This window comes from Sphingomonas sp. RS6, assembly GCF_054489705.1.
Window position 1 is genome coordinate 1 of record NZ_JBTMWM010000004.1, and the last position, 52,381, is coordinate 52,381.

The following is a 52,381-nucleotide window of genomic DNA, read 5'->3' on the forward strand; positions in this document are numbered from 1 at the left end:
CAAATCATCTGATTATCAAGCAACAATCTCTAACGATGAGGATTGCTTTCCGCCAGAGCTCGGCACCCTGTCGCACATAGGAGCCAATTCAGTGGGAGCAGTTCGTCAATCCGGTTGATGGGATGGCCTTGGCCGATCCGGTCGAGCACTCTTCCGTTACCGGCATCATCGGGACAGAACCGGCGCGCGCCGGTGGTGTATGAGGAACGGTAGCGACAGCACTCTCCCGCACGGTGACATCAGGTGCGTTTGCTTCCAGCATGATGGCTGCCGCTCGGCCGGCAATAGTCACGACTCCGCTCGGTGCGGGTGATGACCTCGATCCGGCCCGTCTCCTGATCTCCTTATGGAGCCTAGAAGGAGGCTCCTATAGGCCCTCACTCGCCAACGGAGACGGAAGGCGCAACGCATCGGAGACCGGCCGCATACCAACGACCTCGGCTCCAATGCCACTGTCCTACAATCGATGTTCCTGCTATGTTCCACCTCTCGGCTGCGCCCCGCATCCGCAGGAAAAACGGAACGCACGCAATGGCGCTCGATTTCGCGAACAGTGTGAACTTTGTGAACTTTGGCCGCAGGCCGGGTCTCGCGCTCGGGCCGCGTGCGACGCTTCACGAGTGTGAACTTCGCAAACTTTGCCACCCTCTCGCCAAGTGGCGGCGGGGCGGTTAACCGGCGCGTCATGTCTCGTTCGCCCGCGCTTGTCCTTGCCGTCGCCGCCATCGGCATCGCCAACTATTCGGTGATGGATGCGGTGATGAAGGGGCTGTCGATCGCCCACGGCGCGTACAGTGCGGTGCTGTGGCGCTCGGTCGGGGCGATCGTGCTGCTCGGGCCGATCTTCCTCGCCCGGCGCGGGCGCTGGCCGGGGCGGGCGGCGCTGACGCTGCATGCGGCGCGGGGCACGCTGGCGGGCAGTTCGGTGGTGCTGTTCTTCTGGGGGCTGGCGCGGGTGACGATGGCGCAGGGGATTGCGCTCACCTTTCTCGCGCCGCTTATCGCGCTGTTCCTCGCCGCGATGTTTCTTGGCGAGCGGGTGCGGCGGACGGCGATCGCCGGGTCTCTGGTCGCCAGCCTGGGCGTGGTCGCGATCGCCGCCGGGCAGGTTCAGGCCGATGCCTCCACCGATGCGGTGCTCGGCGCCGTGGCGGTGTTCGTCGCCTCGATCCTCTATGCCGGCAGCCTGATTCTGCTGCGGCGCCAGGCGCAGCTCGCCGATCCGGTCGAGGTCGCGCTGTTCACCAGCATCGTGCTGTCGCTGGTGATGCTGCCGGCGGCGCCGTGGCTGTCGGCGGTGCCCGATCCGGCGCTCTGGCCGTGGATCCTGGGCGCGGCGGCGGTGGGATCGGTGTCGGCGGTGCTGCTCGCCTGGGCCTATGCCCATGCCGAGGCGCAGCTGCTGGCGCCGGTCGAATATACCGCCTTCGTCTGGGCGGCGATCCTCGGCTATGTCGTGTTCGACGAGCGGGTGTCGCCCTGGACGGTGGGCGGCGCGCTGCTCATCATCCTTGGGTGCCTGGTCGCGGTCCGCGGCCCGGCGGCACCCGCCCCGCAGACAGAGGCTGCCGCATGATCCTGATCCGCCCCGCCACCCCTGACGACGTGCCCCTGATCCTGGGCTTCGTGCGCGAGCTTGCCGCGTTCGAGCGTGAGCCCGACGCCGTCGTCGCGACCGAGCCGATGCTGCACGATGCGCTGTTCGGCGCGCGCCCCGCCGCCGAGGCGCTGATCGCCGCGCGTGACGGCACCGCGGTCGGCTTCGCGTTGTTCTTCCAGAATTTCTCCACCTGGACCGGGCGGCCGGGCATCTATCTCGAGGATCTCTACGTCACCCCGGCCGCGCGCGGGGCGGGGGTGGGCACCGCGCTGCTCCGCCACCTGGCGGGGATCGCGGTCGATCGCGGCTATGGCCGGTTCGAATGGTCGGTGCTCGACTGGAACCAGCCGGCGATCGATTTCTACCGTGCGATGGGTGCCGAGCCGATGGACGAATGGACCGTGCAGCGCGTCAGCGGCGATGCGCTGGTGCGGCTGGCGGGGCGCTGATGGCCTGGCTGATGCTGCTCCTCGGCGGGGTGTGCGAGGTGGGGTTCACCACCTGCCTGCGCTTCATCGACGGGTTCCGCAACGTGCCGTGGACGATCGGCTTCCTCGTCTCGATCACCGCGTCGATGCTGTTCCTCGATGCGGCGGCGCGGACGATCCCGATGGGCACCGCCTATGCGGTGTGGGGCGGCATCGGCGCGCTGGGCACGGTGATCGTCGGCATGCTCTGGTTCGGCGAGCCGGTGGGCGCGCTGCGCATCCTGCTCGTGCTCGGCATCGTCCTGTGCATTGCCGGGTTGAAGCTCAGCTCGGGGCATTGAGGGATGGCGCTCGACCACGGCCTCGTCGCATGGGTGGAGGAAGCGCTGGCGCCGGTCGGCCGCGTGACGTGGCGGCCGATGATGGGCGGCGCGACGCTCTATTGCGACGGCACGGTGTTCGCGATCGTCGCGCTCGACGATCTGTGGTTCAAGGCCGACGCGGTTTCGGATCCGGCCTGGGATGCCGCCGGCTGCGATCGCTTCACCTATGACGCGGCCGGGACGATGAAGGTGATGAACTATCGCCGCGCGCCGGGCGACGTGCATGACGATGCAGAGGCGATGCGGCACTGGGCGGCGCTTGCCATTTCCGCCGGGGAACGGGCGCCGAAGCGCAAGCCGCGCGCTGCTAGCTCCCGCCGAGCACGTTGATCGTGAAGGCGACGACGCCGAGGTTGAAGATGAACGCGGCGAGGCAGTGCAGCGTCACCACCCGGCGCAGCTGTCGCGTGGTCACCGTGACGTCGCTGGTCTGAAACGTCATGCCCAGGCAGAAGGCGAAATAGATGAAGTCCCAGTAATTGGGATCGGGCGTTTGCGGAAAATCGAGCCCGCCCGCATCCTCGCCCTGTGCGTCCGCCCGGTAGAACAGATGGGCATAATGGAGGGTGTAGATGGTGTTGCTGAACATCCAGCTGAGCGCCAGCGTGGCGACGACCAGCGCAAGCATCGCCGGCTGCGGCGTCTCGCGTGCCATCAATTCGCTGGCAATCGCCACCAGGACGACGATCGTGACGCCGCCGGTGACGGCCAGCAGCACCAGCCGGTTGGCGTCGTTGCGGCAGGCAGAGCGCCGCATCGCATCCGCCTCGTGCCGCAGCAGCGGAATGCAGAGCGCCAGGAAAGCAACCGCGCCGATGTCGAACGCGATCATCGTGCCGGTCCGAAAGCCGAGCCGAGGGAGGAGCAGCGATGCCGCCACCGCGACGATGACGGCAAAGGCCAGGAACCGCGGCGGCGCGACGACATTGCCGATGCCTCGGCGATGGCGCCCTGCCGCCGCGTCCATGGGTATTAGGCCGCCTTGGCCTTCTTGGCCGCCTCGATCGCTTCGATCACGATCTTGCGGGCCTCGGCCGCATCGCCCCATTCGCCGATGCGGACCCATTTCTGGGATTCGAGGTCCTTGTAATGCTTGAAGAAGTGCTCGATCTGCTGGAGCACGATCGACGGCAGATCGCCCCGTTCGCCGACATCGGTGTAATAGGGGAAGGTGGTGTCCACCGGCACGCAGACGAGCTTCTCGTCGCCGCCGGCCTCGTCCTCGAGCTTGAGCACCGCGATCGGGCGGGCCCGCACGACGCAGCCCGGAATGAACGGCGAACGCGAGATCACCAGCGCGTCGAGCGGATCGCCATCGGGCGACAGCGTGTGCGGCACGAAGCCGTAATTGGCCGGATAGCGCATCGGCGTGTGCAGGATCCGGTCGACGAACAGCGCGCCGCTCGCCTTGTCGAATTCATATTTCACCGGCTCGCCGCCGGTCGGTACCTCGATGACGACGTTCAGGCTGTGCGGCGGATCATCGCCGACTGGAATCAGATCGATGCGCATATGTTCTTCTAACCTGTGGTTGGCGCCTTTCCCGTCTCAGCGGGGTTGCAGGAGCTTATCGAGCCCAGCCTCTCCCTCGACGGTCTTGACGAGGTGCGGATAGCGCAGGCCGTCATGATAGTCGATGGTAACTTCCCGGTAACGATCGTCCCGTTTCAGGGTAAGCTGCACCGGCACCTTGGTGCCCTTGGCCGCCTTGATCGAATCGATCAGCGCGTCGGCGGAATAGGCCCGGCCGTTGACGGCAACGATCTCGTCGGCGGTGGTCATCCCCGCCTTGAACGCCGGCCCGCCCCAGACGACCGAGCTGATGCCCGATTTGCCGAGCACCAGACCGACCGAATAGCTGAGATCGGTATAGGGCTTGCGCACCATCTTGTTCGGCACATCGGTATAGACGAGCTTGTAGCCGTTGCGTTCGAACCCGGCGAGCGGGGCATGGTCCGACACCTGCGTCAGCCGCTCGGTCAGCAGCTTGCGCCAGTCATAGGGCGCCAGGCCGTCCAGCGTCTTGACGACGTCGTCGAAGGTGAAGGTCACCTCGCCGAAATCGCCGTCGCGGCCACCGAAAAAGGCACGGGCGAAATCGTCGATCGACTTGGCCCCACCCGTCTTCTCGCGGAGGATCGAATCGACCTCCATCCAGACGAGCAGCCCTTCATTGTAATAATCCTCGGACCGCTGCCAGCTGGTCCAGCCCTTGGGCGCGCGGGCGGTGATGATCGGATCGTTCGTGGTGTCGATCAGCGGGCGCCACTGGCGGCCGGCGCGGGTGTCGAGGCTGGCCATGATGTTCGCATAGGATTCGAGCGTCTCTTCCTTGCTGACCAGGCCGGAGCGCGCCTGGAAGACATAGCCCCAGAACTGCGTCTGCCCTTCATAGACCCACAGCGACTGGTCGCGCATCGGCATCCGGTAATCGGGCGTCCACAGCTCGGCGCCGCGGCGATACTTGCCGTCCCAGCTATGGGTGAATTCGTGCGGCAACAGGTTCCGCGTGCCGGCATTCTCGTCCCATTTGATGAAATAGCCGGGTCGCACGCCGTTTTCCGAGCTGCGGTGATGCTCGAGCCCGATCCCGCCGAGATTGTCGCTGATCGAAAGCAGGAAGTGATAATGGTCGTAATGCTGGCTGCCAAAGGTCTTGACCGCCTGTTCGACCAGCTTTTTGTGCGCCTCGATCTGTTCGGGCTTGGCTTGCAGCTCCTCGGGCGTGTCGGCGAACACGTCGAGCGTGACGCGCGGGCTCAGCTCGAACGCGCGATAATATTTGCCGGCCAACACCGGCGAATCCATCAGGATCTCGTAGCTGGTCGTGTCGTAGACATAGGTCGAACCGGTCGCCTTTGCCGGCACCGCGCCCGCGGCCGACCAGCCAGCAGGATATTTCACCGTTGCCTGGATCGGGATGCGGCGGACGAAATAGCCCGCAGGATAGAGGCTCAGCGAGTTGAACTGCAGGCTCATCATCTCGGGCGTCATCACGATGCGGCCCTGATCGCCCTCGGTCGCCGAGACGAACTGGAAGCGGATATCGAGCTGCTTCGCGCCCGACGGCACGTCGACGTGGAAGGCGAACACGTCCACCGGGTCGCGCGTCCAGGCGACGCGTTTGCCGCCGGCGGTGATCTGCAGGCCAGCCAGCTTCTCTATCTCGCCGCGCGGGCCGTGCTTGCCGGGCAGCCATTCCGGGAACAGCAGCGTCATCCGGCCCGACTTGGCAACCGGGATCACCTCATGCACCTGGAAGATGCCGCGCATCGTGTCGGTCGCGTCGACGTCCAGCTTGATTGTGCCGGGATAGGGCACGTCGCGCGCCGCAGGGATCGTGTCGACGATGGGCGTCGGCTGCGGCGCCGAATTCTGCGCGATCGCAGGTGCGGCGGTGGTGGCAAGAAGCATGGCGGCGAACGGCAAGGCACGGATCATCGGCGAGCGACCCCTTTTCTGACAAGGAACGGGCGGGACAGGAAACATCCGGTTCGGGCAATATTGTTACTGCCAGATGTCCCGCAGTGCCAAGCCCTTATGGCGAAGGCGGCAATCGGCCTGCCCGAACCCGGATCAGCCGAGTTCGTCGTCGCGATATTTGATCTGCAGGAATCGCTGGCGGGTGGCGAGCGCATCCAGATCGCCCTGCGCCAGCTGCGCGGTCATCTCGGCGATTTCCTCGTCGATCAGCTGCAGCCCCTGCGCCAGCTGCTGATCGGGCGTCAGGCCGTTGCGCGGCACCGTGCGCAGCGGCTGCGGCACCCGGTCATAGCCCTTGACCAGTTCGGGCAGCTGTTCGCCGATCAGCTTGCGCACTTCGTTCGCGGCGGGCGACTGCTCGTCGAGCCGTGCGAGCTGCGGCGCCAGCGTCTCCAGCTTCACGCCGATCGAATCAACCAGCGTGCGGGCAGGGGCGGGCAGCGCCAGTCGCTGCGTTTCCAGCCAGCGCTCGGTGGTGGCGGGCAGCGCTTTGAGCGGCACCTGCACGAGTTGCTCGACGCTCGGCGCGCGTGTCACTGGCAGCGTCGCGAACAACAGCGTCGCGAGGATCAGCAGCGCCATCACCGCCAGCGCGCCGAACATGCCGATGCCGCCCGGCAGGATCAGCCCGATCACGATCGCCGCGACGATGATCGCCGCATCCGCCGCTGCGATCCGCGCGACGCGGCCGAGAATCTCCGCCTCCCGCCGCTTGCGCGTCCGCTGCGCCAGCGCGCCTTCGGTCCGCGCGCGGGATCGTTCGATCAGGGCTTCGCCACGGGCGAGCAGGCGGTCGACGTCACTCGGCATCGTGGCTTACATCGCCTCCAGCTTGAACGCGTCGCCGGGGCCGCCCAGGCGGTTCTGCTCGGCGCCCTCGGCACGGGCGATATAGCCCTTCGACTTCTCGACCTCGTTCGACAGCGTGTTGACCGTCGTCTTCATGCTGTCGAGCGCCTTGAGTTTGAACGTGTCGATCGCGTCCATCGTGTCATAGATATTCTGGAACGCGCGCTGCAGCGTCTCGACCGGGATCGTCGCGCTCGCCGCCTGTTCGTGGATCGCCGCCGTCTGGCTCTTGAGCAGCTGGCCGGTCGAATCGATGAGGTTGGCGGTGGTGGTGTTCAGCGCCGTGATCTGGTCGAGCACCAGCTTCTGGTTGTTGAGCGCCTGTGCCACGGTCACCGCCGTGCGCAGCGCCGAAACGGTGGTGGTCGAGGCGCGGTCGACGCCCTTGATCAGCTCGACATTGTTTTTCTTGACCAGGTCGAGCGCCAGATAACCCTGCACCGTCACCGCCATCTGGGTGAGCAGATCCTGCGTGCGCTGGCGGACATAGAAGAGTGCGGTCTCGCGGATCGCCTTGGCCTTGGCCGGATCGGTATGATCCAGCTCGTTGGCCTTGTCCTCCAGCTTGGCGTCCATCGCCTTGGACAGATAGATCATCTGCTCCAGCCGGCCCATCGCGTTCCACAGGTTCGCGCGCTCGGTGCCGATCGCGGCATTGTCCTGCAACAGCTCGTCCTTGCCATTGGCCAGGCTCTTGAGCACCGCGTTGATATGGCTCTGCGACGACTGGTATTTGCGGAAATACTGGGTGAGGCCACCGCCGCCGCCGAAAATGCGCGAGAGGAACCCGTCCTTGCCGCCGATCAGCTTGCCGTTGCGCGAAGGATCGAGATCTTCCACCGTCTTGCGCAGCGCCAGCAGGTCGGCGCCGACGCCGCCTTCGCTGCCCATCGCGCGGACCGGGCGGTCGAGAAAGCGGTTCGACTGGCCGGCCGCGTCGCGAATTTCCTTCTGCCCCATCGCCGCGATCGCATCGACGCGCTTGCCGAATTCGGGGGAGTTGACGTCCTGCGCGATCAGATCGTCGATGAAGCCGTCGACGCGCTTGTCGAGTTCGGACTTCTTGCCTTCCTCGACGGGCACCAGTCCGGCCGCCTTTTCAGGCGCCACCACCGGCACGGGATCGGGCGGCGTGAGGACCAGATCCTGTTCTGCCGTCGCCGTCTCGTTCGCCATGCCCATCTCCAAGTTCGTGCTGCCCACAGCAATACGGATTTTGCCGCCCGGTTCCAACTGTGTTGTTCAAATAGGACAGGGAGGGCGAATCGCCAAGACCGGTCGCGCTTCCATTGCTGAACAAAGCCAGCGCTTCCCGCATCGCACAAATTGCGCTATGGGGCCCGCGTAAACGCGCTCAGGCGACAATCAGGACAGACTATGAACCTCCGCAACGTGGCGATCATCGCCCACGTCGACCATGGCAAGACCACCCTCGTCGACCAGCTTTTCCGCCAATCCGGCACGTTCCGTGACAATCAGCGTGTCGAAGAGCGCGCAATGGATTCCAACGATCTCGAAAAGGAGCGCGGGATCACCATTCTTGCCAAGCCGACCTCGGTGGAATGGAACGGCACGCGCATCAACATCGTCGATACGCCCGGCCACGCCGATTTCGGCGGCGAGGTGGAGCGCATCCTGAGCATGGTCGACGGCGTGATCCTGCTGGTCGACAGCTCGGAGGGCGCGATGCCGCAGACCAAGTTCGTCACCGGCAAGGCGCTGAAGCTGGGCCTGAAGCCGATCGTGGTCGTGAACAAGATCGATCGGCCGGACAGCCGCGTGCAGGAAGTGCTGGACGAGGTGTTCGACCTGTTCGTCACGCTGGAGGCCAATGACGAGCAGCTCGACTTCCCGGTGCTCTATGCGTCGGGCCGCAACGGCTATGCCTCGGAAGATCCCGATGCGCGCGAAGGCACGCTGACGCCGCTGTTCCAGAAGATCGTCGATCACGTCCCGCCGCCCGCGCTGGAAGTCGATGCGCCGTTCAGCTTCCTCGTGACGCTGCTCGATCGCGACAACTTCCTGGGCCGCATCCTCACCGGCCGCGTCCAGTCGGGCACAGTGAAGCTCAACCAGCCGATCCATGCGCTCGACGCCGACGGCAATGTGATCGAAACCGGCCGCGCCTCGAAGATCATGACGTTCCAGGGCCTGGAGCGCGTGCCGACCGAGGAAGCGCGCGCGGGCGACATCATCTCGCTGGCGGGCCTCACGGTCGCTACCGTGTCGAACACCATCGCCGATACCTCGGTCTCGACGCCCATCAAGGCGCAGCCGATCGATCCGCCGACGCTGTCGATGCGCTTTGCCGTCAACGATTCGCCGATGGCGGGCCGCGAGGGCAGCAAGGTGACCAGCCGCATGATCCGCGATCGCCTGATGCGCGAAGCCGAATCGAACGTGGCGATCAAGGTCACCGAGAGCGACGACAAGGACAGCTTCGAAGTCGCCGGCCGCGGCGAACTTCAGCTCGGCGTGCTGATCGAAACGATGCGCCGCGAGGGCTTCGAGCTCGGCATCAGCCGTCCGCGCGTGCTGTTCCAGGAAGGCGAGAATGGCCGCGAGGAGCCGTACGAGACCGTCGTGATCGACGTGGACGAGGAATTCTCGGGCACGGTCGTCGACAAGATGAACCAGCGCAAAGCCGAGATGACCGACATGCGTCCGTCGGGCGGCGGCAAGACCCGCATCACCTTCTCGGCGCCGTCGCGCGGCCTGATCGGCTATCACGGCGAGTTCCTGTCGGACACCCGCGGTACCGGCATCATGAACCGTCTGTTCGAGAAGTACGGGCCGTACAAGGGCAAGATCGAAGGCCGCAAGAACGGCGTGCTGATCTCCAACGGCGCCGGCGAAGCGCAGGGCTATGCGCTGGGTCCGCTTGAAGAGCGCGGCATCCTGTTCGTCGGCCACGGTGAGGCGCTGTATGAAGGCATGATCATCGGCGAGAACGCCAAGACGGAAGACCTTGAGGTCAACCCGATGAAGGCGAAGCAGCTCACCAACTTCCGCGCTTCGGGCGGCAAGGACGACGCGATCCGCCTGACCCCGCCGAAGAAGATGACGCTGGAACAGGCCATCGCGTACATCGACGATGACGAGATGGTGGAAGTGACCCCGAAGAACATCCGTCTTCGCAAGCGTCACCTCGATCCGCACGAGCGCAAGCGCGCGAGCCGGGCCAAGGCCGCGGCCTGAGCCTTGAGGTAGCCCAACTGCGAGTCAGCAGGCAGGCGCTAGTTGGAAACGTTCAGGGCGTCGGGGTTCTTCCCCGGCGCCTTTTTCGTGCGCGTCAGCGAGATGGCTTGTCGACGCCATATCTGCGGGCCGAAGCGCCCGAGCAATGTTGCGGATGGTGACCGCCATATTTCCAATACTGATCTATATGTTTCCAGGATTTGTCTGTATATCAACTTGACCGGTGCCCGGTTTACTTACCCTTGAACTCTGGTGATTGTTGTGTAGCCAAGCTCGATTGCGCGGATCCCATCGCCGGTTCGGGATCCGGAGCCACATGACAGGGTAAGCTTGGGGTGCTCGAAAATTGAAAATTGCACTTACGTCTATTCCAAAGTCTGGAACCCATCTTCTCGCAACTGTTGTTGAGAAGATGCTTGGCGATTATGGCGCAACTCTTGGGAAGAAGGTGGATTTTAGCAGCGGTCGTGGCAAGTCGCTGATGTCCAGAAAGGTAATATGCGGGCATCTGCGGTTGGATACGATTATTACACCGCAGCATGCGCCCTATTTTATCGGAAGAAGAGTGGCTATACTTGTTCGAGATCCACGGGATATTTGTAACTCCATGGTATATTACCTGGAGAAGAGCCACAGGGATGTTCATCAGATGATGAGCAAATCCATGGAAGGGTTGACCCACGAGGAAAAGGTAATGCGTGTTGCCGATGGCATCAGCCTCGATGGAGTAAGCGCGAACGTCCCCTCTATAGACAAGGCCTGCAGGGGATTTATCGAGATTGCCGAGTATATTCCGGACTCGATGGTGTTTCGCTACGAAGAGTTTTTCGATGATGCGGTCGCCCCGAAACTGGCCGCCTTCTTCGAGGTGTCTCCCGAGGTCGCGCGGGCCGCAGTTGCCGAGTCCCTGGGCGCGGACACGAGAACGAAGCGAGAAGGCAAGAAGCAGCCCTGGCGCTCCAATTTCAGCCCTGCTTTGATCGACTTTTTCGAGCAGAAATACGGCGAGACGATTCGATATCTGGGCTATTGAGAGCTCGGCTTCGCTTAGTAGCGATTTGGCGCTTCGCGGTCGTCCGGGTGGCCTTCCCGTGCGTTGCCCACCATGATTTAAGAGGGGCGACGGGAGGACCGGGCGATGTGGATGGCTGCACTGTTTCTGGCTGTGAGCGCGGTTCAGGATCGGCCGGCGAGTGATGCCGCGACGGCCACGGTCGATACGCCGCAGCAGGCCGCCGACGGCACGCAGCGCTGGTCGGTGCTCGTCGATCCTTGTGCCTCGGCGCAGACGGGGCCGGATGCGATCGTCGTGTGCGGCAAGGGCGTCGATGCGCCCCGGCTGCCGCTCCCGGCCGAGCGCGGCCCGCCCGATCGGCCGATGCCCGGCAACCCGGACATGAGCGGGGCAGGGGCGCTGGCGCTCACCAGCGCACCCTGCGCGGCGCGGATGGAGGGGTGCACGACGGGGATCGACCTGTTCGGTGCCGCGACCACGGCGGTGCGGCTCGTCGGCAAGGCGGTCGATCCGGGCAGCTGTTGCGAGGAGCCCGGCGAATCGACCAATTTCTTCAAGCTGGTCGGCGACGCGGGCAAGGGCGTCGGCCGGATGTTCCGCAAGAAGCCGGACAAGTCCAACCGCGTGCCGATCGATCTCGGCGATCCGGTGCCGGCTCAGGCGGGGAGGGCGGTCAGCCCGCCATCTCCAGCAGCACCGCCCATTCCTCCGGCCGAACCGGCGTCACCGACAGGCGCGACTGGCGAACCATCTCCAGATCCTTCAGGCGCGGCTCGGCCTTGATCTCGGCGAGCGGCACCGGGCGGCCCAGCGCGCAGACGGGCTTCACCGCCACGCTCGCCCATTTGCCGTCGTCGCCATCGGGTTGCCAAGCGCGGGTGATCGCCATGATGCCCACTGCGGCCTTCTGGATGTTCGAATGGTAGAAGATCGCCTCGTCGCCGGGCTGCATTTCCTTCAGGAAATTCCGGGCGGTGTAATTGCGCACGCCGTTCCATTCGGTGCCGCCGTCGCGCAGCAGGTCGTCCCAGGAATAGGCGTCGGGTTCTGAGCGGAGGATCCAATAGGCCATGCCCCCCGTTAATCGCCTAAACCGCGGCTGAACACCCGATTCCGCGCCGGTTCAGCGTGATGTTGGCAAGGTGGCTGCAATGGGCGCCGTGATCGGCCTGCCCGATGGATGAGGAGGTATCGATGGCTGGATTTGCAACGAAATTCGTGCTCGGCGCCGCCACTGTGGCCAGCGCGGTGACGGCGATGGCGCCCGCGGCCAGCGCGCAGGATTGGCGCCGCCACCGCTATGAACGGCATCACCGTGACAATGATGCGGGCGTCGCGATCGTCGCCGGCATCGCCGGCCTCGCGCTCGGTGCCGCGCTCACCAGCGATCGGCGCTATGATCGCGATCCCCGCTACGATTATGATCGGCGCTTCTATCGCGAGCGCGGCTATTATCCGACGGACGGCTATTGGTATCGCGACAATTACCGGCGCTATCGCGGCTATGAATATTGCACGGTCCGCCGGGTGTGGGACCCGTATCTCGGCGCGCCGGTGCGCGTCCGCTATTGCCGCTGATCGACGTGTTCGGCGCCGGGTCTCTTGAACCCGGCGCCGATTGACGGCATGAGCCCGCGCCATGAGCGATACTCCTCCCGACCGGCTTTCGGTCAACCCGAAGAGCCCCTATTTCCAGCGCGAGCTGCTCGAACGCGGCGTCGGCGTCCGTTTCAAGGGCGTCGAGCGCCGCGATGTCGAGGAATATTGCATCTCGGAAAACTGGGTGCGCGTCGCGCTCGGCAGCAAGGTCGATCGCAAGGGGCAGCCGCTGACGATCAAGCTGTCCGGCCCGGTCGAGGCGTGGTTCCAGAATGGCGGCGGCGACGAAGCACCGGCCACGGACGCCGCCGAGGACTGATCCCGCCCGGCGCGGGCGACGTCGCGTACCCGCGCCTTTCAGACGACCGCCATGTCGACCTTGTAATGGTGCCAGGCGAAGATCGCCGCCGCGCCGCGATGCGGCCGCCACGCCTCGGCCAGCGCCCGCACCTGCTTCTCGCTCGGTCGATCGTCATGGCCGAGCAACCGCCCGATCTCGATCTGCACCGCCAGGTCGCCGGCGGGCCAGATGTCGGGCCGCCCCTCCGCGAACAGCAGATAGATTTCCGCCGACCACCGGCCGATTCCCTTGATCGCGGTCAACGCCGCAATCGCCGCCTCGTCATCCTCGGGCAGCGCGCTGAGGTCGAGCGTCCCCGACGTCACTTGCTCGGCCAGGCTGCGCGCATAGCCGATTTTCTGGCGCGACAGCCCCGCGCCGCGCAGCGCCTCGTCGCTGGCGGCGGTCAGCGCGGCGGGATCGTCGGGCGTGCCGAGCGCCGCGTCGAGCTTGTTCCAGATCGATTGGGCGGCGGCGACGCTCACCTGCTGGCCGACGATCGTGCGGAGCAACGTCGCATAGCCGCGCTCGCGGATGCGCGGCGCCGGATAGCCGGCACGCGCCAGCCCGGCGGCGAAGGCGGGCTCGATCGCGGCGAGCGCATTGATCGATGCTTTAAGCTGTTCTGCGGTCAGGCCCATGCGGTGGCTCCTTGAACTGGCCCCGGTTCGGCGGCATTGAATCCGCGAACCAAGGAGATTTACATGCCCCAGCTTATCGTCGTGACGCGCGACGGGACGGAACGGACGGTCACCGGCGAGGCCGGGCTCAGCGTAATGGAAGTGATCCGCGAAAACGGGTTCGACGAGTTGCTGGCATTGTGCGGCGGCTGCTGCAGCTGCGCCACCTGCCATGTCCATGTCGACCCGGAATTTGCTGACAAACTGCCGGCGATGAGCCTCGACGAGGACGATCTGCTCGACAGCTCGGCCGGGCGCGATGCGACGTCGCGGCTGTCGTGCCAGCTCAAATTCACCGACGCGCTCGACGGACTGCGCGTGCGGATCGCCGAAGAGGATTGACCGGCTGCGGCAGGCCCCGCCCGGCAGAAGCGGCGGGGCCTGCGCACGGCCGCGTCAACCGCGCGTCGCGATCGCGTAGAGCGCGATGGCGGCGGCGTTCGAGACGTTCAGGCTTTCGACCTTCGGCGAGATCGGCAGGCGCGCCAGTTCGTCGCAATGCGCCTCGGTATTCTGGCGCATGCCTTCGCCCTCGGCGCCGAGTACCAGCGCCACCCGGCCTTCGCCCATCACCTCGCCCAGCAGGCCCTTGGCATGGCCGGTCAGGCCGACGCGCCAGAACCCGGCCTCGGCGATCTCGTCGAGCGCGCGCGACAGATTGACGACTCGCACCCACGGCACCACCTCCAGCGTTCCCGCTGCGGCGCGCGCCAGTGCACCGGTTTCGGGCGGCGCGTGGCGATCCTGAGTGACGATGCCCAGCGCGTCGAACGCCGCGGCCGATCGCATGATCGCGCCCACATTGTGCGGATCGGTGACCTGATCGAGCACCAGCAGCGGCCGCTGGTTGCCCACGCCCTGTTCGAGCAGGTCGCCCAGCCAGATATCCTCGAGCGGCTCGACCTCGATCACCAGCCCCTGATGTGGCGCATCGGACGGAACCAGCCGGCCGAGATCGGCGACGTCGGCATAGGTGATCGGGATCACCGGCGGCAGATCGAGCGCCGACAGCGCCTCGCGCGTGCCCCAGATCTTGCGGACCGTCCGCTCGGGGTTGGCGAGCGCCGCCAGCACCGCGTGACGGCCGTAGAAACGGGGCCGCGACGCGGGGGCCTGGCTCGGGCGATGACCGCGCCGCTTCATCAGTGCGCCGCCTCGCCGCCCGGGAAGGCATAGAACGCATCGGCGGGCGTCGGCGCGGTCGGCACCGGGGTGCGCGGCAGCGGCTGGTCTGCATTGGCGGCGTTGATCAGGAACGTCGCGAGGATGATCGCGCCCTCGCGCATGTCATCGGCCCTCAGGTGATCGAAGGTGTCGACATCGGTGTGGTGGACCATCGATCCGTAATCGAGCGGGTCCTGGATGAACTGGAACGCCGGGATGCCCACCGCGTCGAAGAACACATGGTCGGTGCTGCCGGTGCGGCGTGCCGACACCGTGGTGGCGCCCATCGCGTGGAACGGCGCGAACCATTTCTCGAAGATCGGCATCGCGGCGGTGTTGCCCTGCGCATAGATGCCGCGAATCCTGCCCGATCCGTTGTCGAGGTTGAAATAGGCGGCGAGCTTGGCGTGATCGGCGCCGGGCTTGATCGGAAAGGCGCGGTTCCAGCTCAGATAGCGGACGATGCCGGTGGCCGACGGGTCGACCGGGCGGCTGGCGACATGATTCTCGACATAGCTCATCGATCCCAGCAGACCCTGTTCCTCGCCGGCCCACAGCGCGAAGCGGATCGTCCGCTTGGTGCGGATGCCCGATTCCCTGATGATACGCGCGGCTTCCATCACCATCGCCGATCCGGCGGCATTGTCGGCCGCGCCGTCGCCCATCGCCCAGCTGTCGAGATGCGCGCCGGCCATCACATAACCGGCCTTGGGATCGGTGCCGGGGATGTCCGCTAGCACATTGTACGCCTTGGTGTCGCTGTCGTCGAAGCGGTTGACCGCGTCGATCTCCAGCACCGGCTTCGCGCCCATCGTCGCGAGCCGCGCCAGCCGGCGATAATCCTCGGCGGCGATTTCGATCGCGGGCAGGGCGGGCGTCTGGCCCACCTGGAACTGGCTGTTCTGGCCGTGGACGAGCTTGCCGTTGCGGCTCGACATCGTCGCATAGCCCAACGCGCCCTCCGCCTTCAGGAACGCATCACGCTGCGCCGCGAACGCGAAGCGCGCCGGGTTGAAGCCGCGATCGCCGCCGCCGTTGGGCAGGTCGAAATAGCTGTTCTTGGCCAGGTCCTCGTCCGTCCAGCGCTTGAACGGCGGCTCGGTCGGATCCTCGATGGGCTTGGGCTCGCTGATCAGCACGATCTTGCCGGCCAGCTTGCCCTTATACTGCGCGAGCGAGGCTGCGTCCGTCATCGGCGCCAGCACCACCTCGCCGCTGATCGCGCCGTTGGTGCCCGGCGTCCAGGCGAGCGGCGCCGCCACCAGCTGCAACGGGCGCGGCGCGATCATGCGGACGCTCAGCCGCTCGTTCGACCAGCCCCGGCCGAAATCGAACCCTTCCTTGTGGACGTTCGACAGGCCCCACTCGCGGAACTTGGCCTGGGTCCAGTCCTCGGCCTTGCGCATGCCGGGCGAATTGGTGAGCCGCGCGCCGATCACATCGGTCAGATACTGGGCGATTCGCATCACCTCGGAATGATTGGTGCCCTGGTCGATGATTCGGTCGACGGTGCCGGTCTCGGCGGTCTGGGCAAGGACCGGCGCGGCGGCGAGCAATGCTCCGGCAAGAAGGAAGGACGTACGGCGCATGGGATCCCCTGAAATTTCGCATCGGGACGCTATGCGCGCGAATGATGCTGCGCAAGGCGTTGACAGGCGCGTCTCGCTTCGGCATTGGGCCTGCCTCGCTCGCAAGCGGCGGTTTCCTGGATAGGTGGCCGAGTGGTTAAAGGCAGCAGACTGTAAATCTGCCGGGCTTCGCCCTACGGTGGTTCGAATCCATCCCTATCCACCACCGCCGCTGCGAGCGACACGGCGCCCGGCATCTCGCAGGCAGACTCGTCGGCGTTAACGCCGCCCGTAAAGCGCCAGCGTCCGATCCCGATACTCCACCAGCTGGAGCACATGATCCAGATCCTGGATATAGCGCGCCGATTCCCCCGCGCGGATCGCAGTTTCGATCTGATCCTTCAGAAACGTCGCGCTGGACGTGCCATGCACGAGATAAATTGCCTCAGCGCGTTCGAGGAGCGTCTCGAGGGGGGTCACCGTTCATTCCTTTTCGAGGAAGCGGTATCATATCCAATATGGATCTATCGCTGCAATCCAGATTTGGAACCAATGTAAGGACATATCCTTAAGGCCGTCCCGAGTCGGGATTTTTCCTGACTGTTCAACCCAATGATGGTCATCCATTATGGACTTATTCTCAGCGGGTATAGGTATAATGAACGACGGGGGTGAAGGGATCGAGGCGGTATGCCGGCATTTGATGCAGGCAATCGCGCTCCTCGATCTATTCGGGGAAGATACGGAAGCGGCAAATCTGTCGCTTTCGCTGGAACGTTTGAAATCCAGGTATGGCGTTAACCTATCGCAGGATTAACCATTTGCTCGCGCATATTGGCCAGGAACTGGTCGATCGACGCGAACGTCGCGTCGCTTAGCTCCAGATAGGTAAATCGCCGATCGTTCGGCCCGGTGCGCTTGATGAGCATGCCGCGGCGGGCAAGCGCATTGATCCAGCGCAGCGCTGTGGTGGTCGGCACGCCCGATGCGACGCATGCGGCCGAGGTCGACACATTGGTGCCTTCGCGTCGGCTGACATAGAGGGTCATCAGGATGCTGAGCGCCGGATTGGCGAACAGATCCTGGCCGACGGTCGATTCAATCGCCGTCCGCGCCCACAAGATCACCCGTGCCAGCGTCAACGTGTCGACCATCGGCGCGTGTTCGGCCCGGGTTACCGCGCCGCCCCGGGTCGCTTGCGCAAACAACCGTTTGATGTCGGTAAGCCGAGCATCGAATTCATCGGTAATATCCGCGCTTTGCACCCGCAATTCATCCTCCATAGCAACACGACGCTACGGCACCATGCGTTACTGGATCAACACATGGTCGTCGTTAGGGTGCTTTAAACCTTTGCATTCGCCTTTTTCACTGATCTCGTGCGTTTTCGCTCAGAAAATCGCACTCACCAGTTGCCGAAACGCGACAGCGCGATGGCTCATCGCATGTTTCGCAACCGGTTCCATTTCACCGAACGTCTGGTCATGTCCTTCGGGTACGAAGACGGGATCATAGCCGAACCCGCGGGTACCGCGCGGCGGCCAGACGAGCGTGCCGTCGATTCGCCCCTCGAACCATTCGACATGGCCATCGGGCCAGGCGAGTGCCAGCGCGCAGACGAAATGGGCGGCGCGCGGCGTGCCGGGGGGCAGTGCGGCCAGCCGGTCCTCCACCTTGCGCATCGCCACGGCGAAGTCCTTGCCCGGTCCAGCCCAGCGCGCCGAAAAGATGCCCGGCTCGTTGCCCAGCGCCTCGACGCACAGCCCCGAATCATCGGCAAGCGCGGGCAGGCCGGACAAGTCGGCCGCCTGCAGCGCCTTCAGCTCGGCATTGGCGACGAAGCTGGTGCCGGTCTCCTCGGGCTCGGGCAGGTCGAGCTCGCCCGCCGATACCGGCTCGATCCCATAGGGGCCGAGCAGATCGCGGATCTCGCGTACCTTGCCCTGGTTATGGCTGGCGATCACCAGCCGGCCGGGCGCCAGTTTGCGGATCGCCTGCGGCTCGCGGCCGTCCATCGCGTCCTCGCTCATCCGACCGCCTTCAGCTGGGCGTCGAAGATCTGCGTGCAGCCGAGCCGCGCCAGGCGCAGCAGTCGGAGCAGCCCTTCCTCGTCATAGCAGGCGCCCTCAGCCGTGGCCTGTGCCTCGGCGATCTTGCCGTCGGAAAGCAGCACGAAATTGGCATCGGCATCGGCCGCCGAATCCTCGGGATAGTCGAGGTCGAGCACCGGCTGCCCCTGATAGATGCCGCACGAAACCGCGGCGACCTGCTGGCGGATCGGATCGGTCTTGAGCGTGCCGTCGGCGAGCAGCTTGTTGACCGCGATGCGCAGCGCCACCCATGCGCCCGAAATCGATGCGGTGCGGGTGCCGCCATCGGCCTGGATCACGTCGCAATCGAGCGTGATCTGGCGCTCGCCGAGCAGCTTGAGGTCGGTCACCGCGCGCAGCGATCGGCCGATCAGCCGCTGGATCTCCTGCGTGCGGCCGGACTGTTTGCCCTTGGCCGCTTCGCGGTTGCCGCGGGTGTGCGTCGCGCGGGGCAGCATGCCATATTCGGCCGTCACCCAGCCTTCGCCCTTGCCGCGCAGGAACGGCGGCACACGCTCCTCGATGCTGGCGGTGACTAGCACGCGCGTGTCGCCGAATCCGATCAGCACCGATCCCTCGGCGTGGCGCGTGAAGTTCGGCGTGATCGTAATTTCGCGCATTTCGTCGGGGGCGCGGCCGGATGGGCGCATGGTCGTGTTTCTCCTGTAAAGCTTGCCTCGGCACCTAGACGCTGGAAATGCGTTCCGCCAGTCTCGCCCGGTAACGCATGGTCGATAGGGCGGGTTGCGGGTGGCCGGTACGGCAAGGGGAGTAGCGTTGATGCGGCGGTTGATGGTGGCGGTGGCGGGAATGGCGGTGCTGGGCGGATGTATCCCCGCCGGGCGCCCGCCGGCCGGGCGGACGCCGGCATCGGCGCCGACGCCCGCGCCCGCCCGGCCGCGGCCCGCGCCGCAACCGGCCCCGCCGCCGCTTGCCGAGACGATCCGCTACGAAATCGGCCCCTGTTTCGGCGCCTGCCCGGTGTTCGCGATCACCGTGAAGCCCGAAGGAACCGGCGTGTTCGAAGGGCGGCGGTTCACGGCGGTTTCGGGCACCCGCGCCTTCCGCGCCACGCCGGCACAGCTTGCCGCCTTCGCCGCGCGCCTCGCGCCCTATCGCCCGAAACGCGGCGAACTGCGCTACGAACCGGGCACTAAATATTGCGCCCGGCCGGCGACGGACATGCCGAGCGTCGACATCCGCTGGTCCGGCCGCGGCAAGGCGGATGCCCATCTCTATTTCTACTTCGGCTGCGATCCGGCGGAGCACAAGGCGATGGCCGATGCGCTCGGCAACGCCGTCGATGCATTGCCGGTCGCAGCGCTCATCGGCGAGCGGCCTTGAAGGCGCGCCAGCCGATTGCTTACATGAGCATGCCATGACAAGCCCGCCGATCATCGAACTGACCGACCGTGCGCGCGACGTCTTTCGCATCGTCGTCGAGTCCTATCTCGAAAGCGGCGCGCCGGTGGGATCGCGCACGATCTCGCGCATCTCGACGCTAAACCTGTCCCCCGCCTCGATCCGCAACGTGATGCAGGATCTGGAGGAGCTCGGCCTGCTCGCCGCGCCGCACACCAGCGCCGGGCGGATGCCCACCGATTCGGGCCTGCGGCTGTTCGTCGACGGCATGTTGCAGGCGAGCGAACCCTCGGCCGAGGAGCGCGCCGCGATCGAGGGCGGCGCTGGCCGCAGCGGCCCGGTGGAGGAGGCGCTTGCCAATACCACCGCCGCGCTGTCGGGCCTGTCGGCCTGTGCCGGGTTGGTGCTGGTGCCCAAGGCCGAGCCGGTGATGCGCCAGTTCGGCTTCGTGCCGCTCAGCCATGATCGTGCGCTCGCGGTGCTCGTTGGCGATGACGGCTCGGTCGAGAATCGCGTGGTCGATCTGCCCGATGGCGTCGATCCGATGTCGCTGCAGCGCGCCGCCAACTATATGAGCGCGACGCTCGGCGGCCTGACGCTGGCCGAGGCGCAGCGCCGGCTCGAAAAGGAGATGCGCCAGCAGCAGGCGGCGCTCGACGCCGCGGCCGCCGATCTGGTGTCACGCGGGCTGGCGGTGTGGAGCGAGGATGGTGGCCGACGCCCGGTGTTGATCGTGCGCGGCCAGGCGCGGCTGATCGATACCAGCGCCGCCGAGGATCTGGACCGCGTCCGCCAGCTGCTCGACGAACTGGAGGACAAGGAAGAGATCGCCCGCCTGCTCGACAGCGCGCGCGACGGCGAGGCGACCCGCATCTTCATCGGCTCCGAAAACAAGCTTTTCGCCTTGTCGGGCTCGTCGGTGATCGCCAAGCCGGTGCGCGCGCTCGACGGGCGCGTGGTGGGGGTGGTCGGCGTGATCGGCCCCACAAGGTTGAACTATGCGCGCGTCGTACCCATGGTGGATTTCACGGCGGCCACAATGGCCCGTTTGCTGGCCTGAAGAAACAGGGAACCATGTCAGAAGAAACCGAAAACAAGACGACCGAAGCCGCGGCAGAAACCCTGCGCGAGGAGACCGCGCAGGCTGCGCCCGAGCTCGCCGAACATGATCGCGTCGCGGAACTGGAAGCGCAGCTCGCCGAGGCGCAGGCGGCAACGCTCTATGCGCAGGCCGATATGCAGAATCTGCGCCGGCGCACCGAAAAGGAAGTCGCCGATGCGCGCGCTTATGCCGCAACCGCTTTTGCTCGCGACATCCTGTCGGTCGCCGACAATCTGGCGCGCGCGCTCCAGGCGATCCCCGCCGAGCTGCGCGAGGACGAGAAGATGAAGGGGCTGGTTACCGGCCTCGAGGCGACCGGGCGCGAGCTCGACGCGGTGTTCGGCCGCCACGGCATCTCGAAGATCGCGGCGCTCGGCGAAATGCTCGATCCCAACCGCCACCAGGCGATGATGGAAATGCCCGTCGACGACAAGGAACCGGGCACCGTCGTCCAGGAAATTCAGACCGGCTACATGATCAAGGATCGGCTGCTGCGTCCTGCGCTCGTCGCGGTGGCGAAAAAGCCCGACTGATCGAGCGGCAGTGCCGGATGCTGCGGCGTCGGCCGGCTCACGGGCCGGCTGGCGCCGCATCGCTTTTATGCCGGCCCGCCGGGTGACCTTGGCGGCAATTCTTCCTATCTGGGGAGCATGGCTTCCCGTTTCGCTTCCGTCCCTCATCGGCGCGCCCTGATCGACCGCCGAGCCGTCGCCGAGCGGCTCGCCGCGATCGAGGCAGGCGATGCCGCCGCCCTCCGCCAGGCCGCGACCGCCGAACTCCAGCGCGCGCTCGACGCCGGCAGGGCCGAAATCGCGCGCCGCCTCGCCGAACATCCCTCGCGCGGCCTCGAAAACGCGGCGGCGGGCGCGTTCCTCACCGATCAGATCCTGCGGCTGTTGTGGGATTTCGTCGTCGAGCGGCTGCACCCCAATCCCAATCCCACCGCCGCCGAGCGCATGACGCTGATCGCCGTCGGCGGCTATGGCCGGGGCGAGATGGCGCCGCAGTCGGATATCGACATCGGCTTTCTCACGCCCTGGAAAGTGACCGGCTGGAGCGAGCAGGTCATCGAATCGATCCTCTATTCGCTGTGGGATATGCGGCTGAAGGTCGGCCATTCGTCGCGCTCGCTCGACGAAATGGTGCGCCAGGCAAAGGCCGACGTCACCGTCTGCACCGCGCTGGTCGAAGCGCGCTATGTCTGGGGCGATACCGATCTGTACGAGGAAGCGGCCCGGCGTTTCCATGCCGAGGTACAGGGCGATACCGCGCGCGGCTTCATCAGCGCCAAGCTCGACGAGCGCAACGCCCGGCACAAGAAAATGGGCGACAGCCGCTATGTCGTCGAACCCAATGTGAAGGAAGGGAAGGGCGGCCTTCGCGATCTCCACACGCTGTTCTGGATCGGCAAATATGCCTATCACGTCCGCGAGCCCGCCGAGCTGGTCGAGGTTGGGCTGCTCACCGCGGCCGAATATCGCCAGTTCCGCCGCGCCGAGAATTTCCTCTGGGCGGTGCGCTGCCACCTCCATCTGATCGCCGGCCGCCCCGAGGACCGGCTGACCTTCGACGTCCAGCGCGAGATCGCCGATCGGATGCGCTTCGCCGATCGCCCCGGCATGTCGAAGGTCGAGCGCTTCATGCGTTTCTACTTTCTCCAGGCGAAGGTGGTCGGCGATCTCACCGGCGTGTTCCTCGCGCATCTCGATGAAAAGTTCGCCGCGCGCGGCCGTCGTTTCGGCCTGCCGGCGCTGTGGCGCAGCCGGCGCAAGCTCAATGGCTTCGTGCTCGATCGCGGCCGGCTGGCGCTTCCCCGCGACGATTTCTTCAAGGAGAATCCGGTGCGGCTGATCGAGCTGTTCGCGCTCGCCGATCAGCACGAGCTCGAAATTCACCCGCTGGCGATGCGCGCGGCGGCGCGCGACGCCAAGCTGGTCGACGATGTCCGCACCGATCCGCGCGCCAATGCGCTGTTCCTCGACGTGCTCACCTCCCGCCGCGATCCCGAAACGGTGCTGCGCTGGATGAACGAGGCGGGGGTGTTCGGCCGCTTCGTGCCCGATTTCGGCCGCGTCGTCGCGCAGATGCAGTTCGACATGTACCATCACTATACCGTCGACGAGCATTCGATCCGTGCGATCGGGCTGCTCAGCCGCATCGAAAAGGGCGCGCTGGCCGAGGATCACCCGCTCGCGACCGAGATCCTGCAACAGCTGGCGTCACGGCGCGCGCTCTATGTCTCGGTGCTGCTGCACGACATCGCCAAGGGGCGCGGCGGCGACCATTCGGTGCTCGGGGCCGAGGTGGCGGAGCGGCTGTGCCCGCGGCTGGGCCTCAGCGCGGCGGAGACGCAGATGGTCGCCTGGCTGGTCCGCTGGCACCTGCTGATGTCGGCCACCGCGTTCAAGCGCGACCTTGCCGATTTCAAGACGATCCTCGACTTCGCGGCGCAGGTGCAGAGCCCCGAGCGGCTGCGCAACCTGCTCGTGCTCACCGTCGTCGATATCCGTGCTGTCGGGCCGGGGGTATGGAATGGCTGGAAGCGCCAGCTGCTCTCAAACCTCTATGAATCGGCGGAGGAAGTGCTGCGCCTCGGCCACAAGCAGAAGGGCCGGGCCGAGCGGATCACCGCCAAGCAGGACGAACTTGCCAACATCCTCGGCTGGGGCGCGCCGCGCATGGCGTCGCTCAAGCGGCGGCTCACCGAAAGCTATTGGATCGCCGAGCCGATCGACGTGCTCGAACGCAACGCCCGGCTGATCGATGCGGCGCGCGATGCCAAGCTGCATGTCGAGGCCCAGGTCTACCCCGATCGCGGTGCGACGCTGGTGACGGTCTATGCCGCCGATCATCCGGGCCTGTTCTATCGCATCGCCGGCGCGATCCACGTCGCTGGCGGCAACATCATCGACGCGCGCATCCACACCACGCGCGATGGCATGGCGCTCGACAATTTCCTCGTCCAGGATCCGTTCGGCCAGCCCTTTGACGAGGAATCTCGGCTCAACCGCCTCAAGACCGCGATTGCCGACGCGCTGGCGAACCGTTCGCGGTTGGCCGAACGGCTGCGCGGCAAGGCGCCCGCACGGCCGCGCGCCGATGCCTTCTCGATCGAACCGAGCGTGTTCATCGACAACAAGGCGTCGAACCGCTTCACCGTGATCGAGGTGAATGCCCGCGACCGGCCGGCGCTGCTCTCCAGCCTCGCCCAGGCGCTGTTCCAGTCAAAGGTGACGATCCATTCGGCGCATGTCGCCACCTATGGCGAGCGCGCGGTCGATACCTTCTATCTGACCGATCTGATCGGCGACAAGATCAGCTCGACCACCCGGTTGCGCACGATCGAACGCCGCCTGCTCGAAGCCGCCGCCGGCGACGAGATCGCCCAGGCGGCTTAGCCGGCCCCGTTGTCGCCCCCGAAGGGGATTTTCCGTTCATCTATGAGGAAAAAATGGTGCTGCCGGCGAGGATTGAACTCGCGACCTCAGCCTTACCAAGGATGCGCTCTACCACTGAGCTACGGCAGCACTCGCCGGGCCAGCCCGGGCGGGAGGGGCCTATGTGCAGGTCGCCACCCGATTGTCAACCCGCATCACCACAGTTTATCGTCGCACCATGAGCGATATCGAAAAGAAAGCGCGTCTGGCAGAGGCGCTGCGGGCCAATCTCCGGCGGCGCAAGGCCCAGGCCCGTGCCGCCGTTGATGCGCCCGGTGACGACGATCAGCGGGATCGGACCCAGTCGCCGGCGAAATGACCCAGCGCATAGGCTTCGGTGACGATCGCGTGCGGCCCCATCAGGTACATCGCCATCGTTACCGCGCCGGCCAGGAACCACATCATCCGATTGGCGCGCATTTCTCCACCAGCCATTGCCGCTCGTCCCCATCCAGTTGCGGGCCGATCAGCTCAAGCACCCGCGCATGGTACAGGTTGAGCCATTCGCGTTCCGATGCGGTTAACAGATCGGGTAAAATAAGCGTTCGCTCGATCGGCGCGAAGGTCAGCGTCTCGAACGCCAGCATCGGCTGGTCGCCGCCCGGGATCGTGCGCTCGACGATGTGCACCAGATTCTCGATTCGGATGCCATATTCGCCGGCCTTGTAATAGCCCGGCTCGTTCGAGAGGAACATGCCCGCACGCAGCGGCTCCAGCGCCTGGCCGCCGGGATAGCTGGGCGGGGCGATCCGCTGCGGTCCTTCATGCACCGCCAGATAGGCGCCGACGCCGTGGCCGGTGCCGTGCGCGAAATCGAGCCCCGCTTCCCATAGCGGCCGCCGCGCAAAGCCGTCGATCTGCGCCCCCGTCGTCCCGTCCGGGAAGATCGCGGTGGCGATCGCGATATGCCCCTTGAGCACGCGGGTGAAGCGGTCCTTCATCTCATGGCTCGCCTCGCCCACCGGCATCACCCGGGTGACGTCGGTGGTGCCGTCGCCATATTGCCCGCCCGAATCGACCAGATAGAGCTGGCCGCGTTCGATGGGCAGGCTCGACTCGTCGGTCACCTTGTAATGCGGGATCGCGCCATTGGGGCCGGTGGCGGAGATCGTGTCGAACGAAAGGTCCTTCAACCGCCCGGTCGCCTCGCGGAATTCGCGCAGCTTGTCGGCCGCCGACATTTCGGTCAGGCCCCCCTGCGGCGCCGCCTGCTCGAACCAGCGCAGGAAGCGGCTGAGCGCGGCGCCGTCTCGCGCCTGCGCCGCCTTGTGCCCGGCCACTTCGGCCGGGTTCTTGATCGCCTTGGCCAGGATCACCGGGTCGCGCTGCGCGACGATGGTGGCGCCGCCCGCATCGAGCGCGTCGAAAATCGCGGCGACGGCGCTGCCCGGATCGGCGACGACGCGCTTGTCCGCAAAACCGGCCAGCGCAGGCGCGAAGGCGGCGCGTTCATGTACGCGCACCGCGTTGCCGAGATGCTGGCGCACCGCGTCTGTCACCTTTTCCGGCGCGACGAACAGGTCGGCGGTGCCGTCGGCATGGACGATCGTATAGGCGAGCGCCACCGGCGTGTGCGTCACGTCGCCGCCGCGCACGTTGAACGTCCAGGCGATCGAATCGAGCGCCGCGATCACCACCGCATCGGCGTGCCGCGCCTGGAGCCAGTCGGCGATCTCGGCGCGCTTGGCGGCGGAGGACTTGCCGGCCAGTGCCTCGTCCAGCACGTCCATCGGCGCGTCCGAAGGCCGGGGCTGGTCGGCCCAGACCGCGTCGATCGGGTTGCGCGTCACCGGCACCAGTTCCGCACCCTTCTCGGCCAGCGCCTTGCGTGCCTCCTCCACCCAGGCGCGGGTGTGCAGCCACGGATCATAGCCGATCCGCCCGCCGGCCGGGGCATGCGCGCCCAGCCAGTCCGAAACGCTCGTCGCCGGCACGCCGACATAGGCCCATTGGTCGGCCGAAACCTGCTGGCGCACCTGAAGCGTGTAGCGCCCGTCGGTAAAGATCGCCGCTTCCTGCGGCAGCACGACGGCGGTGCCGGCCGATCCCTGAAACCCGGTCAGCCAGCCGAGCCGCTGCGCATAATCGCCGACATATTCGGACATATGCTCGTCGGTGAGCGGGACGACAAAGCCATCGAGCCGCTCGCGGGCAAGCTGCTCGCGAAGGGCGTTGAGGCGATCGGCATAAGTAGACATCGGCGCTTCCTGCATCGGCATAAGGCGGCTCGCTGCGCCGGGACCGGGTCGCCGAAGCGCGGGCGAGTCGCGAGGATGCCCCAGCTTTGGCGCATGCCCGCGCAGATGAGAAGGGGTGGGGGCTCGGCTCGGATAGGGCGGGGCTTGCGCCCGGAGGTGCCGGTCGGCTGGACTCAGATAAGGCGGCGGGTTGTCGCGGGCCCGTGTCGACGTGGCGCTCAGGGCGAGGGTTGGGACTTACCTGCCGCTCGTGCCTTTCTCGGCAGCGACTGCTTGTGGCAGGAGCGGACAATCAGGCATCTCTCGATATTTAGGCGCAAAGTTAGCGGGCCGGACTGCAGTGCGCATCGAAAGCGCGCGCCAATTCCGCAAGGCTGACGGCACCCAGCCGTGCGACCAGCAGTGCCTCGGCGTCGCGTAGCGCATCGTCAACCGCTGCGTTGACGACCTTCTCGACCGCGCAATCGGGATTAGAGTGCCCATTGCCGATGGCGAACAGGCGAGGTCCGCCTACTGCACGGTGGACATCAAGCAACGACACGTTCCGCAATTCCGTCGCGATTGCCCAGCCACCGCCATGGCCCTTTTCCGACCGCACATACCCAGCGTCGCGCAGCCCCGCCATGGTGCGCCGGACTACGACAGGGTTCGTGCCCAGCATGCGGGCGATCGCCTCCGAGGTCATCGGACCATCATGCCTGGCCATGTGGAGCAGCACATGAAGCATTCGCGAAAGGCGGCTGTCATTACGCACGACATGGTTCTCTATGGGCAAACTGGGATTGGCAAGAGCATCACATCACGATACATAAAAGGTTACATGATTCGTGGAGTGCCGAAGATGCCTGCGTTCGAAAACCCGGATCATTGGGACACCGCTGCCGAGCATTATGAGAAGACCGCTCACCCCTTCACCGTCCACTATGCCGAGGCAGCGCTCGCGCGCGTCGCGCTGACACCCGACAGCCGCGTTCTTGACGTCGCGGCCGGCACGGGCGCGCTGGCACTGACAGCGGCACGAACCGGAGCACAGGTGGTCGCGACCGACTTCTCCCCCGGTATGGTGGCCCGCATCGCGAGAGCGAACTTGCCCAATGTAGAGACGCGCGTGATGGATGGGCAGGCGCTGTCCTTTGAAGACGGCCATTTCGATGCAGCCTTCACCATCTTTGGGGTCATCATGTTTCCCGATTGGCGCAAAGGCCTTTCCGAGATGGCCAGGGTGACGCGCGCCGGCGGACATGGCGTGGTCGCGACTTGGCAGGACAGCGGTGCTGCGACCTTCCTGCTGCTCGGCCAGATCCGTCGCAAGCTGTTCCCCGAGCGTAACGGCATGACCATGCCCGAGGCGGTCAAAGCGCTGAGCGACCCAGGCGATTTGGCACGTGAATTGGTTGCCGCCGGGTTCCATGATCCGCAGATCGAGCATGTCACCCACGACTTTGCGCTCGATATCGCCGCACTTGCCGAACCCGACGCGTTGTTCGGCATGTCCTCCGACTGGACCAGCTTGAGCGATGCAGAGAAAGCCGCTGTCATCGCCGAGGTCCGGAAAATGGCTGGCGATCGTGCGATCCTTCCTATCGCTTCGACCGCGCTGATCGCCGTGGCCCGACGCTGAGGTCGAACCATTCGCCGCGATAACCCAGATGAACATATGGGAGTGCCTGCGAGCAGAGACGACGGGCCAGGGCGGGAATGACCAGTTTCATCGGGACCGGCCGGTCAGCCACAGGCAGGAAAGCGGCTTCAGTTGGTCGCCTACTGCCGGACTAACCTGGCCCCCGACAACGATAGTGTTCCGAAATCGGGAGCTTCTCGTGTCTCCCGCTTATAAGGTCAGATCACCGTCCCTGAGCCGGGAGCAGGCGATCAGTTGGTCGGTCATCATGTCGACCGTGGCAGTTACGTGACCCGCCAGCCAGCAGCGCAGCATCGACAGTTGGGCCGCTGCAATGCCAACCGCGAAAAGGGGAGTTTCCCCAGCGCCGGTCCACCTGCCGCCATGTCTGGCTATGGTATCCGCCAAGCGACGCTGGAGGATCGAACCCGCTGTCGAATCAATGATCGGTCTTGCGACAGATCGTCGTTCCCAGAGATGCTCGATCACAGGTCGAACGTATGAACGCGCTGCACGCCCCGACGCAGCGGTGGCGAGCGTCAGCAGGATTGGTTGCATGGCCGACAGAAGAACTTCGTCCTTCCCACTGAAGTGCTCGTAGAACGTGGATTTTCCCACGCCGGCATGGCTGATGATGTCGACCACGCGAATCGCACCGTACCGCTTTCCGAGCGCCAAGGCGTGGAATGCATCCGTGATGGCTGTCTCGGTGCTGGATAGCCGACGGGTGCTCGAGGAGTGATGTTCCGACATGCCCCGATGTACCATTCGCGCATCGACGTAGAAACATCGGCGCGCCGGACTATCGAGGGCGAAAGTCCGCATCGGCTCTCCAGCGGCATTTTAACACTCGCCAACGGCTGCCCCGGCCCTCACATCAAACTGAAGATCAATCACGGAGCGTACAGGCATGGATCATCGTGCGGTTGCAATCATACCTAGCAGCAATCTTGATGCGAGCGAGGCGTTTTACCGGCGTCTGATGTTCTCAGTCGTCAGCGACTATGGTCATTACCGCATTCTTGAAGATGGCCGAGGCTGGCATCTCCATCTGACTCATGCAATTGGTTGGCCTAAGAATATCGAGGACAATCCTTTTGGGCTGTACCTGTATGTCGACGACGTGGATGCAATGGCGGATGCCGTGCGGGAGCTAATTATTGAAGAAGGTGCCCCGCACGCGAAGCCATGGGGTACGTATGAGTTCGCCGTCAGCGATCCGAGCGGCCTTCTCGTTCGCATCGGCCGGGTCATAGAATAGCTTTCAAGAGCAAGCTCAGGGCCTTCGAACGGTGGCAAATGGAATCGATTGGATCAGCCCGATCGGCAGCTTCAGTCACGACCGGACGTTCGCTGGCGCGGCGCTGAACGACCGGGTTTGGTCGAAATCGGCGCTCTCAGCCCAACCAGCGTGAACGCATTCGCAGCGCTCCCCTCAGCGCCGCCGCTTCACCGCATGGCAGCGGTCCTTGGCGGTGAGGCTGCGGTCGATCGCGCGGCCGCCGAGCGCGCCGCCGGCGCCGCCCGCCACCGCGCCGAGCAGGCCGTGGCCGAGCACTGCCGGCCCGGCCAGCACGCCGATCACGCCGCCGGCGATCAGGCCGGTACGCCCCTTCGATCGGCGGCATTTCCTGACCGTGCCGGTCCGGTGCCGCGCCGTCGAATGGCCTTCGTAGCGCGACTGGGCATGGGCGGCGGGGGCGGGCATCGCCACCGGCATCGCCAGCGCAAGCGCGCTCAACGCCATGATTGTCTTGCGCATCATCGACCCCATCTCCGTTCCGAGTGACCAGCGTGATGGCCGATCCTGCCTGTCCGGGCGATGAACCCGCAACGCGACGTGCGGCGCCGCGTCGCGCCCCTGCGCGCGGCCTGCGCTGGCGGGGCGCGGCGGCCGCGCTGCTGGCCGAGGGGCTGCTCGCCTGGCTGCTGGTGATCGGCCTCGCCTCGCATCGCGCGCGCCCCGTTGAGCCCGACCCCGCGATCATCGCCTTCGCCGTTCCGCCCGTGCCCGATCCGCCCCGCGCGCCCGTCGCCCCGCGCCAGGCCGCGCCCGAGCGCGAAGGTGCGGCGGCGCCCCCCAACCGCGTCTCGCGCGCGACCGAGATCGCCGCCCCGCCGCCGCTCGTGGCCTTGCCGCCGCCGCCGATCGTCGCCGCGCCAAAGGCCGCCACGGGCGACGATGCGAGCAGCGGCGCCGCCCCCGTCGCCGGGCCGGGCACCGGCGCCGGCGGCATGGGGGAGGGGACAGGCAGCGGCGGGCGCGGCGATGGCCCTGGCGGGGGCGGCGGCATGCCGCTGCGGCTGATCGCCGGCCATATCGACGGATCGGATTATCCGCGCGCGGCGCTGCGGGCGGGGGCGAGCGGCACGGTCGGGCTGCGCTTTATCGTCGGGGTCAAGGGCCGCGTCACCCATTGCACCGTCACCCGGTCGAGCGGCAATGCCGCGCTCGACGAGACGACGTGCCGGCTGATCGTCAAGCGCTTCCGCTATCGCCCCAGCCTCGATGCCGCCGGCCGCCCCTATGCCGATACCGTCACCGGCGAACAGGTGTGGGAATTATGGGACCGGCCCGCCGCGCCCTGACCGCCGATCGGCCCGCGATCACCCCGCGACCAGCGCGTCGATCGCCTGCGCCATCTGGATGTCGCGCGTCGATAGCCCGCCCACATCGTGCGTGGTCAGCACGATGTCGACGCGGTTCCACACGTTCGACCATTCGGGATGGTGATCGGTCTTCTCGGCGATCAGCGCCACGCGCGTCATGAAGCCGAACGCCTGGTTGAAATCGGCGAAGGTGAAGCGCCGGCGGATCGCGTCGCGCGCCGCGTCATAGCTCCAGCCGGGCAGCGTCGCGAGCGATTCCTCGCGCAGTCCGTCGGTCAAACGTCCCACCATGATTCGGCCTCTCTTGCTCCTTCTCCGTCGCTCCGCCTATGCATTCGCGGATGCCGGAGCAAGCGCCAAGCCACCCGCCCGATGCGGCGACGATCGAACGGCTCGCCCGCGACGCGCTGGCGCGCATTCCCGAGCCGTTCCAGTCGCATCTCGACGGCGTCGTGCTGCTGGTCGAGGAATTTGCCGATGACGAGACGCTTGACGCGCTCGGCATCGACGATCCGTTCGCGCTGAGCGGCCTTTATCACGGCCGTCCGCTGGGCGAGAAATCCTCGTTCGAATCGGGCGCGCTGCCCGATCGCATCCATCTGTATCGCCGCGCGATCCTCGACGAATGGGTCGAAACCGGCGTGCCGCTCGCCGAGCTGGTCAACCATGTCGTCGTCCATGAAGTCGGTCATCATTTCGGCCTGTCGGACGACGATATGCACGCGCTGGAAGACGATCAGGATTGAGCGCCTCGCTCGCCTTTCACGACGTCACCTGCGTGCGCGGCGGCCGGGTGCTGTTCGACGCGCTCGGCTTCGCGCTGGGGCCGGGCGATGCCGCGCATGTCCGCGGGCCGAACGGGGTCGGCAAGTCCAGCCTGATCCGCATCGCCGCCGGGCTGCTCGCGCCCGCCGCCGGCCGGGTGGCGGGGGAGGGCGCGCGCGCGCTGATCGGCGAGGCGGCGGCGCTCGATGGCGAGGCGCCGCTGGGCGACGCGCTCGGCTTCTGGGCAAGGCTTGATGGCACGCGCGATGCGGTGCCGGCGGCGCTCGATGCGGTCGGCCTCGGCCATCTTGCGGCGGTGCCGGTGCGGCTGCTGTCGACCGGCCAGCGCCGCCGCGCCGCGCTGGCGCGGGTCATGGCCAGTGGCGCGCCGGTCTGGCTGCTCGACGAGCCCGCCAACGGCCTCGATACCGCCGCAGTCGAGGCGCTTGCCGATCGCATCGCCACGCACCGCGCGGGGGGCGGCATCGCGCTCGTTGCCACGCATCTGCCGCTGGCGCTGCCCGGCGCGATCGCGGTGACGCTGTGAGCGGCGTCGCCGCGCTGGTCTGGCGCGAGCTTCAGCGCGCGTGGCGCAGCGGCGGGCTGGTCATGCCGGTCGCGTTCTTCCTGCTGGTGGCGATCCTGTTTCCGTTCGCGGTCGGCCCTGATGGGCGGCTGCTCGCCCGGATCGGCGGCGGGGTGATCTGGGCATCGGCGCTGCTCGCGGCGTTGCTGCCGGTCGAGCGGTTGATCGCGCCCGATGCCGAAAGTGGCGTGCTCGACCAGTTGGTGGTGCGCGGCTTTTCGGATGCGGGGATCGCCGCGGCAAAGATGCTCGGCCACTGGCTCGGCTTCGCGCCGCCGCTGCTCGTCGCCACCGGCATCGCCGCCGCGCTGCTGCGCGTGCCGGGCGACGCCTTGGGGACGATCCTGGTCGGGCTGCTGATCGGCACGCCGGGGCTGGCGGCGCTCGGCATCGCCACGGCGGCGCTGGTCGCGGGCCTGCGCGGCGCGGGCGCGCTGGCCGGGCTCGTGATGCTGCCCTTCGCGGTGCCGCTGCTGATCTTCGGCACCGGCGCCACCGCCGGTCAGCCCGGCGCGTTGAAGCTGCTCGCGGCGATCAGCCTGTTGCTGGTCGCGGGATGCCCGTTCGTCGCGGGCGCGGCGATGCGGATGGGGCGGGGATGAACGTCCCCCGCCGCGCCGGGCGCGACGGGGGAATATGGCTCAGTTGCCCTCGGCGCCCTGATAGCTGGTCAGCTCGTCGCCGACGATCGTCACGACGTGCAGCACGTTCGTCGAACCTGGCGTCTTGAACGGCACGCCGGCGCACACGATCACCCGGTCACCCGCCTTGGCCAGCCCGTGGCGCAGCGCCATGCGCTTGGCCTTGGCGACCATTTCCTCGAACGATTCGACGTCGCGGGTGTTCACCGCATGCGTGCCCCAGAGCAGGCCCAGCCGCCGCGCCGTCTCGCGCTCGGGCGTCAGCACCAGGATCGGTACGCTCGGCCGCTCGCGGGCGATGCGCCGTGCGGTCGAGCCCGAGCTGGTGAAGCAGATGATCGCCGCCGCCGAAACCGTTGCGGCGATGTTCTTCGCCGCCTCGGCCAGCGCGTCGGCGGTGGTCGGATCGGGCTTGGTGACGGTGAAATGGACGCGGTCGCCATGCGCCGGATCGCGCTCCACCGCATCGGCGATCGAGTTCATCATCGACACCGATTCGACCGGCCATTTGCCCGCCGCGCTTTCGGCCGACAGCATGATCGCGTCGGCGCCGTCATAGACCGCCGTCGCCACGTCCGACACTTCGGCGCGGGTGGGCGAGGGGCTCTCGATCATCGATTCGAGCATCTGCGTCGCGACGATCACCGGCCGGCCCAGCCGGCGCGCGGTCTCGACGATCCGCTTCTGCAGCGGCGGCACCGATTGCGGCGGCAGCTCGACGCCCAGGTCGCCGCGCGCCACCATCACGCCGTCGCACTGCTCCATGATCTCGTCCAGCCGGGCGATCGCCGACGGCTTCTCGATCTTGGCGAGCAGCGCCGCCTTGCCGCCGATCAGCCGGCGCGCCTCCATCAGATCCTCGGGCCGCTGGACGAAGCTCAGCGCGATCCAGTCCGCGCCCTGTTCGACCGCGAAGCTCAGGTCGCTGCGGTCCTTCTCGGTCAGCGCGGCCAGCGGCAGCACCATGTCGGGAACGTTGAGGCCCTTGTTGTTCGACAGCGGCCCGCCCACCTCGACGATCGTCGTGATCCGGTCCGGCGCGGCATGCGTCACGCGCAGCACCAGCTTGCCGTCGTCGAGCAGCAGCCGCGCATCGGGGTGCGCCGCCTCGAAAATCTCGCGGTGGGGCAGTTCGACGCGCGCCGCATCGCCCGGTGTCGAATCGCGGTCGAGCGTGAATTCATGGCCGGTGACGAGCATCACCTTGCCCTCGGCGAACTTGCCGACGCGCAGCTTCGGGCCTTGAAGGTCGGCCAGGATCGTCGTCGGCCGGCCGGTCACCTTTTCCAGGCCGCGAATCGCCTCGAACAGCGGGATCTTCGACGCCTGGTCGCCGTGGCTCATGTTGATGCGGAACGCGTCGGCGCCGGCGCGGAACAGCCGCTCGATCATCTCGGGGGTGGCGCTCGCCGGCCCAAGGGTCGCCAGCACGCGAACCTTGCGCGAGCGGGGGGAGATCGCCTGTGTCATCGTTGTCATCCTCGGCTTGTGCCCGCCCGCCTCTAACCTCTAATGCGCTGCGATCAACTCCGGAGGTGCCCAATGGACGAACTTGACCGGCTCGACGATGCCACCGCAGCCGCCGCATTCCGCCGCCTCGTGCGCCATCTTCGTCACCGCAGCGACGCGCAGAATGTCGATCTGATGGGCCTTTCCGGCTTTTGCCGCAACTGCCTGGGCGACTGGATCCACGAGGCCGATCCCTCGATCGAAAAGGCCGCCGCCCGCCGCATCGTCTATGGCATGGACCAGGCCGAGTGGAAGGCGAAGCACCAGACCGAGGCGACGCCCGAACAGCTCGCGCGGATGGAAGCCAGCCTGAAAAAGAACGCCGCGCTCGACGAGGCGCTCGACGAGAGCTTCCCGGCGAGCGATCCGCCGTCGATCACCGAACCCGGTCGCTGATCGCGACGGGGCTTGAGCGCGGCGCGCGGCTTCTTTAAGCGGCGCGCTTCGTCTTCATGCGTGCCGGATGGCCGTGGCGCCGGCCGATCTGCCGGTGCCCTGGCCCGGCCCCGCCAATTTTCAGGAGCTTCCCCCAATGTCCGACAATATTTCCGCCGAGCAGCTTCGCCTCCTGATCGAGCGCATCGAGCGGCTCGAAGAGGAAAAGAAGGGCATCGCCGACGACATCAAGGACGTCTATGCCGAAGCCAAGTCGACCGGCTTCGACGTCAAGACGATGCGGACGATCATCCGCCTGCGCAAGATGGAGAAGCATCACCGCGACGAGGCGGAAATGCTGCTCGAGACGTACAAGCAGGCGCTCGGCATCTGATCCGCGCCGAAGTGGCGCTCGCGGGCGCCACGCGCTAGACAGGCGCCAACGCGGGCGCTCCGCCCTTCATCACCGCAGGCAGTTCGGGTTCATCATGGCAGGCCATTCCAAATTCAAGAACATCATGCACCGCAAGGGCGCGCAGGATAAGAAGCGCTCGGGCATGTTCTCCAAGCTCAGCCGCGAAATCACCGTCGCGGCCAAGATGGGCCTGCCCGATCCGGACATGAACCCGCGCCTGCGCGCCGCGATCAACGCCGCCAAGGCGCAGTCGATGCCCAAGGACAATATCCAGCGCGCGATCGACAAGGCATCGAAGGGCGATACCGAGAATTACGAGGAAATCCGCTACGAAGGCTTCGGCCCCGGCGGCGTCAGCCTCATCATCGAGGCGCTGAGCGACAATCGCAATCGCACCGCCACCAATGTCCGCACCGCCGTGTCGAAGAATGGCGGCAATCTCGGCGCCTCGGGCTCGGTCAGCCACGCCTTTGATCGGGTGGGCCTGATCAACTATCCGGCGAGCGTCGGCGATGCCGAAAAGGTGTTCGAGGCGGCGCTCGAAGCGGGCGCCGAGGACGTCACCAGCGGCGAGGACGGCCACGAGATCTGGACCGCGCAGGCCGATCTCCACGAAGTCGCCAAGGCGCTGGAAGCGGTACTCGGCGAATCCGAAGGCGCGAAGCTCGCCTGGCGCCCGCAGACGATGGTCACGGTCGGCGCCGACGACGCTGCGACGCTGTTCAAGCTGATCGACGCGCTCGACGATGATGACGACGTCCAGACCGTCTGGGGCAATTACGAAGTGCCCGACGACGTCATGGAGAAGCTGGGTTGATCTTTCCGATCCTCCCCGGAACGGGGAGGGGGACCGCCGCGAAGCGGTGGTGGAGGGGGGCTTCCCCATCGGATTCGCTGGCGGGGAGCCCTCTCCAACAGCCCTTGACTGGTCGTGCTCTCCGTCCCGCGGAGGATCGATGCTGATCCTCGGCCTCGACCCCGGCCTCGGCACCACCGGCTGGGGGCTGATCCGTGCCGAGGGCAACCGGCTGGCCCATGTCGCCAACGGCAAGCTCGTCACCGATACCGAGGCGCCATTGCCGCGCCGCCTCGCGCATCTCGATGCGATGCTCGCCGCACTGATCGCCGATCATGATCCGCAGGCGGCGGCGGTCGAGGAGGTGTTCGTCAATTCCAACGCCCAGTCGACGCTCAAGCTCGGCCAGGCGCGCGGCGTGGTGCTCTGCGCGGCGGCGCGCGGCGGGATCGATGTCGGCGAATACAAGCCCAGCACGGTCAAGAAATCGGTGGTCGGCGTCGGCAATGCCGACAAGGATCAGGTCCATGCGATGGTCTCGCGCCTGCTCCCCGGCGTGAAGATCGCCGGCCCCGACGCCGCCGATGCGCTCGCCGTGGCGATCTGCCACGCGCATCACCTCGCCAGCGCCCGGATGGGCATCCGCTGACCCCACCATTCCTCCCCGGCACGGGGAGGGGCATGCTGCATATGGTGGAGGGGGCGGCCGCGGCAAAACCCGTCGCGATCCCGCGCCGCTACGCCGCCAGTGCGACCGGCCCGTCCTCGCCATCGTTCGCTGCCGCCGGGCGCTTCGCTCGCCGCGTACGGACAGCGCGTGCCCGGCGCCTCGGCAGCCGCATCGTCACCCATTGCCGCACCCCGCGCAGGCGCAGCGCCGATCCCATCGCCACCAGCGTCACCAGCGCGTCGAGCCACGCGCTCACCTCGAACATCATCAGGGTGCTGACCAATTCCGGCCCGAACATGCCGATCAGCAGCCGCCCCTCATCCTCCATCAGCCAGATCAGCAACGCCGCGCCGGTCACGACCAACAGCGTCAGCAGCAGGTCGCCGCGCGACCAGCGCATCAGCCATCGTGCGGGCGCCTCGATCAGGCCGCGCCGCAACATCTGCCCGACCGGTGTCTCGCCCGCCAGCAGCAGCGCCAGCCAAAGTCCCAGCAATGTCGCGACCATCATTTCCCCCTCCGCCCGCTTCATCATCAAGCTGGGGTGCTCGGCCCGTTTCCGCCAGCCGCTTCTGCCGATTTGCCTTTCCTACTGCACCATGTTCCGCTTATGTACCGGTCATGGCCAGACCCACCCTTTTCCGCCTGTCCGGCAAGGCAATGTGCACCCCGCCGCTGTTACGCGCGAGAGTGTCAACTTTGGCAACTTTGGCGGTGCTACGATGATCGCGCATCTTCGCGGCCAGCTGGCGGCGAGCGGCGCCGATCATGCGGTGATCGATGTGAACGGGGTCGGCTATCTGGTCGGTGCCTCGGCCAAGACGCTCGACAAGCTCGGGCCGGTCGGCGAGCTGGTGACGATCCATACCGAGATGCTGGTCAGCGAGGATTCGATCCGGCTGATGGGCTTTGCCAGCGCCGACGAGCGGGACTGGTTCAAGCTGCTCACCAGCGTGCAGGGGGTGGGGGCGAAGGTGGCGCTGGCGATCCTCTCGATCCTCGCGCCGGAGGAACTGCGCACCGCCGTCGCCCGCGCCGATGCCGCAACGATCGCGCGCGCCAACGGAGTCGGGCCGAAGCTCGCCCAGCGCATCGTCAACGAATTGAAGGACAAGGCTGGCGGCCTCGCGCTTGGCGGCGCGGGGGCAACGGCGGTCCCCAGCGGCGGCGCGGCGGCCGATGCGGTGTCGGCGATGCTCAACCTCGGCTTCAAGCCGGCCGAGGCCGGCGCGGCGGTCAGCGCCGCGAGCGACGAACTCGGTCCGGCCGCGACGCTCGACGCGCTCGTCCGCCTCGCGCTGCGCAAGGCGGCGAAATGAGCGGCGCCTCCCGATCCTCGCCGATGCGGCCAGCGCGCGCCGCGGCGGCGGTCCCCGCCTCGCCTTCGCCTTATCCGGCGGGTGCGGACCGGTTACAGCAGCGGAGTCGGCAGCGGCTCGCCGGCGAAATGCGCGTCGAGGTTGGCCAGCACCAGTGCCGCCATCGCCGCGCGCGTTTCGTGCGTGGCGCTGCCCTGATGCGGCGCGAGCACCACCTGTTCCAGCGTGAGCAACGCCTTCGGGACATGCGGTTCGTCGGTGAACACGTCGAGCCCCGCGCCGGCGATGGTGCCGCTCCACAATGCCGCGATCAGCGCATCCTCGTCGACCAGGCTGCCGCGCGCGACATTGACCAGAACGCCCGTCGGCCCGAGGCGATTGAGCACATCGGCATTGACGATCGATGCGGTCGCGGCCGTGCCGGGGGCGGCGAGGATCAGCACGTCGCTCGCCGCCGCCAGCGCGCCGATATCGGGCATGAAACGCCAGGGCACGGGCTTCGGGCGCCGCGCAGTGTAGAGCACCTCGCGGGCAAAGGGGGTGGCGCGGGCGGCGATCGACGCGCCGATCCTGCCGAACCCGAAAATCCCGATCCGGCGGTTGCTGGCATGTCGCCCCACCGGCGCCTGCCAGCCGCCGCGGCGCACCAGCGCATCATTGGCGGCGATCCGGCGCTGCACCGCCAGCATCAGCCCGATGGCGAGGTCGGCGACGTCGTCGGTCAGCACATCGGGCGTGGTGGTCACGCGCACGCCGCGTGCGCGCAGCGCGTCGAGGTCCAGCCCGTCATGGCCGACGCCGTTGATGGCGACGATTTCCAGCGCCGGCAGACGGTCGAGCAGATCGGCACCAAGCTGCAACTGCCCGCCGCCGACGATGGCGCGGGTCGACGGCGGGGGCGCGCCTTCGTGCAGCGTGAAGCGCCGCGCGAGTTCGGCGCGAAACGCATCCGATATGCCGGTTCCGAGATACAGGTCGACCATGGCCGTAACGATGCGCCTGTCCGCGCAGATTCGCCAGCGGCGTCGATCGACCCCGGTCGTCGCGGCGGCTACAGCGTGATTTGAGCATGATGACCGAACCTGACCGCCTTCTCACCGCCGGCCGCCGCGCCGAAGATGTCGATGCCGCGCTGCGCCCGAAATCGCTCGACGAGTTCGTCGGGCAGAAGGCGGCGCGCGAGAATCTGCGCGTTTTCATCGATGCCGCCAGGGCGCGGGGCGATGCGCTGGACCATGTCCTCTTCTTCGGCCCGCCGGGCCTCGGCAAGACGACGCTCGCGCAGATCATCGCGCGGGAGATGGGGGTGGGATTCCGCTCCACCTCGGGGCCGGTGATCGTCAAGTCGGGCGACCTCGCGGCGCTGCTCACCAATCTCGAGGATGGCGACGTGCTGTTCATCGACGAGATCCACCGCCTCAATCCGGCGGTAGAGGAGGTGCTGTACCCGGCGATGGAAGACCGGGCGCTCGACCTGATGATCGGCGAAGGGCCGTCGGCGCGCAGCGTGCGGATCGAGCTGCCGCGCTTCACACTGGTCGGCGCGACGACCCGGCAGGGGCTGCTGACCACCCCCTTGCGCGATCGCTTCGGCATCCCGGTGCGGCTGCAATTCTACACCGTCGACGAACTGGAACGGGTGGTGACGCGCGCCGCCGGGCTGCTCGGCCTCGGCATTGCGCCCGATGGTGCGCGCGAAGTGGCGCGACGCTCGCGGGGCACGCCGCGCATCGCCGGGCGCTTGCTGCGCCGCGTCCGCGACTTCGCCAATGTGCTGGGCGAGGCGGTGGTGCATGCGAAGGTGGCGGATGCCGCGCTCAACCGGCTGGAGGTCGATAGCCTCGGCCTTGATGCGATGGACCGGCGCTATCTGATGATGATCGCCGATGTCTATCGCGGCGGCCCGGTGGGCGTCGAGACGCTGGCGGCTGGGCTCAGCGAGCCGCGCGACACGATCGAGGAAGTGATCGAGCCCTATCTGATCCAGCTCGGCCTGATCGCCCGCACCGCGCGCGGGCGGTGCCTGAACGGGCCGGGATGGAAGCATCTGGGACTGAACCCGCCGGCGGGTTCGCAGGACGGGTTGTTCGATTAGGCACCGTGCTCGAAACCCAGTCGGCCGGGCAGCGGCAGCGGCGTGCCGGCGTGGTGCAGCGTGACGCCGGTGCCGGGGCCGAACCGGCCGACACAGGTTGCCGCGACGGGCGGGGCCAGGTCCGGGGCGGCGGCGAACAGCAGCTCGTAATCGTCACCCGCGGTGACGGCGGCGAGCCGGGCATCCCGGGTTTCGCCGCGAAACCGGCGATAGTCGGGGGAGAGGGGGATGGCAGCCAGGTCGATCGTCACCATCAGTCCGCTGGCATCCGCCATCCGGACCGCGTCGATCAGCAGCCCGTCGGACACGTCCATCATCGCATGGACGACCGGCGCCAGCGCCTGTCCCTCCGCCAGCCGCGGCATGGGGCGCCGGTAATGGGCGAGCAGCGCCGCCGGTCCCTCGCCGGACTGCGCCACCGCCAGCCCGGCGCCGCCGTCGCCGATGTTGCCGGTGACGTAGAGCAGGTCGCCCGGCTGCGCACCGCTGCGCGCCGGCGCACAGGCAGACCGCCCGAGCGCGGTGAGCGACAGGGTGCGCGGCGCACCGTCCGGCGCGGTCACGGTATCGCCGCCGATCAGCGGGCAGGCAAAGGCGGTCAGCGCCGCGCCCAGCCCGGCGAGAAAGGCCGCATCCCACGCACTGTCACCCGCCAGCGGATAGCCGAGCAGCACGCCTTCCGGCACCGCGCCCTTGGCGGCGAGGTCGGAGAGGTTCACCGCCAGCAGCTTCCAGGCGACATCCCCGGCCGGATCGTCCGGCAGATAATGGACGCCCTCCACCAGCACGTCATGGGTGACGACGAGATCGCCGAGCACGGCCGTATCGTCCCGCAGCCCGCGCGCGCCGAGATGAAGCGGCAGGCGACGCAGCCCGGCAAGGAAGGCGGCTTCGTTCATCCCGCCCGGCATGGGGCAGGGGCGGACATCAGGCGCGCACCGCCTTGGCAATGGCATCCAGAATACCGTTCACGAACCCCTTTTCACGGCGATCGTAAAAGGCATCGGTCACGTCCAGATACTCGCTTATCACCGCACCGGTCGGCACGTCCTTGCGGGCGAGCAGCTCATAGGTGCCGGCACGCAGAATCTGGCGCATCGGCTTGTCGAGCCGGTCGAGCGACCAGTCGGCCGCGAGCTTGCCGGCGATGATGCCGTCAATCTCCTCGCGGCGGGCGTCGGTGCCGCTGACGATATCGTCGAAAAAGGCGATGTCGGCATCGGCATATTCGACGTCTTCGATGATCGCGCCCAGCCGGTGCTGGTGGAACTCATGCAGCAGCGCGGGGATCGAGGTGCCCTCCATCTCGCGCTGGTACAGCGCCTGGACGGCGCCGAGGCGCGCGGCGGCGCGCGCCTTGGAACGGGACTTTGCTTGCGGACTGGCCATAATCTACTTCTATCACTTTAAACGGATCGCGACCGACTTTGCGTGCGCCGGCAGGCCTTCGGCTTCTGCGAGCGCAACGGCAGCGGGGCCGATCGCGGCGAGCCCGGACGGATCCAGGCTCAGGAACGAGGTGCGCTTCATGAAATCGAGCACCGAAAGGCCCGATGCGAAGCGCGCGCGCCGCCCGGTGGGCAGCACATGATTGGGGCCGGCAACATAATCGCCGACGGCTTCCGGCGTGTAGCGGCCGAGGAACACGGAGCCCGCGTGGCGGACCATGTCGAACAGCGGCTCGGCATCGTCGCAGGCGAGTTCGAGATGCTCGGGCGCGAGGCGATCGACCAGCGGCATCGCGGTGGGCAGGTCCGGCACCAGGATGATCGCGCCGTTCGCGTCCCAGCTGGTGCGCGCGGTGGCGCCGGTCGCCAGCGTGGCGATCTGTGCGTCGACCGCTGCCGCCACCTTGTCGGCAAAACCGGCGTCGTCGGTGAACAGGATCGACTGGCTGGTGGGGTCGTGCTCGGCCTGGCTGAGCAGATCGGCGGCGATCCATTCGGGATCGTTCTTGCCGTCCGCCACCACGACGATCTCGGACGGACCCGCGACCATGTCGATGCCGACCACGCCGTAGAGCTGGCGCTTGGCCTCGGCCACCCAGGCATTGCCCGGGCCGGTCACAACGTCCACCGGAGCGATCGTCTCCGTGCCATAGGCGAGCGCCGCCACCGCCTGCGCGCCGCCGACGCGGTACAGTTCGTCGACACCCGCGACATGCGCCGCCGCCAGGACCAGCGGGTTCACCTCGCCGTTGGGCGTTGGCGTGACCATCACCAGCCGCCGCACACCCGCCGCCTTGGCGGGGATGGCGTTCATCAGCACCGAGCTGGGATAGGCCGCACGGCCGCCGGGGACATAGACGCCCGCCGCATCCACCGGCGTCCAGCGCGCGCCGAGGCGGATGCCCTGCGCGTCCACTTCGTCGCGATCCTCCGGGCGCTGCTTGGCGTGATACACCGCGATCCGCTCGGCCGCGAGTTCCAGCGCAGCGCGCAGCTCGGGGCTCAGCCCCTCATAGGCGGCAAGGCAGTCGGCGCGGTCGATCGTCCAGCCCGAGCGATCGAGATCATGCTTGTCGAACAGACGGGTGAGGTCGCGCAGCGCGACATCGCCTTCTTCGCGGACGCGCTTGATGATGTGGGTAACGTTGCGCGCGACATCGTCGTCCGCCTCGCGGCGGGCGTTGACCAGCGCGGTGAAGGCGTCCGCGAAACCGGCATCGGCGGCGTTCAGGCGGATCATGCCACGGCCTTTCGGAAGCCGTCGACCAGCGGTACGACTTCGCTGGCGCGCGTCTTGAACGCGGCGCGGTTGACGATCAGGCGGCTGGTCACTTCGGCGATCACCTCCACCTCGACCAGCCCATTTTCCTTGAGCGTGCGGCCCGAGGAGACGAGGTCGACGATGCGCGGGGCGAGGCCCAGCACCGGCGCCAGCTCCATCGCGCCGTTGAGCTTGACGCATTCGGCCTGCACGCCGCGCGCCTCGAAATGGGCGCGGGTGATGTGCGGATATTTGGTCGCGACGCGGACATGGCTCCAGCCGCGCGGATCGTCCTGCTCGGCAAGTGCCACCGGCTCGGCGACGGAGATGCGGCAATGACCGATGCCCAGGTCGACCGGCGCGTAGAGTTCGGAATAGTCGAACTCAGCGAGCACGTCCGATCCCACGATGCCCAGATGCGCGGCGCCATGCGCGACGAAGGTCGCCACGTCGAAGGCGCGCACCCGGATCAGGTCGATCGCGGGGTTGTTCGTGGCGAAACGCAGCGCGCGCGAGTTCTTATCGGAAAAGGCGGCTTCGGGCACGATGCCGACCGCCGCCAGCAAGGGCAGCGCCTCTTCGAGAATCCGGCCTTTCGGCACGGCAAGGATCAACGGCTCGGTCATGGGTGCGGGGGCTTTACTTGGGGGGCAGCGTGGGCGCAACACGCGCCGAAGGGAGAAGCGCATGGCAAGTGAAGCCGAGAATCGCAAGAGTTTCGCCATCCAGGCAGGCTATTGCGAGGCGATGGCCGCATCGATCACCGCGCGCATCTGTACCGCGCTGGGGCAGGGCATCACCCGCGCGAGCGAAACCGGTCGGCGCGTGCTCGACTGGCCCGGCGAGCCGGTCGCCGATGCGCTGGTGCTGCGGCTGGTGGGCGGGCTGCACGCGCTCCATCGTCGCGGCGTGCCCGAGCTGCGGCGCATCTTCACCGGCGAGGAAACCGATATCGGCCGGATCGGCGCGGCGCTGGATGCGGTGCTTTCCGCCTATGACTTCACGCTGATGCCCTGGCTCTATGGCCCGCCCCAGACCAACGAGGCGGGCCGCTCTGCCGGGCTGATGACCGGCCTCCTGCACTTGGCGCGGCGCTATGGTCCGCGCTTCGAGGTGCTGGAGATCGGATCGAGCGGCGGGTTGAACCTGATGCTCGGCCGTTACCGGTTCGATCTGGGCGGGGTGGCGGTGGGGCCGGTCGAGTCGCCGATGACGATCGCCCCCGAATGGCGCGGGCCGCCGCCGCCCGCTGCGCCGGTGGAGATCGTATCGGCGCGGGGCGTCGATATCGCGCCGCTCGATCTGACCAGCGATCGCGATGCCGAACGGCTCCAGGCCTATTGCTGGGTCGACGCCACCGATCGGCAGGCGCGGCTCGATGCCACGATCGCGATGCTGCGCGCGCAGCCGGTGACGCTCGAACGCGGCGATGCCGGCGACTGGGTCGAGGCGCGACTGGCGGAGCCCCAGCCGGCCGGTGTGGTGCGCGTGCTGATGCATTCGGTGGTGTGGCAATATCTGCCCGACGCCACCCAGGATCGCATTGCCGGCGCGATGCTGGCCGCCGGCGCTGCGGCGACGCCGGATCGGCCGCTCGGCTGGGTGATGATGGAGCCGAACCGCGACCTTCACCGGCACGAGGTGCGCGTGCGCGGCTGGCCCGGCGATACGCCGATGGAACTGGTGGCGCTCACCCATGCGCACGGCGCCTGGGTCGAGGGGCTGGCCCCGCCCTTTGCGACGCGGCCCTATGTCATGCGCGAGGCTTGACCGTGGCGCTCACACGCGGCGCATCGCCAGCCAGTCGAGCATCGCGTCGGTGACGGCATCGGGCGCTTCCCAGGGCGAGAAATGCCCTGCGTCGTGAATCTGGGCCAGCGTCAGATCGGGGATCAGCGTGTCGAGCCCGTCCATCAGGCAGGGGAGAAGCCCGCGATCGCGCATGCCCCAGATCACCAGCGTCGGCTGGGGCTGAAGCGGGAAGGGGCCGTCGATCCATTCGGGGCGCGGTGGATCCTCGTCCATCGCGGGCACGATCAGTCCCGTGGCGCGGTACCAGTTGAGCATCGCGGTCATCGCCCCCGGCTCGGCCCAGTCACGCAGATAGAGGGCCTTTTCCTCGGGCGGAACGGTAACGCCCAGATGCTCGCCGAACAGCGAGAAGAGGAATTGCTCGAGCGCCTGGCGATCGGGCGCCTGATCCAGCGTGGTCTCGCGGAAGAAGCGGATATACTGGCTCGCCTTGCGCTGCGCCGGATCGTCGAACAGCTTGCGCTGGAAGACCTGGGGATGGGGGGCGTTGACGATGATCAGCCGCGAGACCCGGTTCGGCTTCTGCAACGCGGCCATCCACGCGATCGCGCCGCCCCAGTCATGGCCGGCAAGCGCAAACTGCTCGACCTGCAACGCATCGGCGAGCGCGAACAGGTCGGCCGCGATCCGATCGGGCGCATAGGCGTCAACCCCCGACGGCTTGGACGATGTCGTATAGCCCCGCTGATCCGGGGCGATGACGAAATAATGTTCGGCGAGCGCCGGAATCTGGTGCCGCCAGGTCCGGTGCGATTCGGGAAAGCCGTGGAGCAGCACGATCGCCGGCTTCGCCGGGTCGCCGGCGGTGGCGACGTTGAGCGTGACGTTGGTCGAAAGCGATATCGCTGTTTGCCTCGCATGCGTCACGGCCTTGCTCCCCGGTTCCGCTTTTCGTTGCCCCCGGCCGCGGGCGCCTGCGCCGATGCCCGCGATCCGGCCACTGCGAAAACCATGCGCCGCTTCGGCGGGCGCCGCAACCCGGCTGTCAGGGATAGCTCACCGTCTTCGGCACTTCGGGGATGGGAATGAACTCCTTGTCATCGCCCGGAACCTTGGGGAAATTGCCGGCCTTCCAGTCCTCCTTGGCCTGGTTGATCCGGTCCCGGCTCGACGACACGAAATTCCACCACACATGGCGCGGCGTCTGGAACGCTTCGCCGCCGCAGAACATCACCCGTGCGCCGCGTTCGGAACGCAGCGTCGCGCGCGTGCCGGGGCGGAGGATGTAGAGCGTCATCGGCACGAGCGGCATCCCGTCGATGCTCGCATCGCCGGCCGCGACGTACAGCGCGCGTTCGTCCGCTGCCGGCTCGATCGGGATGCTCCCGCCAGCGTCGATTGCGATATCGGCATAGATGGTGTGCGCGTAGGTGGTGGTGGGTGCGGCCGCGCCCCACAACTCGCCCATGATGACACGCGCCCGCACGCCCGGCGATTCGACCACGGGCAATTCGCCGGCGGCGACATGCTCGAACGCCGGATCGCGTTCTTCCTCGGCTTCAGGAAGCGCCAGCCAGGTCTGGATGCCCGACAGTTCTGGCCCCTTGGCGCGTTCGGCCGAGGGCGACCGCTCCGAATGGACGATGCCGTGGCCAGCGGTCATCAGATTGACGGCGCCGGGGGTGATCGTCGCTTCGGTGCCGAGCGAATCGCGATGGTCGATTGCGCCGGCGAACAGGTAGGTGACGGTCGCAAGATTGATGTGGGGGTGCGGGCGGACGTCGATCCCGGTGCCGACATCGAGGATCGCCGGCCCCATCTGGTCGAAGAAGATGAAGGGGCCGACCATCGTCCGCGGCCGCGAGGGCAGGGTGCGATGCACCTTGAAGCCGCCCAGATCGTGCGTGCTGGGCTCGATCATCTGGGTTACGAGGTCGTCGCGCATCGTTCATCTCCCGCAATTCGGCCCCAGCGATACAGTCGCTGCCCGTCGCTGCCCAGCCAAACGAGCGGATGGGGTTGGCGGATGCGCGATCGGCGTCACTCGCCCGGCGCGGTTGCCTTGATCGCCAGCGCGTGGATGCGCGTGGCGAGCAGATCGGCCAGTGCGTGGTTCACCTTGCGCTGGCGGGCCACGCGGTTCAGCCCCGCAAATTCCGGGCTTTCGATGGTGACCGTGAAGTGGGTTTCGCCCGTGCCGTCATCGCCCAGATGCCCGCGATGCTGGGCACTGTCGTTGCTGACGTGCAGGTGCGACGGGGCGAGCGCGGTGCGCAGGCGATCGGCGATCAGATCGGCCAGGGGGCCGGTGGCGAGGTCAGTCATCGCGCCTATATAGGCGGTTTGTTCGAGGGAGTCGCGTGGCTAGCCGTCAGCCGAAAAAGGATCGTCCGAATGCCCGTTTCCACGGTCGCGTGGAGGCGGAGGGAAGATTATGTGCAGAGCCGGGCTGCGACGCTCCCGGCGAATTCCGGGCGCCGCCGCTCGAAGGCGCGCGCGGCCGCTCCGACGGGCCGCCGCCGTTCCGCTGGCTGTGCCTGGACCATGTCCGCGCGTTCAATTCCGGCTATAATTTCTTCGCGGGCATGAGCCCCGACGAGATCCACGAGGCGCAGCGCCCGATCGCCGGCTGGGAACGCGAGACGCGCGTCTTCAGCGCCAATCCCGACGTGCCGCCGCGCTGGGCCGACTTTGCCGACCCGCTCGACGCGATCGGCGCACGCTTCCGCGACCGGATGAAGGATCGCGGCGAGCGCAAGGACGGGCGGCCGCTCTCCGGCGCGGATCGCGACGCACTGAAGGTGCTCGACCTGGAGATCGACTGCGACCGGACGGCGCTGCGCAAGCGCTATTCGGAACTGGTGCGCAGGTTCCACCCCGACCGCAACGGCGGCGACCGGAGCCACGAGGCGCGGCTGCAGCGGGTGATCGCGGCGTATCAGCAGCTCAAGGGGTCCGCGGCCTTCGCCTGAAGGCCGCGCCCGATCAGGCTTCCGCGTCTGCCGTCAGCCGGCGCGCGACCGCTTCCAGTTGCTCGGCCACTGCGGACCAGCCCTGCTCGAACCCCATCGCACGGTGCGTTTCGCAGCTCTCCTGTGACCAGTGCCGCGCGCTGGCGCGGTAGCGGGTGCGCTGCCCCTCGGGCTCGAACGACCAGGTGCCGACCATGAAGGGCGTCTGCGGGATCCATCCCGCCCGGAAGGCGTCCGTGGACACGACGCGACGCCCCGGCACGACTTCCAGGATCACGCCTTCCAGCCGCTGCTCCTCGCCGTTGGGGCCGCGCATGATCATCGCGCTACGGCCTCCGGAGCGCAGATCCTGCTCGATCAATTCGGTGGTCCACGGCCGCGGGCACCACCATTCCTCAAGGTGATCGGTGAAGGCGCGCCAGCAGGCCTCGACGGGCGCATCGATCAGCCGCTCGACGAACAGCTCCAGTGGATCGCTCATGCTGCCGCCGCCTCCTCACCGCTGACCAGCCCGAAGACCGCGCCGTCCGGATCCACCGCCTGCAGCGCGCGCTCGCCACCGGGCACGTCCATCGGCTCCATTACCACCGTTCCCCCAGCCGCTTCGACCCGGCCTCTCGCCGCATCGACATCGTCGACCCGGAAGTAGAAGCCCCAGCCGGGCTTCGCCCCCGGCGGCACCCGCATGATCGCGCCGATCGGCGCACCGCCGTCATGGCCGATGAAGCTATACTCCCCCATCTCGCCCATCGGCATCCCGCCCATCCGGGTGAGGCCGAACTGGCGATGATAGAAGCCGAGCGCGGCATCCGCATCCGGCGCCAGCAATTCGTTCCAGCCGACATGGCCGAGCCCGTGCCGCTGGTAGACGCTGCTCGTCGCGCCCTCGGTCGCGCCGCGCATCACGTAGAAGGGCACGCCCTGGGGATCGGTGACCATCGCGATCCGGCCCACGCCAGCCGCATCCCAGGCGGGTACCAGCACCTTCCCGCCCGCGGCGACGATGCCCGCGACGCTCGCATCGACATCGTCGACCCCGAAATAGGCGAGCCAGGTGGGGCTCGCGCCGGCCTGCAGCATGGCCGCGTCCAGCTGGAGCATGCCGCCCGCATTGCCGTCGGGCGCGACGATCATGCGATAGTCAGGCCCGCCGGGCGGCGGCGCGCCGACCTGCCAGCCGACAACCGCGTCATAAAAGGCCGCCGCCCGATCTGCATCGCTGGTCATCAGTTCGTACCAGATGATTTCGCCCTGCCGGTTGGTCATGTTCCGCTCCCTGTCCTCAGCCTTGGGCGATCTCGACGATGGGCTCGAAGCCGCCCCAGAACATTCGCTTGGTGTCGAACGGCATCGCCAGCCCATCCATTTCCGGGTCGGCCATCATTGCCGCCCAACCCTTGTCGCGTGCCCCCTTGTCCGGCCAGACGACCCAGGAGAAGACCACCGTCTCTCCCGCTTCGGCGTTGGTCGCGCGATAGAAATCGGTAGCCGTCCCATGGGGCACGTCCTGACCCCAGCATTCCACGACATGCGTCGCGCCCAGCGCGCGCAGCTTCTCGCCGGTCCGCTGGGCAAGCTCGGTATAGGCGGCGCGGTTCGCCTCCGGCACCGGCAGCACATATCCGTCGACATAGGTCATGCTCACGCTCCTTCAGGCGGGTTCGGGCATCTCCGTCCGCAATTCCTCGAGCTGCGCTGCAATCGCGGCGACGAACGCCGGTCGCGCGAGACAGCGCCGCTGGTACGCAGCGAGCGCCGGATGCGCGGCGAGCATGTCGGTATGGTCGAGCATGCGCAGCGCCGAGGCCATCAGCAGATCCCCGGCGGTGAAGCGCCCTTCCAGATACTCCCGCGTCCCCAGCGCCGCGGCCAGATGACCGAGCCGCGTGTCGACATCCGCCACAAGGCCGGGGCGGCGAAGCTGCGCCCAGGCCTCGCCCTGTGCGAACCTGTCGACCGTGGCGAGTTCCATCAGCATCGGTTCGACGCTGTTGAGCGCCGCGACCGCCCAGCTGAGCGCCCGCGCCCGGCCAACGGCATCGCGCGGCAGCAGGACTTCAGAGCGCTCGGCAATGTGGAGCACGATCGCGCCCGATTCGAACATGCGCACCGCGCCTTCGCGATAGGCGGGCACCTGGCCGAAGGGCTGTTCGGCGAAATAGTCCGCCGGCCGATCCACCGTGCTGATCGGAGCGGTGCGGTAGCCGATCCCGGCCTCCTCCAGCGCCCAGCGGACGCGGAAGTCGCGGACATGACCGCGCGCAAAGTCCGGCACCCAGTCCAGGGTGACGATCTCAACGGGACTTTCAGCAATAACAGGCATGGCGTTCTCTCCTCTGGTTCAGGCGTCGCCTTCGCGCTTGGCGCCCTTGAGCAGCGCGACGATCGCCATGGCGTGGCCGTGCCCCAGCCCGAACTGCGCCTTGAGATCGGCGACGATCGTCCCCGCCTTCACCCCGGCGCGCAGGCCTGCCGCATCGGCCCAGCCCTTCTCGGCGGCATAGTCACGGAAATCGTCGGGGCTGCGACCGGTCTTGGCTTGGATGTTGTCCAAATAGGCCTGGAAGGACATTGCGGTTCTCCTCTGTAGCTCAGGCGGGTTCGACCGCCGCTTCCAGGGCGGCGATGTCGATCTTGCGCATCGTCATCATCGCTTGCATCGCGCGGGCCGCGCGCGCTTGGTCCGGGTCGCCCATCAACTCCACCAGGCGGCGGGGCACGATCTGCCAGCGCAGGCCCCAGCGGTCCTCGCACCAGCTGCAATCGCGCTCGGTCCCGCCATCGGCGGTGATCGCTTCCCACAGCCGATCGGTTTCGGCCTGGTCCTCGGTGTGGATCTGGAACGAGACCGCGTCGTTGAAGCGCGCCTGCGGTCCGGCGTTGAGCGCGATGTAGCGCATGCCTGCCAGCGTGAACTCCACCACCAGCACCGCGCCCGCCTCTCCGGCGGGATAGGCGGCGGGCGCGCGCACCACCTGGTCGATGCGGCTATCCGGCAGCAGCGAAACGTAGAAGCGCACGGCATCCTCGGCAGTGCCGTCGAACCACAGGCAGGGGACGATCTTCTGCGCCATGGCTCAAGCCGGCTCCGCTTGCGCCATCGCCGCGGCGGCGGCGGCCATGTCCATGTGGAACGGCTCGAAGATATGGCCATCGGGATCGGTGAAGCTGCGGCCGTACATGAAGCCCATGTCCTGCACCGGGCGGATGTCACCGCTGCCGCCGGCAGCGATTGCGGTCTCGACCAGCGCGTCGACTGCGGCGCGATCGTCGAGCGGCAGGGCGATCAGCACCTCGGTCGTGGTGCTCGCATCGGCGACGGCGCGCGGCGTGAAGCTCTGAAAGAAATCGCGGTGAAGCAGCATGAAGGTCAGCGAGTCCGAAAGCGCCATCGCGCTCGCGGTCGGGCCGCTGAACCGTTCGTCCTTCGTGCAGCCGATCGCTTCGTAAAAGGCGGTCGCGCGTGGCACGTCGGCCACCGGCAGGTTGACGAACACGGCGTTCGACATCGTTTCTCTCCCCTTCGAGGCGGCTTTCGAGTCGCGCCCTGCTTGATTCGTGCCGCGTCTGATCCTAAAAAACAACTGTGAAGTTAGAAAATATAACTAAGGCCAAGCGCCGCTATGACGATGCCTGCGGCACCGCCCTCGCGCTGGAGTTCGTCGGCGAGCGCTGGGCACTGCTGATCATCCGCGAATTGCTGCTCGGGCCGCGGCGCTTCGGCGAGCTCCGGGCAGGGCTGCCGGGGCTCAGCGCCAATGTGCTTACCCAGCGACTGGTGGGGCTGGAGGCGGACGGGATCGTCGTGCGCGAAAAGCTGCCGCCCCCGGCCAGCGTGCAGGTCTATTCGCTCACTCCCTGGGGCTATGAGGCCGAGCCGGTGGTGCTGGCGATGGGCCGCTGGGCGCTGCGATCGCCCAGCCATGATCCCTCGCTGCCATTCTCCCGCGTTTCGCTGATGCTGGCGCTGCGCATGTTGATCGTGCCGGACAAGGCGGTGGGATGGGCCGGCCGGATCGGGTTTCGGCTCGGCGAGGAATGCTATCTCGCGACCGTCGAGGGCGGTGCGATCGATGTCCGGCGCGGCACGCTCGCCGGGGCCGAGGCGGTGTTCGTCGGCGAGCCCAATGATTTTCTTCCCGTGCTGTTCGGCAACATGCCACTCGCCGCCGCGCTGGGGGAAGGGCGGTTCACCGTGGAGGGCGACGTCGCCCGCGCCGCAGCCTTCGCCACCCTGTTTCTGCTGCCGCCCAAGATCGGCGCCTGAACGCCTCCCCTTGGGGAGATGCGGTTGCAGTGCCGCAAACAAGCCACTAGGTCCGGTGCGACTGAAGGATATTGAGCATCAATGGCCGAGCTTTCCAACACCCAGCCCGATAGCCGGGACACCACGATCCTCGACGCACCCGACAAGATGGTGAAGGTGCGCGAGCTGTTCGGGTTCGACAGCGACATGGAAGTCCCCGCGTTCAGCGAGGCGGACGAGCGGGTGCCCGATCTGGACCCCGCCTATGTGTTCGATCCGGACACCACGCTCGCGGTGCTGGCCGGCTTCGCGCACAATCGCCGCGTGATGATCCAGGGCTATCACGGCACCGGCAAGTCGAGCCACATCGAGCAGGTGGCGGCGCGGCTCAACTGGCCGTGCATCCGCATCAATCTCGACGCGCATATCAGCCGTATCGACCTGATCGGCCGCGACGCGATCGTGCTGCGCGACGGCGTGCAGGTGACCGAATTCCGCGAAGGCCTGTTGCCCTGGGCGCTGCAAACCCCGACGGCGCTGGTGTTCGACGAATATGATGCGGGCCGGCCGGACGTGATGTTCGTCATCCAGCGCGTGCTGGAAACCGAAGGCAAGCTGACCCTGCTCGACCAGAATCGGGTGATCCGTCCGAGCCCGTGGTTCCGCCTGTTCGCCACCGCCAACACGGTCGGCCTGGGCGATACCAGCGGCCTGTATCACGGTACGCAGCAGATCAACCAGGGCCAGATGGACCGCTGGAACATCGTCGTCACGCTCAACTATCTGCCGGCGGCTACCGAGGCG

At 67.2% G+C, this 52,381-nt stretch carries 67 protein-coding genes and 2 tRNA genes (1 of these 69 cut by a window edge); 32 read left to right on the forward strand and 37 right to left on the reverse strand.

What is annotated here, in order from left to right; translation table 11 throughout:
- The first annotated feature begins 685 nt into the window (after positions 1-685).
- Genes ACX40Y_RS09135 through ACX40Y_RS09150 form a run of 4 tightly spaced genes read left to right on the forward strand, consistent with a single transcriptional unit; the run spans position 686 to position 2,741 of the window.
- A complete protein-coding gene (locus ACX40Y_RS09135) occupies positions 686-1,576 on the forward strand; it encodes a DMT family transporter (protein ID WP_459119255.1) in 891 nt (296 codons plus the stop codon).
- A complete protein-coding gene (locus ACX40Y_RS09140; protein WP_459119256.1) occupies positions 1,573-2,049 on the forward strand; it encodes a GNAT family N-acetyltransferase in 477 nt (158 codons plus the stop codon). Before ACX40Y_RS09135 ends, ACX40Y_RS09140 begins: the two co-directional genes overlap by 4 nt.
- A complete protein-coding gene (locus tag ACX40Y_RS09145) occupies positions 2,049-2,369 on the forward strand; it encodes a DMT family transporter (RefSeq protein ID WP_459119257.1) in 321 nt (106 codons plus the stop codon). The genes ACX40Y_RS09140 and ACX40Y_RS09145 overlap by 1 nt, the downstream gene beginning before the upstream one ends.
- Before the next feature lie 3 nt (positions 2,370-2,372).
- Positions 2,373-2,741 (forward strand): TfoX/Sxy family protein, encoded by a 369-nt coding sequence (locus ACX40Y_RS09150; protein WP_459119258.1) that lies wholly within the window; start codon positions 2,373-2,375, stop codon positions 2,739-2,741.
- Here the strand turns inward: ACX40Y_RS09150 and ACX40Y_RS09155 are convergent.
- The 5 genes from ACX40Y_RS09155 to ACX40Y_RS09175 form a co-directional block, all read right to left on the reverse strand.
- Positions 2,719-3,243, reverse strand: coding sequence for a DUF1345 domain-containing protein (locus ACX40Y_RS09155; protein WP_459119548.1), 525 nt, complete (start codon positions 3,241-3,243; stop codon positions 2,719-2,721). The genes ACX40Y_RS09150 and ACX40Y_RS09155 overlap by 23 nt on opposite strands.
- Positions 3,244-3,383: 140 nt before the next feature.
- Positions 3,384-3,923: an inorganic diphosphatase gene (gene ppa, locus ACX40Y_RS09160; protein WP_459119259.1), complete on the reverse strand. Its 540-nt coding sequence runs from the start codon at positions 3,921-3,923 to the stop codon at positions 3,384-3,386.
- A gap of 36 nt (positions 3,924-3,959) precedes the next feature.
- On the reverse strand, positions 3,960-5,852 hold the full coding sequence (locus ACX40Y_RS09165; protein ID WP_459119260.1) for a M61 family metallopeptidase: 1,893 nt from the start codon (positions 5,850-5,852) through the stop codon (positions 3,960-3,962).
- Positions 5,853-5,987: 135 nt separating this feature from the next.
- The gene (locus ACX40Y_RS09170) at positions 5,988-6,704 is read right to left on the reverse strand and encodes a hypothetical protein (RefSeq protein WP_459119261.1); all 717 of its coding nucleotides are present in this window, start codon (positions 6,702-6,704) and stop codon (positions 5,988-5,990) included.
- A gap of 6 nt (positions 6,705-6,710) precedes the next feature.
- Positions 6,711-7,919: a toxic anion resistance protein gene (locus ACX40Y_RS09175; RefSeq protein WP_459119262.1), complete on the reverse strand. Its 1,209-nt coding sequence runs from the start codon at positions 7,917-7,919 to the stop codon at positions 6,711-6,713.
- 201 nt (positions 7,920-8,120) lie between these two features.
- On the opposite strand from ACX40Y_RS09175, the gene typA reads away from it, so the two are divergent.
- The 3 genes from typA to ACX40Y_RS09190 all read left to right on the forward strand — a co-directional run bounded on the left by typA (position 8,121) and on the right by ACX40Y_RS09190 (position 11,739).
- Complete coding sequence (gene typA / locus ACX40Y_RS09180; RefSeq protein WP_459119263.1) at positions 8,121-9,941, forward strand: translational GTPase TypA; 1,821 nt, start codon at positions 8,121-8,123, stop codon at positions 9,939-9,941.
- Between the two features lie 346 nt (positions 9,942-10,287).
- Positions 10,288-10,974: a hypothetical protein gene (locus ACX40Y_RS09185; RefSeq protein ID WP_459119264.1), complete on the forward strand. Its 687-nt coding sequence runs from the start codon at positions 10,288-10,290 to the stop codon at positions 10,972-10,974.
- A 111-nt stretch (positions 10,975-11,085) separates the two neighbouring features.
- The gene (locus ACX40Y_RS09190; protein ID WP_459119265.1) at positions 11,086-11,739 is read left to right on the forward strand and encodes a hypothetical protein; all 654 of its coding nucleotides are present in this window, start codon (positions 11,086-11,088) and stop codon (positions 11,737-11,739) included.
- Here ACX40Y_RS09190 and ACX40Y_RS09195 read toward each other — a convergent pair.
- Positions 11,630-12,028: an EVE domain-containing protein gene (locus ACX40Y_RS09195; protein ID WP_459119266.1), complete on the reverse strand. Its 399-nt coding sequence runs from the start codon at positions 12,026-12,028 to the stop codon at positions 11,630-11,632. The genes ACX40Y_RS09190 and ACX40Y_RS09195 overlap by 110 nt on opposite strands.
- A gap of 122 nt (positions 12,029-12,150) precedes the next feature.
- Between ACX40Y_RS09195 and ACX40Y_RS09200 the strand changes: the two genes are divergently transcribed.
- Positions 12,151-12,534 carry a hypothetical protein gene (locus ACX40Y_RS09200; RefSeq protein WP_459119267.1) on the forward strand — a complete coding sequence of 128 codons (384 nt, stop codon included), beginning with the start codon at positions 12,151-12,153 and terminating at the stop codon, positions 12,532-12,534.
- Positions 12,535-12,595: 61 nt separating this feature from the next.
- Positions 12,596-12,874, forward strand: coding sequence for a DUF3297 family protein (locus tag ACX40Y_RS09205; protein ID WP_459119268.1), 279 nt, complete (start codon positions 12,596-12,598; stop codon positions 12,872-12,874).
- 38 nt (positions 12,875-12,912) lie between these two features.
- Here the strand turns inward: ACX40Y_RS09205 and ACX40Y_RS09210 are convergent, their stop codons facing one another.
- A complete protein-coding gene (locus tag ACX40Y_RS09210; protein ID WP_459119269.1) occupies positions 12,913-13,536 on the reverse strand; it encodes a DNA-3-methyladenine glycosylase family protein in 624 nt (207 codons plus the stop codon).
- Between the two features lie 63 nt (positions 13,537-13,599).
- Between ACX40Y_RS09210 and ACX40Y_RS09215 the strand changes: the two genes are divergently transcribed.
- Positions 13,600-13,917: a 2Fe-2S iron-sulfur cluster-binding protein gene (locus ACX40Y_RS09215; protein WP_459119270.1), complete on the forward strand. Its 318-nt coding sequence runs from the start codon at positions 13,600-13,602 to the stop codon at positions 13,915-13,917.
- A gap of 54 nt (positions 13,918-13,971) precedes the next feature.
- Here the strand turns inward: ACX40Y_RS09215 and rlmB are convergent, their stop codons facing one another.
- Both rlmB and ACX40Y_RS09225 read right to left on the reverse strand, forming a co-directional pair.
- Positions 13,972-14,718, reverse strand: coding sequence for a 23S rRNA (guanosine(2251)-2'-O)-methyltransferase RlmB (gene rlmB, locus ACX40Y_RS09220; protein ID WP_459119271.1), 747 nt, complete (start codon positions 14,716-14,718; stop codon positions 13,972-13,974).
- Positions 14,718-16,328, reverse strand: coding sequence for a M20/M25/M40 family metallo-hydrolase (locus ACX40Y_RS09225; protein WP_459119272.1), 1,611 nt, complete (start codon positions 16,326-16,328; stop codon positions 14,718-14,720). The genes rlmB and ACX40Y_RS09225 overlap by 1 nt, the downstream gene beginning before the upstream one ends.
- Before the next feature lie 118 nt (positions 16,329-16,446).
- Between ACX40Y_RS09225 and ACX40Y_RS09230 the strand changes: the two genes are divergently transcribed.
- Positions 16,447-16,533 (forward strand) — tRNA-Tyr (locus tag ACX40Y_RS09230).
- 53 nt (positions 16,534-16,586) lie between these two features.
- Here ACX40Y_RS09230 and ACX40Y_RS09235 read toward each other — a convergent pair.
- From ACX40Y_RS09235 to rph, 4 genes are all read right to left on the reverse strand, one after another.
- A complete protein-coding gene (locus ACX40Y_RS09235; protein WP_459119273.1) occupies positions 16,587-16,787 on the reverse strand; it encodes a hypothetical protein in 201 nt (66 codons plus the stop codon).
- Between the two features lie 317 nt (positions 16,788-17,104).
- Positions 17,105-17,590: a transcriptional regulator gene (locus tag ACX40Y_RS09240; RefSeq protein WP_459119274.1), complete on the reverse strand. Its 486-nt coding sequence runs from the start codon at positions 17,588-17,590 to the stop codon at positions 17,105-17,107.
- A 108-nt stretch (positions 17,591-17,698) separates the two neighbouring features.
- Entirely contained in the window at positions 17,699-18,337 is a 639-nt protein-coding gene (gene rdgB / locus ACX40Y_RS09245; RefSeq protein WP_459119275.1) for an RdgB/HAM1 family non-canonical purine NTP pyrophosphatase, read from the reverse strand.
- Positions 18,334-19,047 (reverse strand): ribonuclease PH, encoded by a 714-nt coding sequence (gene rph / locus ACX40Y_RS09250; protein ID WP_459119276.1) that lies wholly within the window; start codon positions 19,045-19,047, stop codon positions 18,334-18,336. The genes rdgB and rph overlap by 4 nt, the downstream gene beginning before the upstream one ends.
- 130 nt (positions 19,048-19,177) lie before the next feature.
- On the opposite strand from rph, the gene ACX40Y_RS09255 reads away from it, so the two are divergent.
- The 4 genes from ACX40Y_RS09255 to ACX40Y_RS09270 all read left to right on the forward strand — a co-directional run bounded on the left by ACX40Y_RS09255 (position 19,178) and on the right by ACX40Y_RS09270 (position 24,259).
- Complete coding sequence (locus tag ACX40Y_RS09255; protein WP_459119277.1) at positions 19,178-19,741, forward strand: DUF6438 domain-containing protein; 564 nt, start codon at positions 19,178-19,180, stop codon at positions 19,739-19,741.
- Between the two features lie 34 nt (positions 19,742-19,775).
- The gene (hrcA, locus tag ACX40Y_RS09260) at positions 19,776-20,819 is read left to right on the forward strand and encodes a heat-inducible transcriptional repressor HrcA (protein WP_459119278.1); all 1,044 of its coding nucleotides are present in this window, start codon (positions 19,776-19,778) and stop codon (positions 20,817-20,819) included.
- 14 nt (positions 20,820-20,833) lie between these two features.
- A complete protein-coding gene (gene grpE, locus ACX40Y_RS09265; RefSeq protein ID WP_459119279.1) occupies positions 20,834-21,394 on the forward strand; it encodes a nucleotide exchange factor GrpE in 561 nt (186 codons plus the stop codon).
- 117 nt (positions 21,395-21,511) lie between these two features.
- Entirely contained in the window at positions 21,512-24,259 is a 2,748-nt protein-coding gene (locus ACX40Y_RS09270) for a [protein-PII] uridylyltransferase (RefSeq protein ID WP_459119280.1), read from the forward strand.
- Positions 24,260-24,313: 54 nt separating this feature from the next.
- Here ACX40Y_RS09270 and ACX40Y_RS09275 read toward each other — a convergent pair.
- Positions 24,314-24,388 (reverse strand) — tRNA-Thr (locus ACX40Y_RS09275).
- Between the two features lie 88 nt (positions 24,389-24,476).
- On the opposite strand from ACX40Y_RS09275, the gene ACX40Y_RS09280 reads away from it, so the two are divergent.
- Positions 24,477-24,617 (forward strand): hypothetical protein, encoded by a 141-nt coding sequence (locus ACX40Y_RS09280; RefSeq protein ID WP_459119281.1) that lies wholly within the window; start codon positions 24,477-24,479, stop codon positions 24,615-24,617.
- On the opposite strand, the gene ACX40Y_RS09285 is transcribed toward ACX40Y_RS09280, so the two are convergent.
- From ACX40Y_RS09285 to ACX40Y_RS09295, 3 genes are all read right to left on the reverse strand, one after another.
- Positions 24,584-24,718, reverse strand: coding sequence for a hypothetical protein (locus tag ACX40Y_RS09285; protein WP_459119282.1), 135 nt, complete (start codon positions 24,716-24,718; stop codon positions 24,584-24,586). The genes ACX40Y_RS09280 and ACX40Y_RS09285 overlap by 34 nt on opposite strands.
- Positions 24,700-26,496: an aminopeptidase P family protein gene (locus tag ACX40Y_RS09290; protein ID WP_459119283.1), complete on the reverse strand. Its 1,797-nt coding sequence runs from the start codon at positions 26,494-26,496 to the stop codon at positions 24,700-24,702. The genes ACX40Y_RS09285 and ACX40Y_RS09290 overlap by 19 nt, the downstream gene beginning before the upstream one ends.
- 322 nt (positions 26,497-26,818) lie before the next feature.
- Complete coding sequence (locus ACX40Y_RS09295; RefSeq protein WP_459119284.1) at positions 26,819-27,250, reverse strand: Rrf2 family transcriptional regulator; 432 nt, start codon at positions 27,248-27,250, stop codon at positions 26,819-26,821.
- Between the two features lie 87 nt (positions 27,251-27,337).
- Between ACX40Y_RS09295 and ACX40Y_RS09300 the strand changes: the two genes are divergently transcribed.
- Positions 27,338-28,117 carry a class I SAM-dependent methyltransferase gene (locus ACX40Y_RS09300; protein WP_459119285.1) on the forward strand — a complete coding sequence of 260 codons (780 nt, stop codon included), beginning with the start codon at positions 27,338-27,340 and terminating at the stop codon, positions 28,115-28,117.
- 210 nt (positions 28,118-28,327) lie between these two features.
- Here the strand turns inward: ACX40Y_RS09300 and ACX40Y_RS09305 are convergent, their stop codons facing one another.
- Complete coding sequence (locus ACX40Y_RS09305; protein ID WP_459119286.1) at positions 28,328-28,942, reverse strand: TetR/AcrR family transcriptional regulator; 615 nt, start codon at positions 28,940-28,942, stop codon at positions 28,328-28,330.
- Positions 28,943-29,027: 85 nt separating this feature from the next.
- Here ACX40Y_RS09305 and ACX40Y_RS09310 point away from each other — a divergent pair, with 85 nt between their 5' ends.
- Positions 29,028-29,378, forward strand: a complete 351-nt coding sequence (locus ACX40Y_RS09310) for a VOC family protein (RefSeq protein ID WP_084582977.1) — start codon at positions 29,028-29,030, stop codon at positions 29,376-29,378.
- 174 nt (positions 29,379-29,552) lie between these two features.
- On the opposite strand, the gene ACX40Y_RS09315 is transcribed toward ACX40Y_RS09310, so the two are convergent.
- Positions 29,553-29,879 (reverse strand): hypothetical protein, encoded by a 327-nt coding sequence (locus ACX40Y_RS09315; RefSeq protein WP_459119287.1) that lies wholly within the window; start codon positions 29,877-29,879, stop codon positions 29,553-29,555.
- Between the two features lie 23 nt (positions 29,880-29,902).
- On the opposite strand from ACX40Y_RS09315, the gene ACX40Y_RS09320 reads away from it, so the two are divergent.
- Positions 29,903-30,706, forward strand: a complete 804-nt coding sequence (locus tag ACX40Y_RS09320; RefSeq protein ID WP_459119288.1) for an energy transducer TonB — start codon at positions 29,903-29,905, stop codon at positions 30,704-30,706.
- A gap of 18 nt (positions 30,707-30,724) precedes the next feature.
- On the opposite strand, the gene ACX40Y_RS09325 is transcribed toward ACX40Y_RS09320, so the two are convergent.
- The gene (locus tag ACX40Y_RS09325; RefSeq protein ID WP_459119549.1) at positions 30,725-31,021 is read right to left on the reverse strand and encodes a 4a-hydroxytetrahydrobiopterin dehydratase; all 297 of its coding nucleotides are present in this window, start codon (positions 31,019-31,021) and stop codon (positions 30,725-30,727) included.
- Between the two features lie 47 nt (positions 31,022-31,068).
- On the opposite strand from ACX40Y_RS09325, the gene ACX40Y_RS09330 reads away from it, so the two are divergent.
- Genes ACX40Y_RS09330 through ACX40Y_RS09340 form a run of 3 tightly spaced genes read left to right on the forward strand, consistent with a single transcriptional unit; the run spans position 31,069 to position 32,680 of the window.
- Entirely contained in the window at positions 31,069-31,473 is a 405-nt protein-coding gene (locus ACX40Y_RS09330) for a metallopeptidase family protein (protein WP_459119289.1), read from the forward strand.
- Entirely contained in the window at positions 31,470-32,039 is a 570-nt protein-coding gene (gene ccmA, locus ACX40Y_RS09335; protein WP_459119290.1) for a heme ABC exporter ATP-binding protein CcmA, read from the forward strand. The genes ACX40Y_RS09330 and ccmA overlap by 4 nt, the downstream gene beginning before the upstream one ends.
- Positions 32,036-32,680 (forward strand): heme exporter protein CcmB, encoded by a 645-nt coding sequence (locus tag ACX40Y_RS09340; protein ID WP_459119291.1) that lies wholly within the window; start codon positions 32,036-32,038, stop codon positions 32,678-32,680. Before ccmA ends, ACX40Y_RS09340 begins: the two co-directional genes overlap by 4 nt.
- 39 nt (positions 32,681-32,719) lie before the next feature.
- Here the strand turns inward: ACX40Y_RS09340 and pyk are convergent, their stop codons facing one another.
- A complete protein-coding gene (gene pyk / locus ACX40Y_RS09345) occupies positions 32,720-34,189 on the reverse strand; it encodes a pyruvate kinase (protein ID WP_459119292.1) in 1,470 nt (489 codons plus the stop codon).
- Positions 34,190-34,261: 72 nt separating this feature from the next.
- Between pyk and ACX40Y_RS09350 the strand changes: the two genes are divergently transcribed.
- From ACX40Y_RS09350 to ruvC, 4 genes are all read left to right on the forward strand, one after another.
- On the forward strand, positions 34,262-34,624 hold the full coding sequence (locus tag ACX40Y_RS09350) for a DUF1244 domain-containing protein (RefSeq protein ID WP_459119293.1): 363 nt from the start codon (positions 34,262-34,264) through the stop codon (positions 34,622-34,624).
- Positions 34,625-34,760: 136 nt separating this feature from the next.
- Positions 34,761-34,997 carry a DUF2312 domain-containing protein gene (locus ACX40Y_RS09355; RefSeq protein WP_459119550.1) on the forward strand — a complete coding sequence of 79 codons (237 nt, stop codon included), beginning with the start codon at positions 34,761-34,763 and terminating at the stop codon, positions 34,995-34,997.
- A gap of 94 nt (positions 34,998-35,091) precedes the next feature.
- Positions 35,092-35,835: a YebC/PmpR family DNA-binding transcriptional regulator gene (locus tag ACX40Y_RS09360; protein ID WP_459119294.1), complete on the forward strand. Its 744-nt coding sequence runs from the start codon at positions 35,092-35,094 to the stop codon at positions 35,833-35,835.
- A gap of 139 nt (positions 35,836-35,974) precedes the next feature.
- Entirely contained in the window at positions 35,975-36,463 is a 489-nt protein-coding gene (gene ruvC, locus ACX40Y_RS09365; RefSeq protein ID WP_459119295.1) for a crossover junction endodeoxyribonuclease RuvC, read from the forward strand.
- Positions 36,464-36,551: 88 nt separating this feature from the next.
- Here the strand turns inward: ruvC and ACX40Y_RS09370 are convergent, their stop codons facing one another.
- Complete coding sequence (locus ACX40Y_RS09370; protein ID WP_459119296.1) at positions 36,552-37,019, reverse strand: hypothetical protein; 468 nt, start codon at positions 37,017-37,019, stop codon at positions 36,552-36,554.
- Positions 37,020-37,206: 187 nt separating this feature from the next.
- On the opposite strand from ACX40Y_RS09370, the gene ruvA reads away from it, so the two are divergent.
- Positions 37,207-37,803 carry a Holliday junction branch migration protein RuvA gene (gene ruvA, locus ACX40Y_RS09375; RefSeq protein WP_459119297.1) on the forward strand — a complete coding sequence of 199 codons (597 nt, stop codon included), beginning with the start codon at positions 37,207-37,209 and terminating at the stop codon, positions 37,801-37,803.
- A gap of 92 nt (positions 37,804-37,895) precedes the next feature.
- Here the strand turns inward: ruvA and ACX40Y_RS09380 are convergent, their stop codons facing one another.
- Positions 37,896-38,786 (reverse strand): 2-hydroxyacid dehydrogenase, encoded by an 891-nt coding sequence (locus tag ACX40Y_RS09380; protein ID WP_459119298.1) that lies wholly within the window; start codon positions 38,784-38,786, stop codon positions 37,896-37,898.
- Positions 38,787-38,875: 89 nt separating this feature from the next.
- On the opposite strand from ACX40Y_RS09380, the gene ruvB reads away from it, so the two are divergent.
- Positions 38,876-39,898: a Holliday junction branch migration DNA helicase RuvB gene (ruvB, locus tag ACX40Y_RS09385; RefSeq protein ID WP_459119299.1), complete on the forward strand. Its 1,023-nt coding sequence runs from the start codon at positions 38,876-38,878 to the stop codon at positions 39,896-39,898.
- On the opposite strand, the gene thiL is transcribed toward ruvB, so the two are convergent.
- The 4 genes from thiL to hisG are packed head-to-tail and all read right to left on the reverse strand — an operon-like array spanning position 39,895 to position 43,233.
- A complete protein-coding gene (thiL, locus tag ACX40Y_RS09390) occupies positions 39,895-40,797 on the reverse strand; it encodes a thiamine-phosphate kinase (protein ID WP_459119300.1) in 903 nt (300 codons plus the stop codon). The two genes, ruvB and thiL, sit on opposite strands and share 4 nt — an antisense overlap.
- A gap of 28 nt (positions 40,798-40,825) precedes the next feature.
- Positions 40,826-41,287 (reverse strand): transcription antitermination factor NusB, encoded by a 462-nt coding sequence (gene nusB / locus ACX40Y_RS09395; protein WP_459119301.1) that lies wholly within the window; start codon positions 41,285-41,287, stop codon positions 40,826-40,828.
- A gap of 12 nt (positions 41,288-41,299) precedes the next feature.
- Positions 41,300-42,586 (reverse strand): histidinol dehydrogenase, encoded by a 1,287-nt coding sequence (gene hisD / locus ACX40Y_RS09400; protein WP_459119302.1) that lies wholly within the window; start codon positions 42,584-42,586, stop codon positions 41,300-41,302.
- Positions 42,583-43,233 carry an ATP phosphoribosyltransferase gene (hisG, locus tag ACX40Y_RS09405; protein WP_064310984.1) on the reverse strand — a complete coding sequence of 217 codons (651 nt, stop codon included), beginning with the start codon at positions 43,231-43,233 and terminating at the stop codon, positions 42,583-42,585. Before hisG ends, hisD begins: the two co-directional genes overlap by 4 nt.
- Before the next feature lie 61 nt (positions 43,234-43,294).
- Between hisG and ACX40Y_RS09410 the strand changes: the two genes are divergently transcribed.
- The gene (locus ACX40Y_RS09410) at positions 43,295-44,377 is read left to right on the forward strand and encodes a DUF2332 domain-containing protein (protein ID WP_459119303.1); all 1,083 of its coding nucleotides are present in this window, start codon (positions 43,295-43,297) and stop codon (positions 44,375-44,377) included.
- Between the two features lie 9 nt (positions 44,378-44,386).
- On the opposite strand, the gene ACX40Y_RS09415 is transcribed toward ACX40Y_RS09410, so the two are convergent.
- From ACX40Y_RS09415 to ACX40Y_RS09425, 3 genes are all read right to left on the reverse strand, one after another.
- A complete protein-coding gene (locus ACX40Y_RS09415; protein ID WP_459119304.1) occupies positions 44,387-45,286 on the reverse strand; it encodes an alpha/beta fold hydrolase in 900 nt (299 codons plus the stop codon).
- Between the two features lie 118 nt (positions 45,287-45,404).
- Complete coding sequence (locus tag ACX40Y_RS09420) at positions 45,405-46,304, reverse strand: pirin family protein (protein WP_459119305.1); 900 nt, start codon at positions 46,302-46,304, stop codon at positions 45,405-45,407.
- A gap of 95 nt (positions 46,305-46,399) precedes the next feature.
- Positions 46,400-46,684: a BolA family protein gene (locus tag ACX40Y_RS09425; RefSeq protein WP_459119306.1), complete on the reverse strand. Its 285-nt coding sequence runs from the start codon at positions 46,682-46,684 to the stop codon at positions 46,400-46,402.
- 35 nt (positions 46,685-46,719) lie between these two features.
- Here ACX40Y_RS09425 and ACX40Y_RS09430 point away from each other — a divergent pair, with 35 nt between their 5' ends.
- Positions 46,720-47,331, forward strand: a complete 612-nt coding sequence (locus tag ACX40Y_RS09430; RefSeq protein ID WP_459119307.1) for a J domain-containing protein — start codon at positions 46,720-46,722, stop codon at positions 47,329-47,331.
- A 13-nt stretch (positions 47,332-47,344) separates the two neighbouring features.
- On the opposite strand, the gene ACX40Y_RS09435 is transcribed toward ACX40Y_RS09430, so the two are convergent.
- Genes ACX40Y_RS09435 through ACX40Y_RS09465 form a run of 7 tightly spaced genes read right to left on the reverse strand, consistent with a single transcriptional unit; the run spans position 47,345 to position 50,840 of the window.
- On the reverse strand, positions 47,345-47,812 hold the full coding sequence (locus ACX40Y_RS09435) for an SRPBCC family protein (RefSeq protein WP_459119308.1): 468 nt from the start codon (positions 47,810-47,812) through the stop codon (positions 47,345-47,347).
- A complete protein-coding gene (locus ACX40Y_RS09440) occupies positions 47,809-48,597 on the reverse strand; it encodes a VOC family protein (RefSeq protein ID WP_459119309.1) in 789 nt (262 codons plus the stop codon). The genes ACX40Y_RS09435 and ACX40Y_RS09440 overlap by 4 nt, the downstream gene beginning before the upstream one ends.
- A gap of 16 nt (positions 48,598-48,613) precedes the next feature.
- Positions 48,614-48,970, reverse strand: coding sequence for a DUF1428 domain-containing protein (locus ACX40Y_RS09445; RefSeq protein ID WP_459119310.1), 357 nt, complete (start codon positions 48,968-48,970; stop codon positions 48,614-48,616).
- Between the two features lie 12 nt (positions 48,971-48,982).
- Complete coding sequence (locus ACX40Y_RS09450; RefSeq protein ID WP_125972295.1) at positions 48,983-49,654, reverse strand: glutathione S-transferase family protein; 672 nt, start codon at positions 49,652-49,654, stop codon at positions 48,983-48,985.
- Positions 49,655-49,672: 18 nt separating this feature from the next.
- Complete coding sequence (locus ACX40Y_RS09455) at positions 49,673-49,903, reverse strand: DUF4287 domain-containing protein (protein WP_125972293.1); 231 nt, start codon at positions 49,901-49,903, stop codon at positions 49,673-49,675.
- Positions 49,904-49,922: 19 nt separating this feature from the next.
- Positions 49,923-50,405, reverse strand: coding sequence for a VOC family protein (locus ACX40Y_RS09460; RefSeq protein ID WP_459119311.1), 483 nt, complete (start codon positions 50,403-50,405; stop codon positions 49,923-49,925).
- Positions 50,406-50,408: 3 nt separating this feature from the next.
- Complete coding sequence (locus tag ACX40Y_RS09465) at positions 50,409-50,840, reverse strand: VOC family protein (protein WP_459119312.1); 432 nt, start codon at positions 50,838-50,840, stop codon at positions 50,409-50,411.
- A gap of 77 nt (positions 50,841-50,917) precedes the next feature.
- On the opposite strand from ACX40Y_RS09465, the gene ACX40Y_RS09470 reads away from it, so the two are divergent.
- A complete protein-coding gene (locus ACX40Y_RS09470) occupies positions 50,918-51,598 on the forward strand; it encodes a winged helix-turn-helix transcriptional regulator (protein WP_459119313.1) in 681 nt (226 codons plus the stop codon).
- 81 nt (positions 51,599-51,679) lie between these two features.
- Positions 51,680-52,381 carry the 5' portion of a cobaltochelatase subunit CobS gene (gene cobS, locus ACX40Y_RS09475; RefSeq protein WP_459119314.1) on the forward strand. 306 nt of this gene lie beyond the right edge of the window, so the window shows 702 of its 1,008 coding nt (coding positions 1-702); the start codon lies at positions 51,680-51,682; its stop codon lies beyond the right edge, outside the window.

Coding starts and splice junctions, on each gene's coding strand:
- ACX40Y_RS09165 (WP_459119260.1), bottom strand. CDS start 5,852: ATGATCCGTGCCTTGCCGTTCGCCGCCATGCTTCTTGCCACCACCGCC.
- ACX40Y_RS09255 (WP_459119277.1), top strand. CDS start 19,178: ATGCGGCGGTTGATGGTGGCGGTGGCGGGAATGGCGGTGCTGGGCGGA.
- ACX40Y_RS09440 (WP_459119309.1), bottom strand. CDS start 48,597: ATGACCAACCGGCAGGGCGAAATCATCTGGTACGAACTGATGACCAGC.
- ACX40Y_RS09170 (WP_459119261.1), bottom strand. CDS start 6,704: ATGCCGAGTGACGTCGACCGCCTGCTCGCCCGTGGCGAAGCCCTGATC.
- ACX40Y_RS09145 (WP_459119257.1), top strand. CDS start 2,049: ATGGCCTGGCTGATGCTGCTCCTCGGCGGGGTGTGCGAGGTGGGGTTC.
- ACX40Y_RS09370 (WP_459119296.1), bottom strand. CDS start 37,019: ATGATGAAGCGGGCGGAGGGGGAAATGATGGTCGCGACATTGCTGGGA.
- ACX40Y_RS09140 (WP_459119256.1), top strand. CDS start 1,573: ATGATCCTGATCCGCCCCGCCACCCCTGACGACGTGCCCCTGATCCTG.
- ACX40Y_RS09240 (WP_459119274.1), bottom strand. CDS start 17,590: ATGGAGGATGAATTGCGGGTGCAAAGCGCGGATATTACCGATGAATTC.
- ACX40Y_RS09315 (WP_459119287.1), bottom strand. CDS start 29,879: ATGCGCAAGACAATCATGGCGTTGAGCGCGCTTGCGCTGGCGATGCCG.
- rdgB (WP_459119275.1), bottom strand. CDS start 18,337: ATGAGCGAGGACGCGATGGACGGCCGCGAGCCGCAGGCGATCCGCAAA.
- ACX40Y_RS09215 (WP_459119270.1), top strand. CDS start 13,600: ATGCCCCAGCTTATCGTCGTGACGCGCGACGGGACGGAACGGACGGTC.
- ACX40Y_RS09300 (WP_459119285.1), top strand. CDS start 27,338: ATGCCTGCGTTCGAAAACCCGGATCATTGGGACACCGCTGCCGAGCAT.
- ACX40Y_RS09135 (WP_459119255.1), top strand. CDS start 686: ATGTCTCGTTCGCCCGCGCTTGTCCTTGCCGTCGCCGCCATCGGCATC.
- ACX40Y_RS09380 (WP_459119298.1), bottom strand. CDS start 38,786: ATGGTCGACCTGTATCTCGGAACCGGCATATCGGATGCGTTTCGCGCC.
- ACX40Y_RS09290 (WP_459119283.1), bottom strand. CDS start 26,496: ATGTCTACTTATGCCGATCGCCTCAACGCCCTTCGCGAGCAGCTTGCC.
- ACX40Y_RS09200 (WP_459119267.1), top strand. CDS start 12,151: ATGGCTGGATTTGCAACGAAATTCGTGCTCGGCGCCGCCACTGTGGCC.
- ACX40Y_RS09435 (WP_459119308.1), bottom strand. CDS start 47,812: ATGAGCGATCCACTGGAGCTGTTCGTCGAGCGGCTGATCGATGCGCCC.
- ACX40Y_RS09450 (WP_125972295.1), bottom strand. CDS start 49,654: ATGCCTGTTATTGCTGAAAGTCCCGTTGAGATCGTCACCCTGGACTGG.
- hrcA (WP_459119278.1), top strand. CDS start 19,776: ATGACAAGCCCGCCGATCATCGAACTGACCGACCGTGCGCGCGACGTC.
- ACX40Y_RS09445 (WP_459119310.1), bottom strand. CDS start 48,970: ATGACCTATGTCGACGGATATGTGCTGCCGGTGCCGGAGGCGAACCGC.
- rph (WP_459119276.1), bottom strand. CDS start 19,047: ATGCGCCCATCCGGCCGCGCCCCCGACGAAATGCGCGAAATTACGATC.
- ACX40Y_RS09150 (WP_459119258.1), top strand. CDS start 2,373: ATGGCGCTCGACCACGGCCTCGTCGCATGGGTGGAGGAAGCGCTGGCG.
- ruvC (WP_459119295.1), top strand. CDS start 35,975: ATGCTGATCCTCGGCCTCGACCCCGGCCTCGGCACCACCGGCTGGGGG.
- nusB (WP_459119301.1), bottom strand. CDS start 41,287: ATGGCCAGTCCGCAAGCAAAGTCCCGTTCCAAGGCGCGCGCCGCCGCG.
- ACX40Y_RS09410 (WP_459119303.1), top strand. CDS start 43,295: ATGGCAAGTGAAGCCGAGAATCGCAAGAGTTTCGCCATCCAGGCAGGC.
- rlmB (WP_459119271.1), bottom strand. CDS start 14,718: ATGAAGCGGCGCGGTCATCGCCCGAGCCAGGCCCCCGCGTCGCGGCCC.
- typA (WP_459119263.1), top strand. CDS start 8,121: ATGAACCTCCGCAACGTGGCGATCATCGCCCACGTCGACCATGGCAAG.
- ACX40Y_RS09190 (WP_459119265.1), top strand. CDS start 11,086: ATGGCTGCACTGTTTCTGGCTGTGAGCGCGGTTCAGGATCGGCCGGCG.
- ACX40Y_RS09270 (WP_459119280.1), top strand. CDS start 21,512: ATGGCTTCCCGTTTCGCTTCCGTCCCTCATCGGCGCGCCCTGATCGAC.
- ACX40Y_RS09460 (WP_459119311.1), bottom strand. CDS start 50,405: ATGGCGCAGAAGATCGTCCCCTGCCTGTGGTTCGACGGCACTGCCGAG.
- ACX40Y_RS09285 (WP_459119282.1), bottom strand. CDS start 24,718: ATGCGCGCCAATCGGATGATGTGGTTCCTGGCCGGCGCGGTAACGATG.
- hisD (WP_459119302.1), bottom strand. CDS start 42,586: ATGATCCGCCTGAACGCCGCCGATGCCGGTTTCGCGGACGCCTTCACC.
- ACX40Y_RS09225 (WP_459119272.1), bottom strand. CDS start 16,328: ATGCGCCGTACGTCCTTCCTTCTTGCCGGAGCATTGCTCGCCGCCGCG.
- ACX40Y_RS09465 (WP_459119312.1), bottom strand. CDS start 50,840: ATGTCGAACGCCGTGTTCGTCAACCTGCCGGTGGCCGACGTGCCACGC.
- ruvA (WP_459119297.1), top strand. CDS start 37,207: ATGATCGCGCATCTTCGCGGCCAGCTGGCGGCGAGCGGCGCCGATCAT.
- ACX40Y_RS09210 (WP_459119269.1), bottom strand. CDS start 13,536: ATGGGCCTGACCGCAGAACAGCTTAAAGCATCGATCAATGCGCTCGCC.
- ACX40Y_RS09355 (WP_459119550.1), top strand. CDS start 34,761: ATGTCCGACAATATTTCCGCCGAGCAGCTTCGCCTCCTGATCGAGCGC.
- pyk (WP_459119292.1), bottom strand. CDS start 34,189: ATGACACAGGCGATCTCCCCCCGCTCGCGCAAGGTTCGCGTGCTGGCG.
- grpE (WP_459119279.1), top strand. CDS start 20,834: ATGTCAGAAGAAACCGAAAACAAGACGACCGAAGCCGCGGCAGAAACC.
- ACX40Y_RS09420 (WP_459119305.1), bottom strand. CDS start 46,304: ATGCGCGACGACCTCGTAACCCAGATGATCGAGCCCAGCACGCACGAT.
- thiL (WP_459119300.1), bottom strand. CDS start 40,797: ATGAACGAAGCCGCCTTCCTTGCCGGGCTGCGTCGCCTGCCGCTTCAT.
- ACX40Y_RS09360 (WP_459119294.1), top strand. CDS start 35,092: ATGGCAGGCCATTCCAAATTCAAGAACATCATGCACCGCAAGGGCGCG.
- ACX40Y_RS09175 (WP_459119262.1), bottom strand. CDS start 7,919: ATGGCGAACGAGACGGCGACGGCAGAACAGGATCTGGTCCTCACGCCG.
- ACX40Y_RS09205 (WP_459119268.1), top strand. CDS start 12,596: ATGAGCGATACTCCTCCCGACCGGCTTTCGGTCAACCCGAAGAGCCCC.
- ACX40Y_RS09310 (WP_084582977.1), top strand. CDS start 29,028: ATGGATCATCGTGCGGTTGCAATCATACCTAGCAGCAATCTTGATGCG.
- hisG (WP_064310984.1), bottom strand. CDS start 43,233: ATGACCGAGCCGTTGATCCTTGCCGTGCCGAAAGGCCGGATTCTCGAA.
- ACX40Y_RS09280 (WP_459119281.1), top strand. CDS start 24,477: ATGAGCGATATCGAAAAGAAAGCGCGTCTGGCAGAGGCGCTGCGGGCC.
- ACX40Y_RS09455 (WP_125972293.1), bottom strand. CDS start 49,903: ATGTCCTTCCAGGCCTATTTGGACAACATCCAAGCCAAGACCGGTCGC.
- ACX40Y_RS09305 (WP_459119286.1), bottom strand. CDS start 28,942: ATGCGGACTTTCGCCCTCGATAGTCCGGCGCGCCGATGTTTCTACGTC.
- ruvB (WP_459119299.1), top strand. CDS start 38,876: ATGACCGAACCTGACCGCCTTCTCACCGCCGGCCGCCGCGCCGAAGAT.
- ACX40Y_RS09155 (WP_459119548.1), bottom strand. CDS start 3,243: ATGATCGCGTTCGACATCGGCGCGGTTGCTTTCCTGGCGCTCTGCATT.
- ppa (WP_459119259.1), bottom strand. CDS start 3,923: ATGCGCATCGATCTGATTCCAGTCGGCGATGATCCGCCGCACAGCCTG.
- ACX40Y_RS09425 (WP_459119306.1), bottom strand. CDS start 46,684: ATGACTGACCTCGCCACCGGCCCCCTGGCCGATCTGATCGCCGATCGC.
- ACX40Y_RS09195 (WP_459119266.1), bottom strand. CDS start 12,028: ATGGCCTATTGGATCCTCCGCTCAGAACCCGACGCCTATTCCTGGGAC.
- ACX40Y_RS09350 (WP_459119293.1), top strand. CDS start 34,262: ATGGACGAACTTGACCGGCTCGACGATGCCACCGCAGCCGCCGCATTC.
- ACX40Y_RS09330 (WP_459119289.1), top strand. CDS start 31,069: ATGCCGGAGCAAGCGCCAAGCCACCCGCCCGATGCGGCGACGATCGAA.